Below are 57,671 nucleotides of genomic sequence, written 5' to 3' on the forward strand. Positions count from 1 at the left end.
GTTCCGGCGTAGCTCAGCGGTAGAGCAGTTGACTGTTAATCAATTGGTCGTAGGTTCGATCCCTACCGCCGGAGCCAACAAGTGATCACCAACTCAAACACCCAAGTTATATCAAGTCAGTCATATCATTGGCTTCCGTTGATGGCGCGTGCCTCGGCAACTATCGGTTGATTGTTGATCGGCTCGGATTGATTTTGAACTTGGAATAACTGCTTTCAAAGATCTGACTGACCGCCCCGTCAACTAACGCCACATCAGATTTTGCTTGGAAAGGAACTGGATATTCTTCCAAGTCCATTTGGAAAGCTTCACCGATTTTTTACAAACTCCGGAATTTCATAAAATGCACTGATAGCCACTCCATAGATCAAAGTGATCAGGGCGCTGAAAGCAACCAACCAAAACAGTACAGCGCTTCCGATAAGTGTTCCTTTCAACAACTGAACCTTAAAATTGTGGCTAGGCTTGTTCGGATTACTTTCTTCTACGCTGTTTATTTTCGAGTCAAACCACTGAAATACTGTAAATTTTTTACGCCATTATCTCGAAAACCACATAGCCAGTGGTTTTCAGAGCCAAAACAAGCCAAGTGAAAAACAGAAAAACAGAAAAAACGAACAAGCTTTGCCCATAGAAAGCATCGCTGGGATACTCTTGACTTCGGGCATGGATAAATGCCGCGAGGGTCGCCAATATTCCCAGCCGCACCAAAGCGCCAACAAAGTCGGAAGATCGCTTCATAGAATCGTGCAATTGCTGCTTGGCCGTTTCAAGTTTTGCGCGATCCAACTCGAAGCTGAACTCCAGATCAAAGGTAGAATTTTCGGGTTCTTGACCCTTTTGCAATTCGGCGCTCGCAGGCGTCATTCCAGTTTCGCTATCCTTGGATTTGTTTGATCCCTTGATTGGCTGATTCATGATATGTGCAACACTTAATTTCTGATTTTCCTTAATCATTTCAACCAAGCACACCTTGTTGAAAACAACAAGACCGCCTCAGGTGTCTGCGTAAAACAGCCCGGATGCTCTATTGAAATACGGCCACAGCGCCGGGCACCTCTGGTCAAGATCTTCGCGTTGGAAATCCCAATGGCGGGCAAAACAACGTCGCTCAACCAACCCCGCCACCGGAACCAAATCCATCCAATTCAACTCTGAAAAAGCCGGTTGTAACGGCAGGCAAACGCATCACTAGAAATCACTAAAAAAACTCATACACCCTCTGGACGACCGGTAATTCGATTGCTATACGGCGCGAACCGTTCCGGCGTAGCTCAGCGGTAGAGCAGTTGACTGTTAATCAATTGGTCGTAGGTTCGATCCCTACCGCCGGAGCCATTCTTCCATAAAGTACTGATTTCAGCCCTTCAGGGCGTCTTCGAAATCTGCGCGCAGGTTGCGTTTCAGGACCTTCCCGGTTGCGTTCAACGGCAATGCGTCGACAAACACCACCTTGTCCGGGATTTGCCACTTGGCAATCTTGCCTTCAAAGAAACGCAGCAATTCGTCTTCGCTTGGGTCTTCGCCTTCAGCCTTCACAGCGACGAGCAACGGCCTTTCATCCCATTTCGGGTGCGGCACGCCCACAACGGCAGCAGTTGCAAGCTTGGGGTTCGCGACCGCGATATTTTCAAGCTCGACCGAACTGATCCATTCGCCACCGGATTTGATGATATCCTTGGATCTGTCACGGATGGTCATATAGCCATCCGGGTCCAGCGTGGCGACATCGCCAGTGGCAAACCAGCCGTCCTGCAGAAGCTGCTGATCCTGCAACAAAAAGTAGCTGTCCAGAACCCAATGCCCTCGCACCATCAGATCGCCCTGAGTTTCGCCATCATGCGGCAAATCATTGCCATCATCATCGACGATTTTCAGCTCGACTCCAAAGGGCGGTCTGCCCTGGCTCAGACGGACTGCGTGCTGTTCTTCCAACGGCAACTGCATGTGTTTGGCCAGAGGGTAGTTTGCTGTACCCAGAGGGCTCATCTCGCTCATGCCCCAGGCGTGAACCGTGTCGACGCCATAATTTTCGCGGAAGGTTTCGATCATTGAGGGCGGACAAGCCGCCCCGCCAATCACTGTTCGATCCAGACTTTTCAACTCGGTCCCGCATTTGGCGGCATGGGCAAGCAGACCTTGCCAAATGGTGGGCACCCCCATGGCCAGCGTCACACCATAAGTGTCGATCAGGTTGACCAATGCTTCGCCGTGCAAATCCGGCCCGGGCAACACAAGTCGTGATCCTGACATGGCACAGGCATAGGGCGACCCCCAGGCGTTGACGTGGAACATCGGCACAACAGGCATGACGACGTCCATCGCCGAATACCCGATCACATCTTTTGTGTTCGACGCAAAGCTGTGCAGCAACGTAGACCTATGGGAATACAACACGCCCTTCGGATTGCCCGTCGTGCCGGAGGTGTAACACAAGCTTGATGCGGTGTTTTCATCCAAATCAGGCCATTCGAACCCGGCGTCTCCTGTTTCGATCAGTTCGTCGTAGAATTTGAGATCAGGGATCTGTGACGCTGCCTCTTCATTGCGCGGCCCCATCATGACAAAGTGCCTGACCTCTGTAAGCGCACTATGCAGTGCAGCCACAAGCGGAATGAAAGTTGCATCAAAGAACAGCACACGATCCTGAGCGTGATTGATGATGTAGGTCATTTGCTCGGGGAACAGGCGCGGATTGACCGTATGGCAAACAAAGCCAGAGCCTGACGTCGCGTAGTATATCTCCAGATGCCGCCGGTTGTTCCAGGCCAGAGTCCCGATCCTGTCTTGCGGTTCCAGCCCCAGTGTTGTCAGCGCCGATGCCAGGCGTCGGGCGTTCACCGCAATCTCGGCCCAGTTGGTTTTGGTGACCGTTCCATCTGTCTCGACCGAGACAATACTGGTCTGGCCATGGTAGCGCTCTGCGTGATCAATCAGTGACGAAATCAGCAAAGGCTGCGTCATCATCTGTCCCAGCATGGACATCCTCCCGTCGTTGGCGGGGTATTAGATGACCCCTGCCTTATCCATCTGACATTAACAGCTAGGGGCAGGCCCCATTGCGTCAATCCAGTCGTTTCCTAGGAAGGAACCCTGCCAAGCATTTAATTGTCTGACAATAAAAGAATGCAGCCCACCAGTGCAGCAGGCTGCGATTTGGGGCGTTAATCCCGGTATTTCAACGCATAGGCGACCAGCGCAGCGGTGGATGCGTCCTTGTCTTGGGCGCTCTCTTCACCGTCCACAATGGGGCCAAGCGACGTGGCCAGCTCCTTACCCAGCTCTACCCCCCATTGGTCGAAAGAGTTGATACCCAACAGCACACCTTCGACAAACACCCGGTGCTCATAAAGGGCGATGATCTGACCCAGTACAAATGGTGTGAGCTTCGGATAGATCAGAGTGGTGGATGGACGATTACCGGGGAAAACCCGATGCCGCGCCTGTCGCTCCAGTTCCGCACCTGTCAGCCCCTTTGCCGCCATACGGTCCCGCGCTTCGTCCAGTGATCGACCGCGCATCAGGGCTTCGGACTGCGCCAGACAATTGGCCAAAAGCAGGCGGTGATGATGGGTCAGCTCGGGTTCGTGCCCTTCGGCGGCAACCATGAACTCGCAAGGGATGACATCCGTGCCTTGATGAATCAATTGGTAGAACGCGTGCTGACCATTTGTACCCGGTTCTCCCCAGACCACGGGCCCCGACGGAACAGTCAGCGAAGACCCATCCATGGCAACAGATTTGCCGTTCGATTCCATCTCCAACTGTTGGAAATAGGCGGGCAGCCGCAACAGCCGCTGATCATAGGGCAGCACGGCGCGGCTGCTATGGCCCAGAACCTGACGATGCCAGATACCGACCAGCGCCAGCATGACGGGCATGTTCTCGGTCCATTCCGCCGAGCGGAAATGCAGATCCATCGCCTGCCCGCCGCGCAGAAACGCATCAAACGCGTTCGAGCCGACAGCGATCATGACCGGCAGACCCACTGGCCCCCAGACCGAATAACGCCCACCGACCCAATCGGCGAAACCGAACACATGCGCTTCGGGAATGCCAAACGCCTGCGTCTTGTCCAATGCGCTGGATACGGCGGCAAACTGCCGGGATGGATCGCCTCCGCCTTCGGACATCCAGGCACGCGCCGTGCGCGCATTGGTCATTGTCTCAATGGTCGTGAAGGTTTTCGAGGCGACAATCACCAAAGTCCGCGTCGGGTCCAACTGACGCAGCGTGTCCGCGATATGCGCGCCATCCACGTTCGAAACATAGTGCAGACGCGGCCCATCATGATAAGGAGCCAGCGCATGTGTTGCCATGACAGGACCAAGATCAGACCCGCCGATGCCGATATTGACCACATCGGTAAAGCTGCCCCCTGCCCCCGCAATCGCACCACCACGGACTTCTTCGGCAAAGACCCGCATCCGTTGTAGCGTGTCCAGAACCTCGGGCATGACGTCCTGACCATCCACTTCGACCGGGCCACCGTCCAGATTGCGCAAGGCCGTGTGCAGCACCGCGCGCCCTTCAGTTTCGTTGATCTTTTCGCCCGCAAACATCGCATCGCGCCGCGCCGCAAGACCGGCGTCTTCGCAGAGTTGGCTCAGCCCCGCGCGCACGTTTTCGTCGATCTGCGTCTTGGAGTAATCAAAAAGCATATTCCCGGCCGAAGCTGAAAATTCCGCGGCCCTGTTGGCGTCCGACTCAAACAGGTCCAAGATACGGCGGTCCGCGTCTGCCAATGCTTTCAAAGCGCCCAGTTGCATGTGTTTACTCCGACCAATGGACAGTCATACCGCTCAGCACTGCGGCGATTGGTGCTTCTTCAGGTGGCAACGACATGGCCTTTTCCAAAGCATCGCGCTTTGCCTGACCGTAGATGATCAGGTGCTTTGACAGCGCGCCGTCCAAAATCGGCGCTGTCAGCGAAATGCGCGCTTCGGGTTGCACCTCTGTACGTGCAACAGCCAGCGTCGGCGCATTGCTGTCCAGCGCTTCCGCCAACCCTTCCATCCCCGGAAACAACGAAGCCGTATGCATGTCGTCGCCCATCCCAAGCACCAGAACCGACAACGGCAAAACCGGTGCGATCAGGGATTCAATTTCAGGCAATGCCGCCTCTGGTTCCGCACCGGGCAAATAAAGCGGGATGTAATGCGCGGCAGAAGCGCGATTGGTCAGCAGTCTTTCACGGATCAAGCGCTCGTTCGAACGCTCGTGATCGGCAGGTACACAGCGTTCATCAGTGGGCAGAACACGCACACGGTCCCACGCCAGATCAGCCGCACAAAGGCTGTCAAACACTGGCCCCGGCGTTGTCCCACCGGGAACGGCCAATGCGACTGTCTCATGATGTAGCAGTGCAGCTTCCAGATCACCCGCCAAGGTATTGGCTACGTCGATGGCCAGCATTTCTCGGTCTGCATATTCCAGAATATTCATGGCTTGATTCCTTGCCAACGGCGACCGTCTCTTTTCATCAGCAGCTCGGCGTCGCCCGGCCCTGTGCTGCCGCTGTCATAAGGTTTCGGCACGTCGCCGCGCGCCAGCCAGCCAGCGATGATCGGATCGGTCCAGGCCCAGGCGGCCTCGACCTCGTCCCCGCGCATGAACAGCGTCTGGTTGCCCCGGATCACATCCATCACCAACCGTTCATAAGCATCTGGCGGATCCTGATTTTCTGGTCCCAAGGCTTCGGCAAAGCTCATGTCCAGTGGGACATCGACCAGACGCATTCCACCCGGTCCCGGTTCCTTGATCGTCACCTTCAGGGTGATCCCTTCATTGGGTTGCAAACGGATCGACAATGCATTGGCGTGCCGTCCGGCTTCTTCCCCGAAGATCGAATGCGGCGCGTCCTTGAACATGACATTGATCACCGAAGACCGCGCCACCAACCGCTTACCCGTACGCAGATAGAATGGCGTTCCAGCCCACCGCCAGTTGCTGATATGAGCCTTCAACGCCACATAGCTTTCGGTGGTTGAGCGCGGATTGCCAACGCAGTCTCGGTATCCCGGCCCATCTGGCCCTGCTGCAAACTGGCCGCGCACAATGTGATGGGGCTCTACCTGGTCAAGCGCTCGGATTACCTTGAGTTTCTCGTCGCGCACTGCGTCAGGATCAAATTTGGCCGGAGGTTCCATCGCGATCAGGCAGAGCAATTGCATCAGGTGGTTCTGCACCATGTCTCGCATTGCGCCTGCGCGCTCGTAATACTCCTCGCGCCCGGAAATCCCAACGGTTTCCGCAACCGTGATTTGGATATGGTCGACATATTGGCTGTTCCACAAGGGTTCGAACAGCATATTGCCAAAGCGCACAGCCATAAGGTTCTGCACGGTTTCCTTACCCAGATAATGATCGATCCGGTAAATCTGGCTCTCGTCGAAATGCGCAGCCAGCGTGGCATTCAGGGCCCGCGCACTGTCAAGATCATGGCCAAACGGTTTTTCCACCACGATGCGGGTGTCGTCCGTCGCCAGATCATGCGCCCTGACCCGCTCGGCCAACGGGCCGAACAAACCTGGACCGACGGAAAAATAAAACGCCCTTATGCGGTCCGGCGACAGCTTTTCGCCCAGAACATCCCAACCTTCTGCAGTCATGGCATCCAGCGACACGTAATCGACGCGCTGCAAAAACCGCGTCAGCGCCCGGCTGTCCTGCGCCCGCTTTGGTGCGTGTTGGCGCAATGCCTCGGCAACCATCTCACGAAATTCTTCCGCAGTATGGTTCGCCCGGGCTGCGGCAAGAATATTAGCATCCTCATGCCATTGCCCCGCACAGAACCGACGGAAAAGCGCAGGCAGGATTTTTCGCTGCGCAAGATCGCCGGTACCGCCGAAAATGATCAGATCAAAAGGATCAACTGGGATGACGCGTGAAACCATAAGCTGTCCTTAACCCGCCCCTTTCGGCATGTCCAATGTTAGCGCAATCAAAATTGAAAACTCAAAGCTCATCAAAACTCTGTCAGAACCGTCGCGTCACCCTTACCAAATCCCAAACAACACGCTAGTTCAAACCGACGACATCATAAAAACCGGATGCGGGAATGAAAGACAACGCCCCACAGCTCGCCAATATCGGCAAGTTTCAAAACAAATTGGTGACGGCAGACGGGCAGACCCGCGCAACAGTTTCACTGACCCAGCCAGACACGCTGTGGTTTAACACAGGTACGCTGTGCAACATCGAATGCGTCAACTGTTACATCGCCAGCAGCCCGACCAATGACGCTTTGGTTTATCTGACCGCTGATGAGGTTCGTGACTATCTGGATCAAATTAAAGAGCGCAACTGGCCCGTGCGCGAGATCGGCTTTACCGGCGGCGAACCCTTCATGAACCCCGAAATGATCGAGATGACTCGCGCCGCGCTGGAGCGCGGATACGACGTCCTGATCCTGACCAATGCGATGGCCCCAATGATGCGCCGCAAGATGCGCGAAGGTTTGTTGGACCTGCAGGGCATGTACAACGACAAACTGACCCTGCGCATCTCGGTCGATCATCACCGCCCCGACCTGCACGATGAAGAGCGTGGCAAAGGCAGTTTCGACAAAACCGTTGCCGGAATGGAATGGTTGCGCGATCACGGCTTCAACATGGCGATCGCAGGCAGAACGGTTTGGGGGGACACGGATGCAGAAAGCCGCGCTGGCTATGCTGCATTCTTTGCCCAGCATCGCTTTGACATCGACCCCAACGATCCGGCGCAGACCGTTTTGTTCCCCGAGATGGACGAGACCGTTGAAGTGCCTGAAATTACAACCGCCTGCTGGGGAATTCTGGACAAATCCCCCAATGCGGTGATGTGCGCAAGTTCGCGCATGGTGGTCAAACGCAAAGGCGCAGACCGCCCTGCCGTTCTGGCCTGCACGTTGCTGCCTTACGAACCCGAATTCGAGATGGGGCACAGCCTGGCCGAAGCTGAGGCGGATGTTCACCTCAACCACCCTCATTGCGCCAAGTTTTGCGTTCTGGGCGGTGCCAGCTGCTCGGGTTGATCAGTTCAGTTCGGGCGATTTCCAGAACTTGGTGCCGGATGCACCTGCTGACACGCGCCAACCTTTTTTGCTGAGCACAAAGAAAGAGCGCCCGTCGGTAAAGCGCACGGTTTCGCCTGTTTTCTCTTCACCATACATGGCACCGGTTTCAGCTGTTGCGTCATAGCCATGGGTTATGAAGTGTTGCAGGTCTGCCGGGGTTTCGAACAGGACCACAAACTTGGTCTCAAAGCCGCCAATGCCGATGGCCGCACCCACGCCGCCTGTGCCCATGTTCATGTAAGTGTGCTGCCCGGTGTCTTTTGAAACGGCCACACCACGCCCATATCCTGCCGAAACCGGAAAGACCGAAATCTTGCGCGAGTCGAAGGCCGCATAACCTGCACTGACGTCATAAAGTGACTGCGCTTCGGGGTTTTCGGCAAGCAACTGATCAAGGATCTCTCCTGCCATCACGTCCAGCTTGGCACGCGTTTCTTCCGGTGTTGCTTCGTTGGACAGCAGATCCGAAGTGGAATTGATGGTTTCATCGACGGCCTCAGCGCCTTTGCTGATTGTATCACCGACGCTTTCCGCGCCACGACCGATCGCGTCTGCGGTGTTTTCAGCACCTTTCTTGATCTTGCCCAGAACACCTTCGGCAAATACAGGACCACTCAGGCTCAGCATTGCAGTAAAAAGTACCGCTCGTTTCATCGTTTTTTATCCTGTGGCTCCAACGAATTGGCTGCCACCATACCCGACTTGTTCTAAATGAGAACGGGTATTTCGATGCTCGGTCAGACTTTCACATCTGCTTAGTTCACTCGGAACTCACCCACCATGTTACGCCATTCGCCCGGCGCGATCATTTTGCGATGGGTAAATTTGACGGAATGAAGCGGCCCTTCGATCTCTCGCTGCCAGAAATCGATGAATTCGAACAGTTTCGGATGATCCGGCGCAAGGTCGTAGTCCTGCCAGATGAACGTGTTCAAGACGTGGATATAGTCGGGCATGTGATAGAAGAATTCTGCCGTTGTCAGACCGTACCCTTTAAGCATCAATTCGGTTTCGCTTGGCTTCATGCGGACCTCCGGTTTGTTGCAAGGTCTCTTCAGGCTAACACAGAAACCTTCTAATTCTTGGATAACAATATGTTACCGGGACGTTACCGTCGTTTTTCGCACTCAATGCGCTGCTTGCTTGCACCTTATGTGCCGGGTCTGATAAGGTGCATCCACAAGATATAGACCCAAGCCAAAGATCGGGCAGTTTACGTGAGCGATACGCCAGAAATTCCTGAAAACATGGACGAAACCCCGCCAGAGCGCCCAGTTTATGACGGCCCGACGGTCTCCATCGAATCCGAAATGCGCACGTCCTATCTGGACTATGCCATGTCGGTCATCGTATCGCGCGCGATCCCGGATTTGCGCGACGGGCTGAAGCCGGTGCATCGGCGTATTCTATACGCCATGCACGAGACGGGGAATACCCACGACAGAGCCTATCGCAAATCGGCGCGTCCGGTTGGCGATGTGATGGGTAAGTACCACCCGCACGGTGACTCAGCTATCTATGACGCGCTGGTACGAATGGCGCAGGATTTCTCGATGTCGCTGCCTTTGCTGGATGGTCAGGGCAACTTTGGCTCGATGGACGGCGATAACCCAGCGGCGATGCGCTATACCGAAGTACGCATGGACAAACCTGCCGCGTCCCTTCTGGCTGATATCGAAAAAGAGACGGTCGATTTTCAGGACAACTACGACGGCAAGGACAAAGAGCCAACCGTCCTGCCCGCGCGTTTCCCTAATATGCTGGTCAACGGGGCTGGCGGTATCGCCGTGGGTATGGCGACCAATATTCCGCCGCACAACCTTGGCGAAGTCGTCGATGCGACTCTGGCCCTGATCGACGATCCTGACCTGACTTCAGAGCAGTTGATTGAATACGTCCCCGGCCCCGATTTCCCAACGGGTGGCGTCATGCTGGGCCGATCTGGTGCGCGCAAGGCCTATCTGGAAGGTCGCGGCAGCGTCATCATCCGCGCCAAGACCCGTGTCGAAGAAATCCGCAAGGATCGCTATGCGATTGTCGTGGATGAGATCCCGTATCAGGTAAACAAAGCCTCGATGATCGAAAAGATTGCCGAAGCGGTGCGCGAGAAACGGATAGAAGGCGTCAGTCACGTGCAGGACGAATCCGACCGCAACGGTGTGCGTGTCGTGGTCGAACTGAAGCGCGATGCGACGCCCGAGGTGGTCCTGAACCAACTGTTCCGCTTCTCGCCGATGCAGACCTCGTTCGGCTGCAACATGCTGGCCTTGAATGGAGGCCGACCCGAGCAGCTGACCCTGCGCCGATTCCTCACGTCCTTCATCGACTTCCGCGAAGATGTTGTGGCACGTCGCACCGCGTACGACCTGCGCAAAGCGCGAGAGCGCAGCCACATCCTGTGTGGTCTGGCCGTGGCCGTGTCGAACGTGGACGAGGTGGTTGCCACGATCCGATCCTCGGCAGACGCCGCCGAAGCGCGCGAAAAACTGATGACCCGCCGTTGGCCGGCATCCGAGATCGAAGGCTATCTGCGCCTGATCGACGATCCTTTGTCCAAGATGAATGACGATGGCACCTATAACCTGACCGAAGTTCAGGCCCGTGCCATCCTGGAACTGCGCCTACAACGCCTGACCCAATTGGGTGTCAAAGAGGTCACGGACGAGCTGGAAGACCTGGCCGCCAAGATCAAGGAATATCTGGATATTCTGTCCTCGCGCGAGCGCATCATGGGCATCATCGCAGATGAGCTGCGCAGCGTCCGCGAACAATTCGCCGTCGACCGCCGTACCGAGATCGTCGACTGGTCCGGCGACATGGAAGATGAGGACCTAATCGAGCGTGAAGACATGGTCGTGACCGTCACTTCGGGCGGTTATATCAAGCGCACGCCGCTGGCCGACTTCCGCGCGCAGAAACGTGGCGGCAAGGGCCTGTCGGGGATGCAGACCAAGGAAGAGGACGTCGTTACCAACCTCTTCGTGGCGAACACGCATACCCAACTGCTGTTCTTCACCACCGAAGGGATGGTCTACAAGCTCAAGACTTGGCGTCTGCCGCAGTCCAGCCGGACCGGCAAGGGCAAGGCAATCGTCAACATCCTGCCGATCCCGACCGGTGTGTCCATCGCTGCTATCATGCCCGTGGACGTGCCGGATGAAGAGTGGGAAAACCTGCAAATCGTCTTCGCCACAAGCGCAGGCGACGTGCGCCGCAACCGTCTGTCGGACTTCACCAATGTCCGACGCAACGGCAAGATCGCGATGAAACTGCCCGAAGGCGTGGAACTGGTGAATGCACGCATCTGTTCAGAAGACGAAGACGTGATGCTGGTCACCAATTCGGGCCGGGCGATCCGCTTCCGTACCACCGACGTGCGCGTGTTCAACTCGCGCGAATCCACTGGTGTACGCGGCATTAAGCTGACCAATGGCGACCGCGTGGTGTCGATGTCGGTGATCCGTCACTTCGAAGCCGACCCGGATGAACGTGCGGCTTACCTCAAGATGCGCCGCGCAGTGGCAGGCATTGCCGATGACGGTGAGACAGACGAGGATGAGGCAGCGCCAGGTTCGATCACACAGGAACGCTATGCCGAAATGTCGGCCTCGGAAAACCTGATCCTGACCATCACAACAGGAGGCGCCGGCAAGCTGAGTTCCAGCCACGACTACCCTGTCCGCGGACGCGGCGGTATGGGCGTGGCGGCCATGGACAAGGCGATGCGCGGCGGCGAGCTTGTGGCATCTTTCCCGGTCGAGATCGACGACCAGATCATGCTGGCCACGTCCAAAGGTCAGTCGATCCGCGTCCCTGTCGAAGGAATTTCCTTCCGGTCCCGCAGTGCAGGTGGTGTCCGGGTCTTCAACACTGGCAAGGGCGAAGAAGTTGTCAGCGTTGCCTGGATCGCTGATCAGGGTGAAGACGAGACAGAAGAGTAGTCGTTCCAGATTGTAAAATAGAAAAACCCGAGGTTTGCTGACCTCGGGTTTTTGCGCTTTTCTCAATCCTCTGCCGCATTAACGAACTTGCGGCAGAAAAACCTTGTCTAGGCGGTATTGCGCTTTTGGCGACGCCCGTAGGCGAACAGCCCACCGATGCCCCCAAGCAACAGCCACCCGGCAGCAGGCAGCGGAACAGGAGCGACTGTATACTGACCATAAAGCGTTGCGTGGTTCTGCGCCCCTTCAACCGTACTGAAACCAGTGGAAATTGTGTTCCCACCGTCCTGTGAAAAGCCAAGCACCGAGAACACAAAGTTCTGTCCACCATAGGTGAAGTTCTGGGAACCGAGTGAGTTGGCAATGGTCACAATATCGTTGCAGGGCGTTGCATCCTGAGGACAATTTGCCGGTAGGTTTAAGGTCTCATTATGGGTCAGTGAAAAGGTTGATGACACCAGAGGTCCGCCGCCGATCTGCAGATCAACGACAAGATCAACCGAACTCAGAACCTCCCCTGGAATCGGGAAGTTGAGATGCGTGAACTGTCCCAGGTCAAAAGCTGTGTCCGGCGAAAGGTTTAATATTGGTGTACCCGTCGGCGTGAAATCATAACCACTCGGGTTACTGCCACCGCCCCAACGCAGCGAGATCGTTGAACCAGAACTGCTTTCAGTAATACCAGTCGTCGGATTCACGTTCTGCCAAGAGGGCGAAATAGCTGTTACGCTCAATGCCGAGGCAGCACTTCCAGCCAATACCCCGACTAAGGCAATCGCAGCCACGTTACATTTCAGCGCCATGTGTTTAACCCCTACCCATCAATCACTTTTTACGAATTTGCACTCCTAAGGAAGTGCTGCACAGACTTGAGAGTAACTAGCAACGCAAACACAATTTGGCCACTTTTTCTCCTCATTTGAAGCGAAAACCCTCAACATCGTTACCAATACCGCAACAGTGGATTCGAATAGGGAAATTTAAACCTTTTGGGATACAATTTTTTCAATCGCAAATAGACATTACGCTATCTGGTAAAGGCCAGACACGCGTTAACACCTCCTAAGTGGATGCCACACGCATTGGATCGCAATCTGATGTCGCACGCACCGGGTTGAAATCGCCGGCTGCAATCATCTTTGAAACAGTCAACTACGGTGAATCACGGTCAAAAACCGCCCTTTCCCCGCAGCGTCACTCGGGAGGTCCTGTCTTGGTGAAAACAGGCCGGAAAACGTATGCTCAGCTCAGATCCCGTATAGTGTTCCGAACTTTTCTTCCAGATAGGAAAGCAATGGCTCCGGCCCCGGCTCTACGCCGCTGGCACGTGCGATGACGTCTCGCGGTGCATAAAGCCCGCCATGCTGCTGAACCTGATCCCGCAACCAGCCCGTCGCGCCCAAGGTGTCACCTTCTGCAAGTTGGGTATCCAGCCACGGTACTGCTGCGCGCAAAGCCTGATAAAGACAGCCAGCGTAAACGTTGCCCAGGGAGTAAGTCGGGAAGTAGCCGAACAGCCCAACGGACCAGTGCACATCCTGCAAACAGCCATTCGAAGGTTTGTCGACCGCGTAGCCAAAATCTGCCTTGAACCGATCGTTCCACGCGGATTCGAGGTCGCTCACCTGCAAGTCTCCGGCCATCAGGGCGCGTTCCAGATCAAAACGCAGCATGATGTGCAGGTTGTACTGAACTTCATCAGCCTCGGTGCGGATGTATCCATTATGAACTCGGTTGACAGTCGCATAGAACGCATCTGCATTGGCAATGCCGAAATCACCAAAAGCCTCAGTCATTTGGGTGAACAGCCAACCGGTAAAGGCGCGCGAGCGACCAAGTTGGTTTTCATAGATCCGGCTTTGGCTTTCATGCACACCCATCGACACACCATTTCCAAGCGGGGTCAGCAAATAGGCTTTGTCGATACCTTGCTCATACGCGGCGTGGCCGACCTCGTGAATGGTGGAATAGAAGCAATTGAAGGGATCCGTTTCGCTGGTGCGCGTGGTGATGCGCACGTCCAGGCCACTGCCCGAGCTGAACGGATGCACCGCTTTGTCCACCCGGCCGTTATTCAGATCATATCCAAATGTTGTCGCCAGTTTTTGCGTCAGGCGCATCTGGGTTTGTTCCTCAAAGCTGCCATTCAGAGCTGCCGGTTCCGGCCGATCCAATACGGCGGCGCGCAAAGCCACCAGACGTGGGCGCATTTTATCAAAAATAGCCGCGATTTGTGCGCCGGTTGTAAAGGGCTCATAATCCTCGACCATCGCGTCATAGACGTCACCGCCCTGCGCCAATGCCTCACCCTCCTGACGCTTGAGTGAAACCACTTCTTCCAAAACCGGAAGGAATGCGGAAACGTCTTCATCCGCCCGGGCCTGTGCCCAGGTTCCCTGTGCGGCGGACGTGACACGGGCAATGGTCGTTGCCAGATCGGCTGGCACTTTCACGGCGCGTTCATACGCGCGGCGGATTTCACGAATTTGCGCTTTACCGACCTCATCCTGAGGTACCGCCTGTTCCAGCCACTCAGCCACGCGTGGATCAGATTTTCGCGCGTGAAGCACGGCCTCAATCGCGGCCATTTCTTCGGCACGCTGCGGCGCGGCCCCGCGCGGCATGACGGTTTCCTGATCCCAGCCCAGCCGCCCGGCAATCTGGCCCAAAGCCGAGGTTTCACGCTGAAAGGCCATGAGATCATTGAAAGCGGTCATAGGATCATACTCCGCGCAGGGATGTTGCGATGGGATAAGCGGTCAAGAACCGGGCGCGCAGGATCAGGGTCCAGACGACAACGGCCATGAACTGATGGAAGATAGCGATCTGCCAGGGCGCACCGTAGACCACGGTCACGATGCCGACGACAACCTGCAGCGCCAGCGCGGCAAAGGCGGCATTGAAGGCAAATCGTGTCTGCGGATGCGCGCTGGTCCCGCCACGACGCCAGACGATGAAAGCGAAGATGAACAGCAGATACCCCGCGCAGCGGTGAATGAACTGAACCAATCCGGGACTTTCAAAGAAGTTCCGCCACATTGGCTCCAGCGCTGTGGCATCGGGTGGGAATACTTGCCCGCCGATCAAGGGCCAGTCGGTGTAAGACCGCCCGGCGTCAATCCCAGCAACCAGCGCGCCGATGAGTATTTGTAAAAAGGCGAAATGCATCAGACCGGTGGACAGTGAGAACAGTTTGGCCTCTTTCGCGCGGCGCGCCTGCATCAGGTCGCGTTCTTCGCGGCCCAGTTCAAAGATGTACCACGCCAAGAAGCCCAGGATCACAAAAGCCAGACCCAAATGTGTGGCCAGACGATAACTGGCAACGGCGGTCATGCCCTCACCCTGCGTCACGCCCGAGGCAACCATCCACCATCCGACCGCACCTTGAACACCGCCTAAAAGGCCCGGAATCAACAGCTTACCGGTCCAGCCGGTTGGAATTTTACGTGCAGCTAAGAAACCAAAGAACCCGAGGGCCCAGACAAGTCCGATCACGCGGCCCAGTTGACGATGGCCCCATTCCCACCAGTAGATGAACTTGAAATCATTCAACTCCATCCATTGGTTTTGAATGCGCCATTGGTCGATCTGCTTGTATTTGTCGAATTCCGCCTGCCAGTCGGCCTCATTCATCGGCGGGATGGCTCCGGTGATCGGACGCCATTCCGTGATCGAAAGGCCGCTGTCGGTCAGGCGCGTCAGACCACCAACTGCGATCATAACGACGACCAGGGCAAACAGGATCATAAGCCAAACACGGATCCCCTGGCGTGCGCCGCCGCGTCCCCGGTCGATCATTCCCGGTTGCACGGCCTGTTGTTTTTCGGTGTCCGAGACCTCTTCGAAGATGCTGCGCTTACCGCTCATGCTGTCCTCATGTCCTGATTTTGTCGCAAGCTAGGGCTTGGCGGAAGATAGGTCCAGACTCAGCTTTTGTCTTTCCAGCGGACCATCTGCCGCATGATCCCATGCAGCATCTGCACATCAGCCCGCGTCATCCGCATCCGCGACCACAGATTACGCAGATTGACTTTCATACCCTCTGCTTTTTCGGGGGGATAGAAGAACCCGGCCTCTTCCAGACGATCCTCGTAATGCTCGACCAGTTTTTCCACTTCGATCCCTGTGGCCCAGTCGCCTTTGCCCAAATCGGTGGTCTCGTGCACCACGTCGCCGGTCTGGCGCATCCACTCATAGGCGGTCAGCAACACGCATTGCCCCAGGTTCAGCGAGGCGTATTCCGGGTTCACCGGAACCGATATGATCGCGTTGGCCTTTGCAATGTCTTCATTCTCAAGCCCTGCGCGTTCAGGACCAAACAGCACGGCGACTTTCTCTCCTGCTGCGACTTTCTCAGCCGCGATCTGCATCGCACGTTCCGGGCTGTAGACCGGTTTGGTCAACCCGCGTTGCCGGGCGGTGGTCGCGAAGACAAACGTGCTGTCGGCTAGAGAACCAGCCAAATCGTCAAAAAGCTGCGCCTCATCCAGCAACCGCCCCGCCCCGCTGGACATGGCGACCGCCTTGGGATTGGGCCAGCCGTCGCGCGGGGCCACGATGCGCATACGATCCAGACCGAAATTCCACATCGCACGCGCGGCGGCACCGATGTTTTCGCCCATTTGCGGGCGAACGAGCACGAAAGAGGGCTGAGATGTATCGCTGGGCATGGCTGTCTCCGAAAAGTTCCGCCCGCTCTAATCCGATGGCGTTTACAGGGCAACCCGATCCTCTTCTTCTGTTTCCAAATACCTGCTTGGCGGGCTAAAAAGTTTGCTTCCCCGCCGCAATCCGCTAAACCGCGCCAAAGACCAAAAGCCGAAGGACGCGCCCATGGACACCCCCGAGCAGCCGCAGATTTACCTGATCACGCCTCCGACCATCGAGTTGAGCACCTTCACAAGCAAGCTGGCAACGGTTCTGGACGGGGCCGACATTGCCTGCATCCGCCTGGCGCTGGCCGGAAACGACGAAGACACCCTTTCCCGTGCGGCAGATGCCTGTCGCGAGGTTGCCCATGCGCGTGATGTGGCCATCGTTATTTCGAACCACGTGCTGCTGGCCCAGCGTCTTGGTCTGGACGGTGTGCATTTGGACGACGCGGCTCGGTCCGTCAGGGCTGTGCGCAAGGAATTGGGCACAGATGCAATTGTCGGTAGTTTCTGCGGTGCCTCCAGCCATGACGGTATGACCGCTGGTGAAAACGGTGCCGATTATGTAGCCTTCGGTCCTGTTGGCACCACCGTTTTGGGCGATGGCACGCGTGCCGAAAAGGATCTGTTCCAGTGGTGGTCCGAGATGATCGAAGTTCCGGTTGTGGCCGAAGGTGGACTAACGCCCGACCTGATCCGCGACCTGGCCCCCTGCACCGATTTCTTCGGCATTGGGGACGAAATCTGGAACAGCGACGATCCGCTTGGCACGCTGAACACTCTAACAGCAGCGATGTCCTAACCGGGCATCACCCCAAAATCCAAGGCTCGGCTAGCCAATACACCCCGAGCCCTGCAATCAGGATTGAGGCCAGAGCGGAAATTCGGCCGCGGGTCCTGTGCGAACGGCCAGCAAACAATAGCGCCAGTCCAAACGCAGCCGAGGCAGCCAAAACCAGCGGCACCACAACCCCAGCCCCAAACCCCAACATCGCTGGAAGCTGATGGTCCGGCGGCACGCCGATAGCCCGAAGAGCCCTTGCCAAAGCCAATCCAAACACTGTTCCGCCAGCAAACACGGTCAACAGCCGCGCGACCTGCAACCGTCGTGCCACGAGGTTCCACAAAGCCAGCCCGATGACAAACGCCGTCGGCGCATGTAAACCGACATAGGTCGGCACGTTCAACACGTCGTAGACAGCCAAGCCAAGCCCAACGAACACGCCAACTGACAGAAACACCACCTGCGCCACGACTGCTCGCAAGGACAAAGACAGAAACACAAGGACCAGGGCAAGCAAGCACGGTGTGAACGGAGCGTTTATGACGTACTCGATCCCCAACGCAAAAAACGTCTTTAGTGTCTGTTGCGGCGTCAAGGATGCCCCTCCGCGCAATGGTATGAGAGGGCTGGTTTCACCGGCCGCCAAGTAACTGGTATAGGGCGCCGCAACGCCCTGCTGCCGCAGCACAATCGGCCCGCCATCAACCGGCCAGCGCATTTTCAGGTTCGAAGCTTGATCCGGAAAAGGTGCTGTTAGCAGCAGTTTGGTAACACGCGCTTCTTCTTTACCACCGCCTTCAAGGACAAGCACGCGTTCCAAAGTCAGTTTCAAACGCTCGGGAACCTGAACTTCGACGTCCTGCACCCACGTTTCAACAAACGCTCTGATCTTTGGTTCCAGTTCCGATGACGTCGTCTGCCGCAGTGCCAGATACTGCGGATCCCCGGAAAGAACTTCATGCCGTGTTGGATCAAACCCAAGCAACAGTGCTTCAGCATTCAATCCAACCTCAAGGAACAGCTTTTCATCGGCGATCCAGAAATCAATCACCGTAGGTTGGTCAGATTGCGCCCGCCCCGCGCTTGAAGAAAGGAACGCAAAGACCAAACAGCTAAAGATAAAGAGGGCAAAGACACGAAGGATGGCCCGAAATACACGGCCGTTCATAAGAAACTCTCCGGTAAAGGAAACAATTCACCAATCATTGTGGTCAATTGTTCCCGTGCAGGTCTCTGTTCGCAAGCACAAAAGGCGTAAATGCCGGGTGGTTCGGGAATATCTGACGGCGGTTACGTTCTGACTTGCACGGGCATCACCGCTGCGGCATGACATCCTCATGACTCAGAACGCCAATATACTATGTATCGGTTCGGTCCTGTGGGACGTGATCGGACGATCAGCAAGCGCTATGCGACAAGGTTCGGACGTGCCGGGGCGCATCACCCGTTTGCCCGGCGGCGTTGCGATGAACATCGCCATGACGCTGGTGCGCTTTGGTATGACCCCTACTTTGCTCACCGCAATTGGGCGCGATCCCGAGGGTGATGAGCTTGTCCACGCCTGTTCGCGGCTGGGCATGGTCACGGATCACATCTACCGCTCACAGGATTTGCCGACCGATCGCTATATGGCCGTCGAAGGCGCAAACGGGTTGATCGCGGCCATTGCTGACCCGCACTCGCTGGAGGCTGCGGGTGCAAAGATCCTGCGCCCTTTGATGCATGGACCACTGGGCTATGAGAATGCGCCCTTTGAAGGACCCATCGCGCTGGATGGCAACCTGACGCTGGACCTGTTGGAAGAAATTGCTCAAAGCCCCGCCTTTGCCCGCGCCGACCTGCGCGTGGCCCCGGCCTCGCCCGGCAAAGCGGAAAGGCTGCTACCCTTCCTCAAGCACGCCCGCGCCACGCTTTACGTGAACCTCGAAGAGGCCGGCATCCTCTGCCAACGTGAATTCACCGACTCCGAATCCGCTGCCAAGGGTCTGCTGGATCGCGGTGCGCTACGCGTGCTGGTGACTGACGGCGGAAACTCAGCCACCGTAGGCAGTTCCGACGAAATTCTAACCCAAACGCCCCCGTCTGTTCTGGTCACACGCGTGACCGGTGCCGGGGATACCTTCATGGCGGCCCATATCGCCTCAGAATCCGGCGGCGCATCGAGTGACGAGGCCTTGACCCGCGCTCTGCACGCCGCTGCAACCTATGTTTCCGGAGAAACCCCACTGTGATCGACATTCAATACTCAGCTGAGGTCCGCGCCGCCAAAGACGCAGGCCAACCCATCGTTGCGCTGGAAAGCACCATCATCACCCATGGAATGCCTTATCCGCAAAACGTCGAAGTTGCGGCTCAGGTCGAACAGGACATTCGTGATGCGGGCGCAGTTCCGGCAACCATGGCGGTGATTGCAGGTAAACTGCACGTGGGGCTGGAACCCGAGCAACTGCAATGGCTGGGACAGGCACAGGGTGTCGCCAAGATCTCGCGCGCAGACATGGCGGCCTGCATTTCGACCGGGGGCACCGGGGCCACAACCGTCGCCGCCACAATGATCGCCGCGCAGTACGCCGGGATCGAGGTCTTTGCCACCGGCGGTATCGGCGGTGTGCATCAGGGCGCAGAGACAACGTTCGACATTTCTGCTGACCTACACGAGCTAGGGCATACGCCGGTCACAGTGGTTGCTGCCGGGGCCAAAGCTATCCTGGACCTCGCCAAAACGCTTGAAGTGCTAGAGACTTTGGGTGTGCCCGTCATCGCGTTTGGGCAAGATGAGTTCCCTGCATTTTGGTCGGCAAAATCACCTTTTTCCGCGCCTCTGCGTATGGACAGTGCTGAAGCCATCGCCAAAGCCCATGCCACGCGGCGTGCGCTGGGTCTGCCCGGCGGACAGCTGGTTGCCAACCCGATCCCTGCCGCCGATCAGATAGCGGCCGGGGAACTGGCCCCGATCATCGCCGAGGCTCAGGCCGACGCGGATGCCCACCGCATCACCGGCAAAGCCGTGACGCCCTATCTGCTGCAACGCATTTTTGAGAAAACCGAAGGCCGTTCGTTAACGACCAATATCGCGCTGGTCCGCAACAACGCACGCCTGGCCGCCAAAATCGCGCAGTCGCTGGTGCAGCAGGGTTGACGCAGCCCTATTGTACCAAAGCGACGGATTGACTACCTAAACCCCGGAAACCATTCGGAACTGCCCACTCGGACCTGCAATGAACACACCTTTCGACGAAGAGCCCCATCGCCGCCCCGGCCTGCTTTCACGGCTGCGCGGCTCCTTTCTGACCGGCATCGTCGTTATTGCACCTGTCTGGTTGACCGTCTGGCTGATCTGGTCTGTGGTCGGCTGGATCGACAGCGCCGTTCTGCCGCTGGTTCCACAACAATTCCAACCAGAACAATATGTGGGCATCAACCTGCGCGGTGTGGGTGTGGTGATCTTCCTGATCTTCACAATCATCGTCGGGTGGATCGCCAAAGGCATTCTGGGCCGCTCGCTGATCCATTTCGCCGAAAGCCTGGTCGACCGGATGCCCGTCGTGCGGTCGGTTTACTCCGGGATCAAGCAGATCTCGGAAACGGTCTTTGCGCAGACCGAACGGTCCTTTGAAAAAGCCTGCCTGATCCAGTATCCACGCCGGGGCATCTGGGCTATCGGTTTTGTTTCGACAAGCGCGCGCGGCGAGGTCAGCCAACGGGCCGAAACCGGGGGCGAATTGCTCAGCGTCTTTGTTCCGACCACGCCCAACCCCACCTCTGGCTTCCTCCTGTTCTTTCCGGCCGAAGACGTAATCTTACTGGACATGAGCATCGAAGACGCAGCGAAACTGGTGATTTCGGCTGGTCTGGTATACCCCAACGAAAAAGACCCGACCCAACCGCCTGAGTAATCAGCCAAACATCGCAGGCAGATCCACTGTACTGTTCTGCCCAAGATCGTCTTTGTGTTTCGCAAGAAATCCATCTGCCGCGTCGCGCCCGGCCTGCTTGAGCTTGTGCAGGATAACCGGATTGGGGACGGTCTTAGTTGCAACAGACAAGCTGTTCATCAGTTCGTTATCCGCAATCATGTGCACCAGAACACGGCTCATTTCACCGGCCTTCAGTTTGCCCTCTTTCAGCAACCGCTGCACAAAACTGATCGCCCTGAGTTCGCGAAACAGAGATGAGTTGAAACTAATTTCATTAATCCGGTTCTGGATCTGCTGCGGCGTGACAGGCACTTCATCGCGCTCCAGCGGGTTGATGTTCACGATCACCACGTCGTCAGGCAGATCGTCAGCAAACAACGGATAAAGCGCCGGGTTCCCTGTATAGCCACCGTCCCAATACGCCTCGGTCCGCTCGGTTTCAGGATCATAGATTTCGACCGCCTTGAACAGGGTCGGCAAACACGCCGAAGCCAGAATGGCGTCTGTCGAAATTTCATCTCCGGTAAAGACACGGATCTTACCACTTCGCACACAGGTCGCACAGACAAACAGACGCGGGCCGTCATCTGCGCACACTTCGGCAAAGTTGAACCGATCAACCACCGACTCCAACGGGTTGCTATAAAATGGGCCATATGCATAAGGCGACACCATTCGGGACCACGCCTCGCCAATGGAATAAGGGACCGAATACTCCATAGCTCTGGAAATTGCTGCAGGCTCCACCCCTCGGAACCAATGGGCCATGCGCATATCGCCAATCGCACCCATACGCGCCCACACCGCATCCAGACTTGCGCGTGCGCCGTCGCGCCCGGCATGCACCATGCCCGACTTGAACGCGGCCCCGTTCAACGCCCCCGCTGACGTCCCGGTAATGGCCGCAACCTCGACGTCTTCTTCATCCAGAAACCTGTCAAGGACCCCCCAGGTGAACGCCCCATGCGCCCCACCGCCCTGCAATGCCAGATTGATCCGTTTCATGCCTCAACCCCTTCATCTTTTCAAAAATACTCCGGGGGTATGGGGGCAGCGCCCCCATGGATCCTCAAAGCGCGGTCCAGCCACCATCGACCGAAATCGTTGTCCCGGTAATCTGAGCCGCCGCATCCGAGCACAAAAAAATGGTTGTGCCGCCCAGCTGCTCAACGGTAGCAAACTCCTTCGAAGGCTGCCGTTCCAGCATGACGTTCTTGATCACGTCTTCGCGGCTCATGTTGTATTCCTTCATCGTGTCCGGGATCTGTGCCTCTACCAGAGGCGTCAGAACATAACCCGGACAAATCGCGTTGCAGGTTATTGGCTCCTGCGCGGTCTCAAGCGCGACGGTCTTGGTCATCCCAACCACACCATGCTTTGCAGCGACATAGGCCGCCTTGTAAGGCGAGGCCGTGAGACCGTGCGCCGAGGCGATATTGACGATCCGGCCCCATCCCGACTTGCGCATCATCGGCAGCGCCGCAGCTGTCGTATGAAATGCCGAGTTCATATTGATTGCGATAATCGCATCCCATTTCTCGGTCGGGAACTGATCAATCGGAGAGACATGCTGAATGCCCGCGTTGTTCACCAGAATATCGCAGGCACCTGCCTGCTCGATCAGTGTGCGGCACTCATCGCCTTTGGACATGTCCGCTTTGATGTAGCGCGCGTTGGTTCCGGTTTCTTTTGCAATCTCTGCAGCCAGCGCATGATCTTCATCCCGATCGGTAAAGGAATTCAAAACCACATTGGTCCCTGCCTTGGCCAGCTCGCGTGCGACCCCCAGACCTATGCCTGAATTTGACCCTGTGATGATTGCCGTTTTGCCCGCAAGGCTCATGACCGATCTCCCTGATGCGATATCCTCGCGCACCATGCCATGCTGCACCTGCAAAGAAAACGGGGAAACATATGGAATTGAAATCCCGGACCTGGACATTCGGAACTGCCCAAAAAAAACGCCCGCACGAAGCGGGCGTTAAGTTATTGAGGCAGGTTTCATACAGGCAAGAAACCTATCGAGCAGTGGAACCCTTATAAGCAATTCTGCGCCTTCGTCCAAGCTAAAAGTTTGATAATAAGAAAAATCATCACTACGATGAATCCCAACAAAATAAGGCCAGAGCAGGATTGTTTCCAAAATGAGCCCGGATTTTCTCCGACCGTTTCGACCATTTGCGGCGGGAATCGCCAGCATTTTTCTCATGTCTGTCGCCCATGCAGAATCGTCTCATGGCATAGCTATGTATGGGGACCCGGCCCTACCACCGGATTTTGTGTCCCTCCCCTACGCCAACCCGGATGCGCCCAAAGGCGGCAAAGCGGTGTTCGGAAATACCGGCGGCTATAACAGTCTGAACCCGTTTTTGCAAAAAGGCACCTCTCCGTGGCAGTTGCCGTTTTGGACCCACGAAAGCCTGATGGGTCGGTCTTGGGACGAACCTTTCACACTTTACGGGCTGTTAGCCGAATCAGTTGAAGCGGCGCCGGACAGGTCTTGGGTCGAATTCACTCTGCGCGAAGAGGCCCGATTTTCCGACGGCAGCCCCGTCACGGTCGAGGATGTGATCTGGTCATATCAGACCCTCGGAACCGAAGGGCATCTGCGGTACCGAGGGCTGTGGGGCAAGATCGACAGCATTGAACAGACCGGACCGCGCTCGGTCCGGATCACGTTCAACGACCCTGACCGGGAATTGGCCCTGCTGGCCGGAATGCGTCCGATCCTGCAAAAGGCGCAGTGGGACGGAAAGGATTTCGCGAATGCCAAGTTACAGGATGTTCCAATCGGAACCGGTCCGTACATAATCGACAGCTATGAGGCCGGTCGCTATGTGAACCTGCGACGTAACCCGGACTACTGGGGCGCTGACATTCCGTTTCGTCGCGGCACCATGAACCTCGATGAACTGCGGATTGAATTCTACGGCGACGGATCTGTCGCGTTCGAGGCTTTCAAAGCCGGAGAACTGTCGGCCGTGCGCGAGTTCAACGCAGACAAATGGAACAAACAATACAGTTTTCCTGCCGTTCAGCGCGGGGACGTGATCAAGACTGAAATTCCCCATGGAAAACCATCGGGGATGACTGGCTTTGTGATGAACACCCGCAAACCACCGCTGGATGACTGGCGCGTGCGCGAAGCGCTGACGCTTGCCTTCAATTTTGAATTTATCAACGACACGGTCACGGGCGGCGCACAGCCTCGTATTTCTTCTTACTTCTCTGGCTCTGATCTGGCGATGCAACCTGGGCCGGCAACTGAACCGGTGCGCGCTTTGCTGGAGCCTTTTGAGGCTGAGCTGACGCCCGGCACATTGGAAGGGTACGAATTGCCACAAGGCGACGGCTCGGAACGCAACCGGCGCAACATTCGCCAAGCAGTCAAGCTGCTGGAAGACGCGGGATGGACCGTTCAGGATGGCGTGCTCAAAAACGCGGAAGGCCGTCCGCTGAAGATTGAAATGGTGATCAGCCAGGGCAGTCTGAATGTCGTTCAGGACGTCAGTACAATTGCCGAGATTTACGCCCGCGCTCTGGAACGTCTTGGCATCGAGTTGGTGGTCGAGAAGGTCGATGATGCGCAATACACCTCGCGCATGAACGAGCTCGATTTCGACATGACGCCTTTCCGACGTGCCCTGTCCTTGTCGCCGGGCAACGAACAAAGGTTCTACTGGGGCAGCGAATTTGTAGACACGCCGGGAACGCGCAACCTAATGGGTGTTTCCTCGCCCGCCGTTGACGCGATGATCGATGCCATGTTGGCCTCGGAAGCGCATGAAGATTTCACCACGGCCACCCGCGCTCTGGACCGTGTCCTGACCGCAGGCCGCTACGTGATCCCGATCTGGAGCTTTGATGTCGGGCGCATTGCGCATATCCGCGAGCTAAAGTTCCCCGACACTTTGCCGATCTACGGGGATGGCCCCCAATACATGCCCGATGTCTGGTGGTATGATGAGAACTAAGCCAATGATAGCGGACCCGGGACAACCAAGCCCGGGTTCTTTTGCCTCAACTCTCATCAGCATCGAGAATTGAGCAAGTTCCTGCTGATCATTTTCGACACGAGCGCATGAACGAATATCCGTCGCAGAGTATCTGCAAACGGTACCAACGGCGTTCCATCTCCATAGGACGTTCACGATGTCTGGATCGGCCAAAGAGGTTCATCAACACTCGGTGAGTTGTGCGTGAAACCCATTAGAAGTCTTAATTTTTTTGGGCAAAAGATATATACACGGCGCATGAATTAGATCAGGTGCGGACTTGAAGATGCGCCTTCATGCACCGCGTCTGATCCCTTCGGCAGAGCCGGAGAACGCATAATCGGGCCCGCCACCACTCACGCCGACTGCAGGCCCGCCCGCCCGTTGCGGAGCTTTCGCAGCGGGCACCACCCCTAAATAATTTGTGAAAGAAAGGTGCGACATTTTGTCATGTCTTACGCTACGGCAGCCTTTCCGTACGCTGTTGTGGGGGAGAGCAGTCCTAATGGCTACAAAAGGAAAGCTCAAAGATGATGAACTGGACGGATCTTAAACAAGACTGGAGCGCGGCCTACGCACGTGCAAAACGGCGCTTTCCGAACTTGCGGGATCAGGACATGATGCGCGTGTCAAAGGACCGGAAAGGGTTCGAAGCTTATCTGGCAGAGCGTCACCAGCTAACCATGAACGAAGCGCACGAAGAAGTTGAAGATTTCCTGTTTACCGAAGGTCTGAACCGCGAATTCACGCACGCATCACTAAGTAAGTGATGTGACCCAAAGGATCGTTGCATCTTCGTCGCTGACGGAGATGACATTGTGCCCCATGCTGCCATCATAATATGCGCTGTCGCCACGGCGCATTTCGACAGGCTCATAAAACTCAGTGAACAGCCGCACAACGCCCGTGAGGACATACATGAACTCCTCACCATCGTGGCGCACCCAGCCCTCAAACTCATCCATCGACCGCGCCCGCACCCGCGCGCGATATGGCAGCATATGTTTCTTGGTCAGCGTCTCGGCCAGCAACTCATGCTCATAGGTGGCCGTGGCATGGGCCGTCCCTTCACCAGTACGCGTCACAGACATCCGACCGATCACCTGATCACGCTGCGGCGGGGTGAACAGTTGCGGCACTGAAATCTCAAGACCAATTGCCAGCTTCTTGAGCGCGTCGTACGTGGGCGACATCTGCCCGTTTTCGATCTTGCTCAGCGTCGAGCGCGCCAATCCCGCCTGTGTGGCAGCCTGTTCCAAAGTCCATTTGCGCGCCTTGCGCAGCTCGCGCACCCTCGCACCTAGGTCCAGAGGTTCAACTTCGGTATGGTCACCGGAATCGCGGGCAATTCGGATCAGGGATTTTGGATCTTGAGTGCTCATGCCCTTCTCTATAGGCCCGGTCTGCCGCGCTTGCAACGCGGCAGGCTCCGCGATAGCCAAGGGCCATGTTGTCCATCTTTGATCAGGGGGCGCCCGCGCCCTGCCCCACACCTTTTAACCTGGCTGCTCATGTTCTGGGCCAAGCGGATCGCATCCCCAGCAAGGTTGCCCTGTCCGTGCTGCGTGAGAGGGACGCGCAGGATTGGAGCTTTCGCGATCTGAAAGCAGCCGTTTTGGGCACCGGTGCTGGGTTGTTGCAAGCCGGTTTGAAACCCGGCGACATCGCGTTGATGCGGCTGGGCAATACAGTGGATTTCCCGATCGCCTATCTTGGCGCAATTGCAGTAGGCATCGTTCCTGTGCCGACATCGTCGCAACTGACGGAACCTGAAACGGCCAAAATGATCGCGGATCTTGCCCCAGCGGCCATTCTGCGCGACCCCGACGTTGCCTGTGCCGCGCACCCCAAGCAGATTGAGTTGGATGGGTTGAAAGCCATGCGAAGCCTGCCTGCAGCCCGTTTTGACATGGGCGACCCCGAGCGTATGGCCTATGTCGTCTACACCTCTGGAACGTCAGGCAAGCCACGTGCTGTGGCCCATGCCCACCGGGCAATCTGGGCGCGGCAGATGATGGTTGATGGCTGGTATGGTCTGCGCGAAACCGACCGATTGTGCCACGCGGGCGCGTTCAACTGGACTTATACGCTGGGCACAGGATTGATGGACCCGTGGACTATTGGTGCAACGGCCCTGATCCCGGAACCCGGCACCAGTATTGACGCGCTGCCTACCTTATTGCGCCAGCACCGTGCAACGATCTTTGCCGCCGCCCCCGGTGTCTTTCGAAAGATGCTGCAAACGTCCGAACATATGGAGTTGCCCGACCTGCGCCATGGCTTATGCGCGGGTGAGAAACTGTCGCGCGCTTTGCATGAGAAATGGGTCACCTGCTCCGGCACCGACCTGTTCGAAGCCTACGGCATGTCCGAATGCTCGACCTTTATCTCTTCCAGTCCGGCCCACCCCGCGCGTAGCGACGCGCTGGGGCAGCCCCAACCGGGGCGTCGTGTGGCGATCCTGGGTACGGACGGTCCGGTGCCGCAAGGACAGGAAGGCACCATCGCAATACATCGATCAGACCCAGGATTGATGCTGACCTATCTCAACGCGCCTGACGAAGCCGAGGCACGGATGCAAGGCGACTGGTTTCTGACCGGAGATCAGGGCGCGATGGCAGTGGATGGCCAGATCAGCTATCTGGGCCGAGATGATGACATGATGAACGCGGGCGGCTATCGCGTGTCCCCGGTCGAGGTCGAAGCCGCGCTGTCCCGCTTTCCCGGCATCACGCAGGTCGGCGCAGCCGCTGTCGAGGTCAAACCGGACACATTTGTGATAGCAGCCTTCTATACTGGCCCGGAAAAGCTGGACGATGCGGCCCTGCGCGCCTATGTCGAAGCAAATCTGGCCCGCTACAAACAGCCGCGCGCCTTCATCCACCTGCCTGCCCTGCCAACTGGCGGTAACGGCAAACTCCTGCGCCGCGCGTTGCCGGCCTATTTCGAGGCACCAACCACATGACCCAGACCGTCAAGCTCGACATCCTGTCCGATCCGATCTGCCCCTGGTGCTATATCGGCAAAACGCATCTGGACAAAGCACTGGCCAATATCCCCGATCACCCCTTTGTCATCGAATGGCATCCCTTTCAGCTGAACCCCGACATGCCGGATGAAGGCATGGACCGGCGCGAATACCTTGAGCGTAAGTTCGGCGGCAAAGACGGTGCCGTGCGGGCCTATGCGCCTGTGGTGGAACATGCTGAGAGCGCGGGCCTCAAGATCGATTTCGAAGGTATGAAGCGCACGCCCAACACGTTGGACGCTCACCGCCTCATCCATTGGGCAGGAATCGAAGGCAAACAGAACGCTGTTGTCGACGCGCTGTTCGATGCTTACTTCGTGCAAGCTCGTGACATCGGTGATCCCGAGGTCTTGTCAGATATCGCTGACAGCGCTGGAATGGACGCCGCCGTTGTCATGAAGCTGCTCAAATCTGACGCGGACCGAGACGACATCCGCAATCGGGATAGCCATTCGCGCGAAATGGGCGTCAGCTCGGTCCCCACCTACATTGTTGCCAACCAACATGCAGTTCCGGGCGCTCAACCCCCTGAGATGTGGGAGAAAGTGATCGCTGAGATCATGTCTCAGCTTGAGGCTTCCCCTGCAGAATAGCACAGAGGTCTGTGCGAATTTCCAGTCTGGCCTAACCTGATCCTCCGTGATAGCGCGAATGGGTTAGGAGTGCTTCATGGCCAACCGCATGTCGAAGGCGGAATTCATTGCTTTGGTCGCAATGATGTTCGCTACCATCGCCTTTTCGATCGATTCAATGCTGCCCGCCCTACCCGAAATCGGCGCGCAGCTTAGCCCCGATGACATTAACCGGGCGCAGCTAATACTGACGTCCTTTGTGTTGGGCATGGGGATCGGCACATTCTTTACCGGCCCGATCTCGGACGCGCTGGGACGCAAGCCGGTGATCTTTGGTGGCGCACTTTTGTATATCGCGGCATCTGCGGTTGCATGGGCGAGTTCATCGCTGGAACTGGTACTGATTGCGCGCGTTGTGCAGGGTCTGGGCGCCGCTGGTCCGCGTGTGGTCGCCATGGCCATCATCAGGGATCTCTATTCCGGGCGTGAGATGGCCCGCATCATCTCGATTGCGATGATGATCTTCACACTGGTCCCTGCCATCGCACCGATGCTAGGCGCAGGTGTCATCGCTTTGTTTGGCTGGCGCGGTATCTTTGTTTCGTTCATCTTGTTTGCGCTTATTGTCGTCGGCTGGATGAGCGTTCGTCTGCCCGAGTCTCTCGCTGTCGAAAATCGCCGCCCCTTCCGCCTGCCCCTGATGATCGCCGCTGTGCAAGAGATGTTTGCCCATCCAACAGTGCGCCTGTCGATCCTTGTACAAACCCTGTGCATGGGAATGCTGTTCACCATGCTGACCATGGTACAGCCGGTCTATGATGTGATCCACGGTCGGGCCGATAGCTTTCCCTTTTGGTTCGGCTTTGTCGCTCTGATGTCTGGCTCGGCCAGCCTGCTGAACGCCGCGTTGGTGGTGCGCGTCGGAATGCGGCGGATGGTGACATTTGCCTTTGGCGCTCAGATCGCAATTACATCAATGGTCATTCTCCTGAACATGACCAACCTGTCTCCAACAACGTCATTTGCGCTGTTCGTCTTTTGGCAAACCATGGTTTTCTTCATGGCAGGCATCACGATCGGCAACCTGAACGCCATCGCGATGGAACCGATGGGGCACATTGCCGGAATGGCGGCGTCGGTCATCGGATCGATTTCAACAGTGTTGGCCGCAGCAATTGCCGCGCCGATCGGATTGCTGTTCGATGGGTCAATTGCTCCTTTGACATTTGGTATCCTGACCATGTGTGTTCTGGCTTTTGGCCTGATGCTGCATATGGGCCGGGTGGAACAGCGACTGCTAGCCTGATCTGTGCAACCTCCCCGAAACACGCTACCCTAAGCCCAGGCTGCGGGGAGGTTTTTCGATGAGTGATTATTACGATCTGGGCACATACACCTGCCCGGTTTCAACGACGAACCCAGAGGCGCAGCGTTGGTTCGACCGTGGCTTGAACTGGACCTACGGGTACAACCACGAAGAAGCCGTTGCGTGTTTTCAACGCGCGGTCGAGCATGACCCCAAATGCGCCATGGCCCATTGGGGCGTCGCCTACGCGGCAGGTCCCAATTATAACTTACCATGGGACTTGCAGGATGAGCGAGGGCGAAAAAAGGCACTTACGCTGGCCCATGATGCAATGCAGAAGGCATTGGACTGTGCCGATACCTGCACGCCTGTTGAGCAAGCTCTGATCCATGCCCTTCCCGCACGCTACCCGCAACCCGACCCAATCGAAGACATGCACCAATGGGACCATGACTTTGCAGACGCAATGCGGGCAGCGTTTGCGGCGCATCAAGATCACCTCGACCTGCGCACGGTCTATGTCGAAGCGTTGCTGAACCTGACCCCTTGGCAGATGTGGGATCTGAAAACCGGCCAACCCGCCGAAGGCGCAGCCACACGTGAAGCTCAAGACGTGCTGGAATGGGCCATGGCCAACGATCCCGCCGCCATGTCACACCCTGGCCTGCTGCACCTCTATGTCCACCTGATGGAGATGTCGCCCACGCCGGAAAAAGCTTTGAAAGCCGGGGATGTACTACGCACATTGGTCCCGGATGCGGGGCATCTGGTGCATATGCCAACACACATAGACGTGCTGTGCGGCCACTACCAAAATGTGGTGCACTGGAACGAAAAAGCGTCGGAAGCTGACCTGAAGTATTACGAACGCGAAGGTGCGTTCAACATCTACACCGGCTATCGCCAACACAACTACCATTTTGCAATCTATGGCGCCCTTTTTCTGGGACAGATCAAACCCGCCCTACGCGCCAACCAAGGAATTTGGGACACCACGCCTGAAGAAATGCTGCGTATCGAAAGCCCGCCCATGGCGGATTTCTTCGAAAGCTACATGTCCATGGGGCCACACATCCTGATCCGGTTTGGCCGCTGGGAAGAGGCGAAAGCGCTGGACCTGCCCTCCGATCCGGACCTGTACCGCACCCTGACGGCCACGACCCACTACGCCCGTGCCATCGCGCATGCCGCAACCGGGGATGTTGTCCACGCCGAAGCTGAAGAGAACCTGTTTCTCGCAGCCAAGGAATGCGTCCCTGAAACCCGCAGGCTGCACAACAACCGTGTGATCGACCTGCTGGAGATCGCGCGGGAAATGCTGCGTGGTGAAATCGAGTACCGCAAAGGCAATTTCGAAATCGCCTTTGCTCATCTGCGCCGCTCGGTCGAGTTGGACGACACCCTGCCCTATGACGAGCCCTGGGGCTGGATGCAGCCCACCCGCCACGCGCTTGGCGCTTTGCTGTTCGAACAAGGCCACGTCGCCGAGGCCGAAGAGGTGTATCGCGAAGATCTGGGCTTGGGCGGAAGCCTCAGCCGCGCCTCGATCCACCCCGACAATGTGTGGAGCCTGAAGGGGTTGCACGATTGCCTCGCAGCGAGGAAGGAAACGATAGAAATCCGTCAAATCAAACAGCGGCTCGACCTGGCCTTGGCCCGAGCCGACCAAATGGTGGCGGCCTCTTGCTTCTGTGCGCAGGCTGCGATGCGTGACTAATGGGATAGATCGCGCTGCCGCGCGATGCCTCCGGCGGAGGTATTTTTAGCCAGATGAAGCTGGGATCCGCCCTTCATCTGGCCGTAAATACCTCGGGGGAGATGCGCGGAACGCGCAGCGGGGGCAGCGCCCCTGCCCACATCTCAACCTGCCTTGGCCTTTTTCTTTACTGCGACCACTTTTTCGGCCAGATCACGGGCAATGGCAAAAGCCCCTTTGATCTTGTCGCTGTCTTTCTTCCAGTCGCGTCGCACCACGATCTTGTTGTCCTTGACCTTGGCCATACCGCGCTGATTCTGGATGAATTCGACCAGCCCCTGAGGAGAGGCAAACTTGTCGTTGTGAAACTGAATGGTTGCGCCCTTTGGACCGCCATCCAGCTTGGCAATTCCGGCGCGCTTGCACATCGCCTTGATGCGTACGACCAGCATCAGAGTGTTGACCTCTTTTGGCAGTTTTCCGAACCGGTCGATCAGTTCGGCGGCAAAGCCTTCCAGCTCTACCTTAGTCGACAGCGAGGACAAGCGGCGATACAGGCCCAAGCGCACATCCAGATCGGGAACGTAGTCTTCGGGGATCAGAACCGGCACGCCCAGATTGATCTGCGGGGCCCATTGATCGTCTGCATCCGACAGCCCCTCCATCTCACCTGCCTTGATCTTGGCAATCGCCTCTTCCAGCATGGATTGGTAGAGCTCGTACCCCACGTCGCGCATCTGGCCGGATTGTTCTTCACCCAGCAGGTTGCCTGCGCCGCGAATGTCCAGGTCTTGCGACGCCAGTGTGAACCCCGCCCCCAGCGTATCCAGCGAGCCCAGAACGCGCAGGCGTTTTTCGGCCGTGGCGGTCAGTTTCTGGCGCGGCTTGGTAGTCAGATAGGCATAGGCACGCGTCTTTGACCGCCCCACCCGGCCCCGGATCTGATAGAGCTGCGCAAGACCGAACATATCCGCGCGGTGAACAACCATTGTGTTTGCGGTTGGAATATCCAGCCCGCTTTCGACAATCGTCGTGGCCAGCAGCACGTCATATTTGCCGTCGTAAAACGCGTTCATTCGATCGTCGAGCTCGCCCGCTGCCATCTGACCATGCGCCACCACATAGGTCAGTTCAGGCAGTTGGTTTTTCAGGAACTCTTCAATCTCCGGCAGGTCCGAAATACGGGGCACCACATAGAAACTCTGACCGCCGCGATAGTGTTCACGCAGCAGCGCCTCTCGGATCGTGACAGCATCGAATTCGCTGACATATGTTCGGATGGCTAAGCGGTCGATAGGAGGGGTTCCAATGATCGACAGATCGCGCACGCCGGTCAGGGACAGCTGCAAGGTCCGCGGTATCGGAGTTGCGGTTAGGGTCAGCACGTGAATGTCGCTGCGCAGTTGCTTCAGGCGTTCTTTGTGACCCACGCCGAAATGCTGTTCCTCGTCGATGATCAGCAAGCCCAGATTGTTGAAACGGATGTTCTTGGCCAGCAGCGCGTGCGTGCCGATCACGATGTCCACCGTTCCGCGTGCCAGACCATCACGGGTTTGCTGCGCCTCTTTCGCAGATACAAACCGCGAGAGTTGCCGCACTTCCAGTGGAAAGCCGCGGAACCGTTCCTTGAAGCTTGCCGCGTGTTGGCGGGCCAAAAGTGTTGTGGGTGCCACGACGGCCACCTGCACGCCTGACATGGCTGCCACAAAGGCCGCGCGCATGGCGACTTCGGTTTTGCCAAAGCCCACGTCGCCGCAGATCAGGCGATCCATCGGTGCGCCGGAATGCATGTCTTCCATCACGTCCGAGATGGCCCGCAGCTGGTCATCGGTTTCCTGATAGGGGAAGCGCGCGCTGAACTCTTCCCACGCATGGGGCGGCGGGTCCATCACCGGAGCCTTACGCAGGGCACGTTCAGCGGCGATGCGGATCAGCTTATCCGCCATCTCGCGGATGCGTTCCTTCAGCTTGGCTTTCTTGGCCTGCCATGCACCACCACCAAGACGGTCCAGCAAACCTTCGTCATGGCCGTATTTCGACAGAAGTTCGATATTTTCGACCGGCAGGTACAGCTTGGCTTGCTCGGCGTATTCCAGCAGCAGGCATTCGTGCGCGGCGCCTGCAGCTGTAACGACCTCCATCCCCATGTAACGACCGATCCCGTGGTCCACATGCACCACCAGATCACCGGGGGACAGCGATTGGGTCTCGGTCAGGAAGTTCTCGGCCTTGCGGCGCTTCTTGGGCTGGCGGATCAGGCGGTCGCCCAGCACGTCCTGTTCTGCGATGACTGTCAGGACAGGGGTTTCAAACCCGTGCTCCAGTGCCCAAACAGCAAGGTGCAAGCCGCGTTTGCCGATGCGGGTGCCGTTCGTCACCGGGATGGCCTCGGCCAGACCTTCATCTTCGATCAAACCGGTCAGACGTTCGCGCGCACCTTCTGAATAAGAGGCGATCAACACAGGGCCTTTGTCGAGCTTGGATGTGATGTGGCTGGCCAAAGCGCCAAACAGGCTAATGTTCTCCTGCTGGCGTTCTGGAGCAAAGTTGCGCCCGATCCGCCCGCCTGCGTCGATGACACCGGGACCAGAAGCCTGCGGCAAGGGGCTGAACTGCATAACCCTGCGATCTGCGACCGCAGCCTCCCACGCGGCATCGTCGAGGTATAACAGACCCGGGGGGGTGGGTTTGTAAACCGTGTCCATGCGGGACCGGTTTTCCAAAGCCAGACGTCGGGTTTCATATTGATCGGCAATCGTATCCCACCGCGCCAGACGCGCTGGTGTAACCTGATCGTCTACGGTGATCGTGGCGTCCGGCAGATAGTCGAACAGCGTCTCAAGCTTGTCGTGAAAAAACGGCAGCCAATGCTCGATGCCCTGATGTTTGCGCCCCGCACTGACCGCTTCGTAAAGCGGATCATCTGTACCTGCCGCGCCAAATTCGATGCGATAGTTCTGGCGGAACCGGGTAATAGCGGCCTCGTCCAGAATGACCTCGGATACAGGTGCAAGTTCAACCACATCCAGCTTTTCAGTGGTACGCTGAGATACCGGATCAAAGCGACGCGCGCCGTCCAGAACGTCGCCGAAAAGATCCAAACGAACGGGGCCGGATTCGCCCGGCGGGAAGATGTCGATAATGCCGCCACGAATGGCATAATCGCCGGGCTCCATCACTGTTGGGCTTTGGGTGAACCCCATGCGCACCAGAAAGTTTCGCAAAGCGGTCTCGTCGATGCGCTGATCAACACGTGCGGTAAACGCCGCCTCGCGCAGCACCTCACGCGCTGGCACGCGTTGGGTGGCTGCATTCAGCGTGGTCAGCAGCACGAATTTTTGCGGCATCTGGTGGACCAGAGCGGCCAAGGTGGCCACCCGGGCCGCCGAAATATCCGCGTTCGGCGACACACGGTCATAAGGAAGACAATCCCAGCCGGGGAACACAAAGACCGGCATATCGGGGGCAAAGAAGGCCAGCGCAGCGCGCATCGCTTCCATCCGCTTGTCGTCACGCGCGACATGGGCCACCGGCCCGTTGCTGCGGGCGATTTCGTTCAGCACGAGCTGCGCGTCAAACCCTTCAGGGGCGCCGCCAACTGTCACGTGGTTCGGAGCCTTCATCGCCTCGCCTTTCAGATAAGTCTAACCCAGAACGCCAATCGAAATGTTCTGATACATGCCCCAGAACGAAGTGACCAGTATCGAGATCATGCCGATAATCTGGGTATAAAGACGGCAGCGGGAAATGGTCTTGGTGACGGTTTCAAGCGTCAGTTCCTGCCGACGCAGACGCCTGGCCTGTGAGATATTCACCAAAAGAACCAGCGTCATCGGAAACATGAGCAAAAAAACCGCCTGCGCAAATTCAACGTCGTAATAAAACCCCAGTGTCGCCAGACCGGTCAGCATAAAGCTTGCAAAAGCCAATAGGATGGTACCCGACATGTCAACGATCAGCAAAATTCGGTTCGTGTTGATGCGTACGATGTCCAGAAGATCGATCTCGACCTGCCCGCCGATCCGACGCGCGCGTACAACCAAATCATACGGAATGCCCATCACCCAATGGCTTGCCGACGACCAGACCACAGCCAGCACAATCCAATACCACAGATTCGAAAAACTGCGCATGTCGATGAGTTCAAAAATCGAAGAGTACCAGTCCAAACCCAACCCTTTATTCAAACAACTCAGGGGGGTTTATCGCGGCGGCGCGTCCATTGATACCCTTGAGACCTTTGTGAATTCATGCCACCCAATGCTGGAATGTTCAAGGAGAACGCGCCATGAAACCAACCATTGCCCCCTACCCCCTGACCCGCTTTCGGCGGGCCCGTCAGTCCGAGGCAATTCGGGGGCTGGTGCGTGAAAATACGCTGACCACACAAGACCTGATTTGGCCGGTTTTCGTGCGAGATGGTGAAGGGATCGAAGAACCTGTGCCTTCGATGCCGGGTGTCGTGCGGCGGTCGGTTGATTTGATTGCCAAAGCCGCAACCGAAGCACAAGCGCTTGGAATTCCTGCGATTTGCATCTTTCCATACACGGATTCGTCGCTGAAGACCGAAGATTGTGCCGAGGCATGGAACCCAGACAATCTTTCGAATCGCGCTGTCCGGGCGATCAAAGCTGCCGCACCGGATATTGCCGTGATGACCGACGTGGCGCTGGACCCCTACAATATCAACGGACATGACGGTTACGTCGTTGATGGTGAGATCGTGAATGATCAGACCGTCGAGGCACTGGTCAAAATGACCCTTGCCCAGGCCGAGGCCGGAGCGGATATTATCGGCCCATCAGACATGATGGACGGTCGGATTGGCGAAATGCGCCGCGCGTTAGAGGGCGCTGGCCACCACAACGTCATGATCCTCAGCTATGCCGCGAAATACGCGAGCGCATTCTACGGCCCCTTCCGTGATGCCGTTGGGGCCTCTGGCGCGCTGACCGGTGACAAGAAAACCTATCAGATGGACCCGGCCAACTCGGACGAAGCGCTGCGCCTGATCGAGCGTGACCTGTCTGAGGGAGCGGATATGGTGATGATCAAGCCGGGCATGCCCTACCTGGACATTTGCCGCCGGGTAAAAGACAGCTTTGGCGCGCCGACTTACGCCTATCAGGTCTCGGGCGAATATGCGATGATCCAGGCGGCTGCGCAGAATGGCTGGATCGACGGCGACAAGGTGATGTTGGAAAGTCTGTTGGCTTTCAAGCGCGCGGGATGTGACGGCATTCTGACCTATTTCTCGCCGCAGGTCGCACGCATCCTTCAGGGCTAAAACCCCAAAGAGTCGCAATTTTTCGCCGACAAACAGGCTGCTTCCGGCAGCTTTCCCGTGACACATCGCCCTAATCGGCGTATCCTTGCCAGCAAGATCGGGATCACCCGACACATCAGGCACAGTTACAGAGATATAAAAACCATGAGCAGTTCCCCTTCCCCCCGACTGAGCCGTCGCGGCTTTGCCTTTGGCATGGCAGGTCTGACCCTGACCACCGCCTGCGGTAACGGCGTCGGCACATCAAACGCAGCAACTATCGACGCTCGCGTCGACGCCACACTGACGGAAATGTACGCGAAATATCCCAACACAGTTGAGATCGTGAACAAATCCACTGGGATGTTGGTTATGCCCCTGATCACCGACGCCGGATTGATCATCTTTGGGGGTGCCTACGGCCAAGGCGCGCTGCGCATCAACGGCGCGACGGTCGATTATTATTCCGCAATTTCCGGGACCGCCGGCCTGCAATTTGGGGCGCAGCAATATGCGCATGTTCTGTTCTTCATGACCGAAGATGCATTGAATGATTTCCGCCGTTCCAGTGGATGGACAGCCGGAGCCGACATTGGATACGTGGTCGACGCAACTGGGAATTCCTTGTCTGCGGACACAACAACATTGCGTTCGCCGGTGCTGGCGGCGGTCTTTGGTCAGGCCGGTCTGAAATTTGGCGCGACCATCGAAGGCACGAAATATACGCGCATCATTCCATAATCCGGATTACCACTTCCCCCACACATGGTCCCCGTCGCAGCACAACACTGCGGCGGGGCAAGTGTTTACAAGCCTTTCCGCGCAGGTTCTTGCGGCGTTCCTCTTTCGGTCAGACCCGCCATCCACTAGTCTCGGCGCAATCTGAATTCGAATGATAATATGGGGCAGTAATGGGTCTTGTTTTCCGCTGGCTGGTGCGCATCGCGTCGGGTCTGATTATTCTGATCCTCGCCGCGATTGGCCTAGTCTATTTCCTGGCCAGCCAATCCCTACCGGATTACGACCAGACCCTTGAAGTTGATGGTCTGACCGCCCCTGTTGAGATCGTTCGCGACACCGCAAACGTGCCGCATATTTTGGGCCAGACCGATCCCGATGTGTTCTTTGGCCTAGGGTACGCCCATGCACAGGACCGGCTTTGGCAAATGACCGTGATGCGCCGGACTGCACAAGGCCGTTTGTCCGAAGTTTTTGGCACACGCACTCTTCGCATCGACAAGTTACTGCGGCGGCTGGATCTCTATGGCCTCGCTCATCGTTCGGTCGAGGTGCAGGACGACTACACCAAAGCCGCATTACGGGCGTATGCGGCCGGGGTTAATGCAAGGTTGACCGAAATCAATGAACAGGCGCTGGGTCGCGGTGCACCGGAAATGTTCCTGTTCAACGCCCCGGTATCACCCTGGCAACCGGGCGATAGCCTTGCGATCATAAAGCTGATGGCGCTGCAATTGTCTGGGCACTTGACTGACGAAGTTCTGCGCGCCCGCACCTCTTTGATGCTGAACAACCCAGAACGTCTTGCCGATATTCTGCCGGATGTCCCAGGCCCCGGTATCGCGGCTTTGCCGGAATACGCATCCCTTTTCCCGAATCTTCCACGCTATGCCGCCGGAAAAGAGGCACCCGAGGCACCTCTATCACCGCTTCCAAAACGCGGTCTGGCCGGAGCATCGAACGCTTGGACCGCCGCCCCATCTCGGTCGGCAAGTGGAGGCACTTTGCTGGCAAACGACCCTCATCTGGGCTTCACAGCACCCGGTGTGTGGTACCTGGCGCATCTTGATCTTGAAAAAGGCGGTGTGATCGGGGCCTCGATACCCGGTGTTCCTGCCATTATGACCGGACGCAGTGACAGGTTGGGATGGGGGCTGACCTCGTCTTACCTGGATGATCAGGACCTGCACATAGAACAACTGAACCCGGACAACCCCGAGGAATACCTGACCCCGGACGGCTACAAGGAATTTCTGACCCGCCCATCGATCATCGCCATCAAGGACGAGGCGCCAGTCACACTAACGCTGCGTTGGACAGACAACGGCCCGGTGCTGCCCGGCACGGATTACAAGCTTGAGACAATCACTCCGCCCGGCCATGTGGCGTCGTTATCCTGGACAGCGCTGAGCCCCCGTGACACGTCAATGACCGCATCCATGGCCCTGATGAATTCCGACAATGTGCAACAGGCCATTCAGGCGGGCGAGCAATACATTGCCCCGTCACAGAACCTGTCGCTGGTTGACCGGACCACCATCGGAATGAAGTTGATCGGTGCCATGCCGCAGCGCGATTTGCAAAACCAAAGCCGTGGGCGCATTCCAAGCCCCGGCTGGATTGAAACAAACCGCTGGCAGGGTCGGTTGCCCTATACAGACAATCCCGAATTTGTCGCCCCGGTTGGCGGTATTCTGGGCAATACGAACAACAAGATTATCGACCGTCCTTTTCCTAACCATGTCTCTTACGAATGGGGCGACACACAGCGCGTGCACCGTTGGGATCGACTGATGCAATCGCGCGAAGTGCATACCCGCGACAGCTTTATCGAAGCGCAGCTTGATACCGTTAGTTTTACGGCACGGTCCCTGTTGCCACTGATCGGTGCGGATTTGTGGTTCACCGGTGCGTCTGCGCCCGAGGGCACGCCGGAACGTCAACGCCAGATCGCCTTGTCGCTGTTGGCGGATTGGAACGGTGAGATGAACGAACACCTGCCCGAGCCGTTGATCTATGCGGCATGGTTGCGCGCTCTTCAGATCCGCCTTATCGCCGATGAGCTTGGGCCACTGGCCAGCGAATACAAACACGTGGAACCGTTGTTTATCGAGCGCGTTTATCGCGACATCGACGGAGCAAGCGTGTGGTGCGATGTACGACAAAGCGCCCCGGTTGAGACGTGTACCGAAATGGCCCGACTGGCGCTGGACGACGCCCTGATCTGGATTTCTGAGCGCTATGGCAGCGCGTTGGAATCCCTGCGCTGGGGCGATGCGCATCAGGCCACGCATGATCACCCGGTTCTGGGCGACGTGCCTGTCCTGCGCTATTTCGTGAACATCCGCCAATCGACCAGCGGTGGCGACAACACGTTGCTGCGCGGGCGCACCTCGGGCGAAGGCCCGGATCCGTTTCAGAACGTACACGGTGCCGGGTATCGTGGGGTGTACGACTTTGCTGATCCCAACAGCTCGGTCTTTATCACCGCGACCGGTCAATCGGGTCATTTCCTGTCACGCTACTACGACGATCAGGCACAGCTTTGGCGGCGTGGCGAGTATATTCCCATGTCATTGGACCTTGATCTGGCACGCGCTGCAGCGGTTGGTGTGACCAATCTGATCCCGCGATAATCCGCCTAGTCGGCAACTCCTCGCCCCGATTTCCGGGGCGTCGTGGCACCTTGAACCTTTTTCGCCTATGATCATTCCACCGATTATGTGGGACCAAAAGGGGGCGAATATGGCCAGTATTCGGGATGTCCTGAATAATCTTGCGCGGGACTACGCGATTGCATGGAGTTCTGGTGACCCCGATGCAGTTGCCGGCTTCTTTGCACCTGATGGACAAATCACAATCAACCGAGGCGACCCCATAGAGGGGCGCGCTGCGATTGCCGATATGGCTCGTGGCTTCTACGCCGACTTCCCGGACTTAGAGGTCCGTTGCGATATGATGCGGTGGGCCGGATCTCACGCTATTTTTGTTTGGACCCTAGAAGGGAACCACGTCGAGACCGGCAATCACGTTGTGGCGCGCGGTTGGGAAGAGTGGGAATTGACGTCAGACTATCTTGTAAAGTCTTCGCTGGGCTGGTTCGACGCAGATGACTATCAACGGCAGATTGACGGCAAATAGCTTAACGCGCTCGATCCGCAGCTGTTTCTATCGTGTAGTTTCGGGGTATTCCCTGCGTGACCTGAAACCAGTCTGACGCCTTAGCCCGTGCCTGATGTGTGTCAAACGCCGCTTGCGTTGCAAACACTTCTGACACCATGAACCGTCCGGGCGTTGTCTGATCTTCCACAACTTCGAAAGATATACAGCCCTCTTCCGCCCGTGTGAGAGAGATGTGGAGCGGTAATGCTGCCCGCACAGCTTCAAGCCGGTCGGGTGGCACGTCGATATGGCCTTTCAGGAAAACCCTTTGATCCGATACATCCGACATGCCCGCCCCTTGTCTTGTTCAAAGCGACGCAAACTGCGCGGCCTGTTTGTCCGTCCACAAAACGGTCAGGCGGAACCCGTCCTCGGTTTGATCCTCGCTCTGGACAACGTCCTGACGGAATAACCACGCCCGCTTGTTCCCCTCGGCATAGGACAGGTTCAGAACTGCCTCGTGCCGAGCCCCCTGAAGCAGGGTGGCGATCTCGGCCAACAGCGGGTCAACGCCTTCGCCCGTTACCGCCGAGATTGAGAAAATCGCCGTGTCTCGCTCGGCCCGCGCCAATGCGGCGTCCTTGTCCTCGGGGTTGAGCAGGTCGATCTTGTTCCAAACTTCAAGCCGTGGACGTTCTTCATCGACACCTAAAGAGGTTAGGATGGACTCAACATCCTGCGCCTGCGCATCCGTTTCCTCGTGGCTGATGTCACGCACATGAACAATCAGGTCCGCGCCCAGCACTTCCTCGAGGGTTGCGCGGAAGGCCGCCACAAGCTCGGTTGGCAGGTTTGAGATAAAGCCCACCGTATCCGACAGGATTACCTCGGGGCCATCAGGAAGCTGAACGCGCCGCATGGTCGGATCCAGCGTGGCAAACAGCATGTCCTTGGCCATGACTTCGGCCCCGGTCAGACGGTTGAACAACGTTGACTTGCCCGCGTTGGTATACCCCACCAGAGCAACGATGGGATATGGCACCTTGGCACGTGCGGCCCTGTGCAGCGTACGGGTCTTGACCACCTTCTGCAACTGACGCCGCAGCCTGACCAATTGCTCGTCAATTGCGCGGCGGTCGGCTTCGATCTGGGTTTCACCCGGTCCGCCAACGAATCCCAGCCCACCCCGTTGCCGTTCAAGGTGGGTCCAGGCCCGGACCAATCGCGTGCGTTGATAGCTGAGAGCCGCCATCTCGACCTGCAACACCCCTTCACGGGTGCGGGCGCGATCGCTGAAAATTTCAAGGATCAGCCCGGTTCGGTCGAGAATTTTGACCTCCAGCGCCTTTTCCAAATTGCGCTGCTGCACCGGTGTAACCGGACCGTCGATCAGGACCAGATCAACCTTGTGGTCATGAAAGCGGTCATGCAGCTCGTCGATCTTACCGCTGCCGAAGAGATACCCGGCCTGCGCACGAGGAAGGCGCACGATTTCAGACCCAACCACTTCCAGATCAGGCAACGCGGCAGCCAGCGCAACCGCTTCGGCCAGCGCCGGTTCAGGGACACGGCGCTGTTCATCTGATTTGATTTCGGGATGCAGCACCCAGGCTCGGGTGCGCCTCCGGTCATGTTCCATCAAGAGGCGTCTTCGCCCTCATACAGGTTGATCGGCTGTGACGGCATGATGGTTGAAATCGCGTGCTTGTAGACCAGCTGCGACTGTCCGTCGCGGCGCAACAATACGCAGAAATTGTCGAACCAGGTGATCACACCTTGCAACTTCACGCCATTGATCAGGAAGATCGTTACCGGAACCTTAGCTTTCCGTACATTGTTCAGGAAGGCATCCTGAAGATTCTGTCTGTCCGAAGCCATATTTTTATAATCTCGCCATTGTTCTTGCTACGCGCTGCGGACCAACGCGCTCCCTCCCGGCGAGTATGGAGTGCCGCGAAGAGATATTCCAGATGAAAAATAAGGCGGTAACGTCCGCGGGGCGTGTTCGGCTCAATCGCGCCACAGTGACGGTGTGATCAGGGCGATGATCGCCAGCGTCTCAAGCCGACCGATCACCATCGCCGCACACAGCGTCAGTTTCGCCCCGGAAGACAGATCAATCAACCGGATTGGAACGTCTGTCGCCAGTTCGATCAGCGGACCCGTTGTCGTCAAAGTGGCAACACTCAGCACCATTGCTTGTTCAAAACCGGACCCCATCGCCGCCAGCAAAAGGTTAAACACCGCAAGCGTCAGCGCGAAAAGCATCAAAAAGATCCAGGCGATAAAGGCCCCGTCGCTTTGAATGCGCCGATTGCCGCCGCCGACACCGCTGACGGACGAAGGGTAAATCAAGCGGTCGATCTCTCGCGCGCCGTTGAGGTACAACGCAAAAACCCGCAACAGCTTGACGCCTCCGGCAGTGGTGGCGACGCCGCCGCCGATCAGCGCCAATCCCATCAGCAATAACCCCGGCGTACCCAGACCCGACAATTGCTGGGCATCGTTCCAGTTCGCACTTTCAAATCCAGCCGTGGTCAGGAAGGCCAGCACAGTGAACAGCATGCCCCAGATCACCTGCAACGCCTGAAGCGGAGCAATCTGCCCGCCGATTTCCGTCACGCCAGCCACCACGCGGAAGAACAGCAACAACGCGACCGCAAGAACGATCATCAAACCGATGCGAAACTCGGGGTCTCTGTCCAAACGTGAATATCCGGTGGTGGCGGTATCAGTCGAAAAGGTCAGGCGCGAAAGGGCAAAGAACAGGAAAAGGAAAAGGATTGCTTCACCTGTAAATCCGGCCTGTGCGCCTTCCATGCCGCCAACCGGAGAGATACCCGAAGTCGCCATCACTGACATCGCGTGACAGACAGCCGTTAGCCCGGCCTCACCCGCGATCAGCAGAAGCACCCAGATTACTACAGTCAGCCCGGCATATACCGGCGTCAGCGCCCGCGCCACACGCAGCAAACGGCCGCGGGGATCCACGCGCTCGCTTTGTGCGACACCCGATACCGGGCGACCGGGTTGCCCTTTTGCAGTCACCTCGAACCCACCAAGGGACAGCGGGGCCAGAATCGCGGCAGCCGCGATCCACATCAGCAAGCCCCCCATCCAACCGACCAGCGCACGCCAAAGGTGCAGCGGCGCGCTTAGACGGTTGTGGTCAGGAAACAGGTCGGCCCCGGTGGTCGTCAGTGCGCTGACCATATCGAAGTAAGCGTTCAGAAACGTGGTCGTGCCAAGCGCATCATGAAACGGGATCGCAAGAAAAATAGGAAGGATGGTGAAACATCCCAACATTACCGCCAGTTGCCCCAAAGTGCCCCGTCGCGGGATTCGATTCGACGACGCCATTGCGATGATGGAGACCAGGAACAGGCCCAGAATGCCCGAGTACAGAAATGACCGCGAGGTCTCGTGATCATCCAGTACCAGCGCATAAAGAGCCGGAATCCACATGGCCAGAGACACGATGGCCCAGATCAGCAGGAACAACGGCAATCGCCGCAAAAGCCCAACCTGTTGTGTCCCAGCGCGCGCCATCAGAAGAAATCGATTGAAACCTGCATCAGGCGTTCGACCTCGGGCACGTCCTTGGCCATGGCAAAGATGGCAACCACATCCTTTTCATCGATCCGCAGACTGCCCGTCGGACGCAGAACCTCATCCCCTTTGCGCACAGCACCCACCAGCACACCTTCGGGGAAATCGATATCGCGCAGTTTCTGCCCCGCCATCGGAGAGGTTGACAGAACCTCGGCCTCAATCACCTCGGCCTCGGCATCGCCGATGGAATACACCTGTCTAACACGCCCATGCCGGATATGGCGCAGGATCGAGCTGACGGTGGTGGCGCGCGGGTTGATATAGGCATCAATGCCCAACGGTCCCATCAGGGCAACCATGCTGGGATCGTTGATTAGAGCAATCGCAAGCGCACAGCCTTCGGCCTTGGCACGCACGGCGGCCAGCATGTTGGTGCGGTCGTCATCCGTGACCGCCAGCATCGCATCAGCGCGGTCGATGCCGGCCTCGCTCAGCAGACCGGAATCCAAACCGTCCCCGTGCAGAACAATCGTCCGCTCCAGCGCTTCGGCGGCGATTTCGGCGCATTTCCGATCCCGTTCGATGATCTTGGCGCGCACCCGGCTCTCGCGCTCTTCCAGGGTGCTGGCGACTTCCAATCCGACGTTGCCGCCCCCCACAATCACAACGCGGTCCTGACGCTTCTGGGCCTTGCCGAACACCTCCATCGTGCGGTTCACGTCGTTTACACTGGTAAAGACGTAGCATTCATCACCGACAAACAGCTGGTCTTCGGACTCAGGCGCAAACAACGTGCCATCGCGTCGGACCCCCACCACAATCGAACTGAGTGTGGAAAACAGATCAGTCAGTTGCCGCAGCGGCGTATTCACGATTGGGCAGTCCTCTTCCACCCTGATACCCAGCAGCTGCGCCTTGCCATCCATGAAAATTTCGGTGTCAAAGGCCGATGGGGCCGACAGGCGGCGCATGGCGGCGGCGGCCACTTCGCGTTCCGGGCTGATCACCACATCGATGGGCAGGTGATCGCGGCGATAAAGATCCGAATGAATGGCTTCCAGATAAGATTTCGACCGAAGGCGCGCGATCTTGCGCTGGATCGAGAACACCGAATGCGCCATCTGACAGGTGACCATGTTCACTTCGTCAGAATGGGTCGCGGCGATAATCATGTCGGCGTCACGGGCCCCTGCCCGCTCCAGCACGTCAGGGTAGCTTGCAAACCCTGCAATGCCCTGTACATCCAGCGTTTCCGTCGCCCGGCGCACGAGGTCGGGATTGTTGTCCACGACCGTTACGTCATTCAGCTCGCCCGAAAGGTGCCGCGCAATCTGCCAGCCAACCTGACCCGCACCGCAAATGATGACCTTCATGTTTCTGGCCCTTCTGCCTGAAAGGATTGAATGACAGATGCCCCTAAAGCGGTCAATTGAATTGTCATCCCAGCGCAGCTGCGGCAAGATAAGCATATGAAAACGCTGTTTCCTATGCTTGCAACCCTAATGGTGCTGTCCTCATGCGGCGGGCCGCTTTCGCTCTATTACCGCGAAGGGGCAACCGTTTCCCGCCTGCAAAAAGAGACGACACAGTGTCAGCTAAAGGCGGTACAAGAAGTGCCGGTTGCCAATCAAATCCGTCAAAGCCCGCCAACATACTGGCCCGGTCGCACCTATTGCGACGGTCGGGGACGGTGTTACCAGTCACCGGGATGGTGGCAGCCGGGCCGGGTTTACACCGTGGATGTGAACCAGGGCCTGCGCAACACGGTCGAGGCGCAGTGCATGGCGCAAAAAGGGTTCCGCCCCGTCAGCCTGCCAGCCTGCAAGCAAAACGTAAAATCAAGCGTACCTGCAACGCGCACAACAACATTGCCGCCGCTTACGACGCAATCGTGTTTTGTCAAATTCGATGACGGGTCTTTTCAAATCATTTCGCCCGGTCAGTCAGGCTGACCGCGTTTGTGCCGCGCGCTGGCGGGCCAGCGCGATATGCGCAAGGATCGCGATTGCATAAATTCCGATCACACTCAGCAGCATCCCGGCCTCATCCACGCGCCACAAAACCGCCAGCAGAACTGGTGTACCCAGCAAGTTGCCCGCGTTTCCCATCTGCGCCATTGCCCCATAGCTAAGCGCCTGCGCCTCGGCTGTTTGGTTCAGGATCGGCACTGCTGCAAAGCTGCCCCCCTGTACGAGTCCCAACACGGCAAACAGCAGAACGCATACTATCTCCAGCGGCAGACCAAGGAAGGCCCCGGCAATGGAAAAAATGCCCAGCCCGAACCCCAGATTGATCACCGCGACGCAGGGCATCACATTCAATAGGACAGGCACAGCTATCCAACTCAGGACAATTCCAGCCAGCGGCATCAACCCGGCGACGTGCGCGCTGATTTCTTCCGACAAACGACCCGGCAGGATGGCCAGCAAAGACACAAAGGTCAGCGTGTAAAAGAACCACCCCACTGCCGGGGCTGACACGAACGGAGAGCGATAGGTGCGCAGATGAACGTTCAGCACTTCCGCCCACTGCCAAGGCTTGGTGTCAGAGGCAAGTTGCACGCGCATCCGACAGATCAGGATCACGCCGGCAACCCCAATCATCAAGAATCCATGCAGCAGGAAGAACGTGGTCAGACCAAAAGCGGCGATCAGCGGCAATCCGATCCACGCATTCAGCGCAAAAGCGACACCAAAGAATGTGCTCCAAAGGACCATCGCAATGTTGCGCGCTTTGCCGGTTGTGATTTGCGCGATCAGTGTGGGCGCAGCGACGACAATGGCCAGATGTGAAAGCCCTTCGACAAAGCGACTGGCCAGCATGATATAAAATCCGGGCCATGTCGCCTGAAACATCGAAATCGCACCACCGAGGCATAAGCCGAAGATCAAAAGTTTCATGGGCCCAACCCGCCCTACGATGGCCCCGGACAAGGCGCCAAGCAAGGCTCCGATCAGGCTGATGATCGACAGCAACCATCCCATGGTTTCGGTGTGATCAGGATACAGTAAGACAAGCTCGGGAAACGGAACTGCAATTTTTGCAAATTGAGTCGCCGCGCCCAGACCAGCAAGCCAGAGAAGAAGAACCTGAAATATCTGTACCATAAGCCGCTTCTACTGCGCACAACCGGATCAAGGAACGCATAAATTATGCGGCCTCAGTGTCTGGATCCGCTGACCAGACGAACAGGCGTGCCGTCAGACAGATACAGACGTTCCCAGATGATTTCGCCCGCGCTGATGCGAATGCGGTCATGGACAGCTTCGGACGTCAGGAACGCCTTTGGTGCGGGCGTATGCATGTCCCACCATCCGTCGACGTCGAGTTCAGCCTCGGCCGCCTGTATTTCATCCGTTGCAAACTGCCACAGAGATACTCCCAACAGCGCGCTCTGGCTGGTTTTCCAATCGCGCGCCCTGCTGGCCGAATAGGCAAGACACCTGTGGCTCGCCTCTTCGACCAAATGCAAACAATCTGACGAGCTCATGACCAACCGCCGCAATGCGCTGTCATCAGCGCGGACCGGTCCAAGGGCCGCAAAGACGGCCTGTTGGGTCTCGGGCGGCGGTGTCTGACCGCCTCGTTCCCACCGCGAAACGGTTGCCTGATCCACTTGCAACAATTCAGCCAGATGAGCTTGCTTGAACCCAACCGACCGGCGCAGCCGTTTCAGGCGCTTTCCGAACCCCGGATAGCCGCGGGTTTCAAGCCGGTTCACTGCTCTCAAAACACTCATGGCCAGCCCAGCCGTCCCGGCGGATTACTCTGCCGGTTCCGGCTCATCGATTTGCGCAACACGTGCACCGGACTTGTTCGACGTCACCACGCCCAGCGACTTCAGCTTGCGGTGCAGCGCGCTGCGCTCCATCCCGACAAAGCTGGCCGTGCGGCTGATATTGCCGCCAAAGCGATTGATCTGGGTCAGCAGGTACTCTCGCTCGAACGCTTCGCGCGCCTCACGCAGCGGCAAGGTCGCCAGCGCACCCGACAGAACGACGCGGCCCGAATCTTCGGTCTTTTCCTCTTCGCTTGGCAGCTCGCGCGCTTCGATCGGGCCGGTTCCGTCGCCCAGGATCAGAACCCGTTCGATCAGGTTCTTAAGCTGACGCACATTCCCCGGCCAAGTCATCGTCTGCAACAGAGCGACGGCCTCTTCCGACAGTTCGCGGATCGGCAAACCTTGGGTTTCATTACACATTTCGATGAAGTGCTGGGCCAGAACCGGAATATCCTCGCGGCGATCTTCCAGCGAAGGAACCGCAACCGGCACAACGTTCAGGCGGTGGTACAGCTCTTCGCGGAAACGCTCGGCTGCGATTTCTTCGTCCAGATCCTTGTTGGTGGACGAGATAACCCGCAGATCCACACGCACTTTGTCGGAGCCGCCCACACGCTGAAACTGCTGGTCCACCAACACCCGCAGGATCTTGGATTGCGTGCCCAATGGCATATCCGCCACTTCGTCAAAGTAAACCACACCACCGTGGGCTTCTTCCAGCAAACCGGGCTCGACCCCGCGCTCAGCGGATTCGCGGCCAAACAAAACCTCTTCCACGCGCTCTGGCTCGATCCCCGCACAGTTCACGGTCACAAAGGGCGCGTTGGCGCGGTTGGAATGGGCGTGGATATAGCGCGCTGCGATTTCCTTGCCCGACCCGGCAGGACCGCTCAGCATCACGCGACCATTTGATTTGGTCACTTTGTCCAGCTGACCCTGCATGGCCCGGAACGACGCGGATTTGCCGATCATGTCCGAGTTGTTGACCTCTTTGCGCTTGAGCGACGCGTTCTCGCGACGCAGGCGAGAGGTCTCCATCGCGCGGCGGATCACCACCATCAACTGGTCAATGTTAAAGGGCTTTTCGATAAAGTCATACGCGCCCTGCTTGATAGCAGCTACAGCGATTTCGATGTTGCCGTGCCCGGAAATGATCACCACCGGCACATCCGGGTTATCGCGTTTCACCGCCTTAAGAATGTCGATCCCGTCCATGCGGCTGTCCTTCAGCCATATATCAAGGATCAACAGCCCCGGCGGTTCGGAATTGATGGACGCCATACACTCGTCCGAGTTGGCCGCCAGCCGGGTTGAATAGCCTTCGTCCTCCAGAATGTCGGACACCAACTCGCGAATATCGCGCTCGTCATCTACGATCAGAATGTCACTCATCTTTGGCCTGCTTTCAGTTTGTTGGTTCTAATTGCCTGCTTCTGTGGCGCAACGGTCGAGGACATATTGGCCCCCGGCAAACGGATTACGGCCATCGCGCCAAAATGGTCCTGTCCGTCAAAGACGGGCGCGTCCTCAAGCGTCAGCGCTCCGCCATGTTCTTCGATGATCTTCTTGACGATGGGCAGGCCCAGCCCCGTCCCTTCGTCGCGTGTGGTCACATAGGGTTCAAACAGTCGCGCCCGATCCTCGGGCAGACCGATCCCGTTATCTGCAATGGTGATGACCGTACCTGCATCATCACTGGACACTGCCACTTTTATCTGTGGCTTGAGATTATCCGGCGCCCCTTTTTCTTTAAGGGTACCAATCGCTTCTCCGGCGTTTTTAATCAAGTTCGTCAGAGCCTGATGCAACATCGTCGCATCCAAATCAGCCTTGATGGGGTGCTGCGGTAAATCCGCGTCGATCTGCACATCCGGTTGCCCTGCCTGTTGCAATACAACCGCTTCACGCACGAGTTCGACCACATTTTCTTCGCGGCGCTCAGGCTCGGGCATCCGCGCGAATTTCGAAAACTCGTCCACGATGCGACGCAGGTCGTTGGTCTGGCGCACAATGACACCCGTCATCGACTCGAGACTTTCGCAATCCTCTTCGTCCAGCTTGCGCGCGAACTTGCGTTTGATACGCTCCGCGCTCAGCTGAATTGGGGTCAAAGGGTTCTTGATCTCATGGGCGATGCGGCGGGCAACGTCGCCCCAGGCTGCCATCCGCTGCGCACTGACCAGATCGGTCACGTCATCAAAGGCAACCACATAGCCTTCCAGCCCCCCGTCTTCACCGCGCCGGATGGCCATGCGTACCAGAAGGTTTTCCAACCGACCCTTGCGGGTGACTTTGACCTCACCTTGGACAGCCTCCTGCCCGCTGTCTTTCAGGCTTTCGAACAGAGGGAGAAACTCTGGCACCGCGATGCCAATGGCCAGGTGCTCTTCTCCCCGCGACCAGTCCAGCAACCGTTCGGCCGAGCGGTTCACAAATGTCACGCAGCCCTCAGGGTCAACGCCGACAACACCCGATGTGACCGAGCTGAGTACCGAATCGAACAGGCGACGGCGGCTTTCGATTTGCTGTGTGTTTTCCAGCAGCGTGTCCCGCTGCCCTTTCAGTTGCCGGGTCATCTGGTTGAAATACCGGCCCAGCATGGCGATCTCGTCATCGCTGGCCTCTTCTATAACCTGAACGCTCAGGTCCCCGGCCCCGACCCGTTGTGCCGCTGTCGTCAGCCGACCAACCGGGCGCGACAAACGTTCTGCGAACCACATACCCAAAGACATTGCAGCAAGGATCAGGATCAATGCAAAGCCCAGATAAAGTAGGCCGAACTCGAACAGCACCCTGCCCCGTTCGCTTTCGAGTTGTTGATAGAACTGCGCCGTTTCCTTGGTGTCATCCAGCAGGGTCAGCAACTGACCGTCCACTTCGCGGCTGACATAAAGGTAACGGTCCAGATAAGCTGTCAGGGGAACTAGTGCCCGGAATTCATTGTTAGGCCAGTCAGCTATGATCAGCAGCCCTGTGTCAGTGGCCTCGGCCATCTGTTCCGCAGTGGGTGCTTCGTAGTTGAACAGATATGACCGATCGCCGCGCGATTTGATCTCGCCGCTGCCGTCGATGACATAAGCTTCCCGCAATCCGCGTTGGATCTGAGCCTGCCCCTGCGCCAACACTTCGCGCAGTTCAGCATCCGAGATGTAGAAATCCAGCGAACGCGCATTGTCCAGGAACCGCGCCAGCACCGAGGCGTCCTGAACCAACCCGCGGCGGTGTTCTTGTTCATAAGCTTCTGCCGCTGTCAGGGACGACCCGACCACTTGCCGAACCCGATCCGAAAACCAGCCCTCGAGGCCGATATTCACCGTGAGCCCGGCAAAAATCGCCACGGTTACGGTGGGCACCAGCGCCAGTAGTGTAAAAGCCCCGATCAAACGCAAATGAAGGCGCGAACCCGCCGACTTGGCCCTGCGCGCCGCAATCAGGCTGCCGACCTGACTCAGCACCAGTGCCGCGACGACAAGTACATAGACGAGGTCCGCCAACAGAATCAGCCGCAGGGTTGGTGCCGTTGCACCAAGATCAAAGGGACCAATGACCAGATAGGTTGCCAGCGCAAGAATTGGCCCCAAAAGGACCAGCCCAAAGGTACCGAAATTGCGCAGTTTTCGTGATTTACGCCATCGACTTATCGATGGGATCATCCCGCTCTGTGCTCGGGTTGCCACCGTCTGCCCTCATCCTGATGTGCCGCGTTTGCGGCTTACCGCCATATATCGTGATCTTTTCCCAACAGATGCCGGGATGCCACGGTTTGTGTGGCGATATTACATCAGTTTGCGGCGGCGTGTCACCTGAATATCGAGGTCCGTAATCTTTTTTCGCAACGTATTTCGGTTGATTCCCAGCAAATCCGCACATTTCGCCTGATTTCCGCCGGTTGCGTCCAGTGCAATTTCGATCAAGGGGGCCTCAACCTCGCGCAAAATGCGCTGATACAGGCCCGGCGGCGGCAGAATATTTCCGTGCAGATCAAAATACCGCCGCAGGTGTCGCTCGACCGAGGTTGACAGTTTTTCACGTTCACCACCGCTGAGAACCGGTTCAGCCTCAGGCTGGCTGCCCAGAACCATTTCCACCTCGGCCTTCGAGATTTCATCCGCGCGGCTGGTCAAACCCAATCTGCGCACCGCGTTTTCCAGTTGCCTGACGTTACCGGGCCAAGAATAGCGGCGAACCAGTTCCACCGCTTCGGGGCTGAGCCAACGTTTTGCTCCACTTTCACGTTCTTCGCGGGCCAAGAAATGCTCGGCTAAAAGCGGAATGTCGTCCACTCTTTCGCGCAGAGACGGCACATGAATGGTGGCGCCGCACAATCGGTAATACAGATCCTGACGAATGCGTCCGGTTTCCATGCCTTCCGTCAAATCCGACTGGCTGGTGGCCATGAAACGCGGAACGTGATCACCAGGCGTATCCATCATGCGCACGATCCGGGCCTGAACCTCATCATCGATGTCGGCAATCTCATCAATCAGAAGCGTGCCGCCGCGTACCCGTGCCAAAACACGCGCCGGGCCTTCCAGATCCCGCAGTTCTGCCGCTGTAACGGTGACAAACGGCAAGGTGCGACGGTCAGAAAAGTCGTGAATGGCACGCGCAATCAAAGACTTGCCAGTGCCGCTTTCACCAGAAATCATCACCGAAAGATCGGTATTCATGACCCGAGCAACCAGCCTGTAGAGGGCCTGCATCACTGGGGTGCGTCCAACCAAAGGCAGCTCGTCCGGGCGCTCGCTTTCCGCTTCGGCAGGCTCTGGCTGGGCACGTTGTTTCTGATCCAGCGCACGTGCGGTTCGCTTCATCAGGTCCGGCAGATCGAACGGTTTGGGAAGGTAATCATAGGCATCTGCCTCTGCGGCCTGAATCGCCGTCATGATCGTATTTTGTGCAGAAATCACAATGACGGGGAGACCCGGGCGATCCTGGGCAATCTTTGGCAGCATTTCCAACCCGTTGCCATCGGGCATGACCACGTCAGAGATCACCACGTCACCCTTGCCCTCGCCGACCCAGCGCATCAACGTGGTCAGAGACGATGTCGCATGTACCTTGCACCCGGCACGCGTCAGGGCCTGTGTCAAAACGGTACGGATCGTGCGGTCATCATCCGCAACCAGTACTGTGCCATCCATTAGGTGGTCTCCTTTTTGTGCTCGGCGTCTTCGCGCGGTGCGCGGCGCAGCGACAGTTTGAATACGGTTCGCCCGGGGACAGAATCGGCCGAAATCCAGCCGTCGTGGTCCGATATGATCTTACTCACCAACGCCAGTCCGAGGCCGGTGCCATTCTCTTTGCCTGAAACAAAAGGATCAAAGATATCGCCGCGAATGTCTTCGGGCAGGCCCGGGCCGTCGTCTATGATCTCGATCTGTAAAGGCAGCGAATGGCCTGACCCATCGCTGCGGCGCAATCGGAAAGAGTGTTCGAAATAGGTCCGTAGCCGAATAGTTCCGCCTTGTGGCCCGGCAGCCTCGGACGCGTTCTTGAGCAGGTTCAACACCACTTGCAACAATTGATCCGGGTCTCCGAATGCCAGCGGCAAGGACGGGTCGTAATCTTCGATGATCGTCATATCCGCGCCAAACCCCAGCAATGCAGACCGGCGGGCGCGATCCAAAACATCGTGGATATTGACAGGTTTGAAGTCGGGTTTCTGCAAGTTACCGAATTGTTCAACCTGCTCCAGCAGCTTCACGATCCGGCGGCTTTCAGCCACAATAAGATCCGTAAGTTCAAGATCTTGCGCCGGGATATTCATGCTTAGCAACTGCGCGGCACCCGTGATCCCGGCCAACGGGTTCTTGATTTCATGCGCCAACATTTCGGCCATTCCTATAGCCGATTGAGCCGCCGATTTTACGGTGTTGCCTCGTGTCATCCGCCCCGACAATTCGCGTGGCGAGATGATCATGATCATCGATCCCGGATACCCAACCAACGGCGCGATCTGCAGCGCGCATTGCAACGGCGCACGATTGCCTGATCCGGCGTCAACATCGTTTACAAACAGAGGCGTGCCATAGGTCCGTGCACGCTCAAAAGCCTCTTCAAGCGGTGCATCCACGGCGATCTGATCCCACACGGGATGGCCGATCACAGCCTTGCGTGACGCGTTCAAAAACCCCTCACCTGCCGCATTCACATCAGAAATGCGATCGCCCGGATCAATGATGAAGGCCGGAACGGGCAATGAGTTCCAGATGCTGGCGTTCGAGTTCATGCCGCCACCTCGCCCGTCTCACTCAATGCATCCGCCAGCAGGCGCAACACTTCGTTTGGATCGCGTGAGGTCAGAACGGCCCGCCGCAAAGGCGCTGGCGTCCCGGCTTCATCCATGTACCAGCCAAGATGCTTGCGGGCGACGCGTAGGCCCAGATCCGCCCCATAAAAGGACAGCATCGCCTGATAATGCGCCTGCACCATGTCTATCATGTCCGCGCCGACCGGAATCTCAGGGGCCTCTGCCCCGAATAGGTCATGGCATACCTGCGCCAAGAGCCAGGGCTTGCCTTGCGCGCCGCGCCCAACCATCACCCCATCTGCGCCCGACTGACCCAGCGCAGTCTGCGCGGCCGCAGTATCCACGATATCGCCATTTGCGATGACTGGAATCGACACAGCCTCTTTCACGGCCCGGATCGCCCGCCAATCGGCATGGCCTTTGTAAAACTGACATCGCGTGCGCCCATGAATCGTGACCATCTGAATACCGGCGTCCTGCGCCCGTCGCGCCACGTCTGGTGCGTTTAGCAGAGAGTCGTCCCAGCCCAACCGGGTTTTCAAGGTCACCGGCACATCAACGGCACTGACCACGGCTTCGATCAGGGTCAGCGCATGATCCGGCGTCTTCAGCAACGCCGAACCAGAATAACCGTTGGTCACTTTCTTGGCGGGACAGCCCATGTTGATGTCGATCACCCGTGCGCCCCTGTCGGCGACCTGACGAGCGGCTTCAGCCATCCAATGCGCCTCGCGCCCGGCCAATTGCACAGCAGTGTTTTCGACATCCGCTGACAGTTCCGCACGTTCGCGCACGCCAGGCTTGGCTTGCACCATCTCCTGGCTGGCAACCATTTCGCTTACCACCATACCGGCACCAAACCGCATCACCAGATCGCGAAACGGGCGATCCGTGATTCCGGCCATCGGGGCCAGCAATACTGGTGGGTTTACTTCCTTGTCAGCGAGGTGAAGGGTCAACGTGCTTAATCCTTGGGCAGTTGCTGATTTGATATCGAATTCCGCGCATATGAACAACAAAACGGCGTGAAACAAGCCCGCAAAATCATCACATGCCTATTTTTTAATCGTTTTACCTTGGGTGATTGCCTCTGCTTTCACCGCCGCCTAAACACAGCCAAGACGAAGGAGCGCCCGAGACATGACCACAGCCGCCATTATAGTCGCCGCGGGGCGCGGGTTGCGCGCCGGAAGCGGCGTGCCCAAGCAATGGCGCAGCCTTGCGGGGCGTCGTGTGGCCGACTGGACGATCGAGCAGTTTCGCGGACAGGTGGATCACATCGTTCTGGTGCTTTCTGACGAAGACACCCCCGCATGGGAAGAGTTTCGCAATTCAGATCTGATCCTCGCATCTGGCGGATCAGATCGCTCAAGCTCGGTCCGGGGCGGACTGAAGGCCGTAGAAGGATTGGGTGTTCAACATGTTCTGATCCACGACGTGGCCCGCCCTTGTGTCTCATCGCGCATCATACAGGACGTGCTGACCGCGCTGGAAACGCATCAGGCGGCTGCCCCGGGGCTTGCTGTCACGGATGCGCTGTGGGTTGGGCAAGACGACGCCGTAACGGGCACGCAGGACCGCAATGGCCTCTACGCCGCGCAAACACCGCAGGGCTTTCATTATGATGCCATCACTGCCGCCCACGCGGCCCATTCTGGCGGGGCTGCGGATGATGTGGAGGTCGCCCGCGCGGCAGGCCTTGACGTTTGTATTGTCCCCGGCGACGCGGACAATCTGAAAATCACCCGACCCGAGGATTTTGCCCGGGCGGAACGGATAATGGGAACGGATATGGATGTAAGGCTTGGCAACGGGTACGACGTACACCGTTTTGGCGAAGGGGATCACGTTATCCTGTGTGGCGTGAAGGTGCCTCATGGACGCGGATTGCAGGGGCACTCGGATGCAGATGTTGGGATGCACGCCGTAACCGATGCGATCTATGGCGCTTTGGCGCAGGGTGACATTGGTCAACACTTCCCGCCCTCAGATCCGCAATGGAAGGGTGCTGCCAGCGAGATTTTCCTGCGCCATGCGGTCGAGCTGGCCGGGCAGATGGGATACCGCATTTCGAACGTCGATTGCACCTTGGTCTGCGAGTATCCAAAGATCGGCCCTCATGCCGCTGCCATGCGTGTCGAAATGTCTAAAATCATGGGGTTAAGCGCAGATCAGGTCTCGGTCAAGGCCACCACATCTGAGCGTTTGGGCTTTACTGGTCGCAGCGAAGGGATCGCCTCGCTCGCCACAGCCTGCCTGGTGAAGGCATGACCGCAGCACAGGTGATCGGCACGGTTGGCGGCGTAGGCTATTTGCGCCCTGCCCCCGGAACCTGGGGATCCCTGGCGGCGTTGCCGATGGTTTGGGTGCTGCACACGCTGGGTGGGTTTCCCCTGCTGGCACTTGCAACGCTGGCCGTTTTTGTTGGCGGCCTTTGGGCAACCCGCGTGATGACCGAGGGCCAAGATGATCACGACCCGTCAGAAATCGTCGTTGATGAGGTCGCAGGCCAGTTCATCGCGCTTTGGGCGATTTCTTACCCGTCCTGGGCCCATGGGATCGACATTACCGCCATTTGGCCCGGTTGGGTGGCTGGGTTCATCCTGTTCCGCCTTTTCGACATCACCAAGCCGGGTCCCGTTGGTTGGGCCGACAGGCGTGGCGATCCGATGGGTGTTATGCTCGACGACGTCATCGCAGGCGTTTTTGCAGCCATCGGCGTGATGATACTGGCGGGAATAGCACACGGAGTACTGGGCTTGTGAACGTGAGCGAACTGTTGGATCTTGCCAAGGCGCAAGGGGAAATGATCGCCACGGCTGAAAGCTGTACGGGCGGGATGGTGGCTGCGGCCCTGACCGATATTCCCGGCAGCTCCGCTGTGGTTGACCGGGGCTTTGTCACTTACACCAACGCAGCCAAAAAGGACATGCTGGGCGTTTTGGCCGAGACGCTGACCGCGCATGGCGCAGTGTCAGAGGAGGTCGCTCGCGAGATGGCCGACGGCGCCCTGCGTCATTCTCAGGCGCAGC

Annotated in this window: 50 protein-coding genes and 2 tRNA genes (1 of these 52 running past the window's edge); 22 read left to right on the top strand and 30 right to left on the bottom strand. The window is 57.5% G+C overall.

What is annotated here, in order from left to right; translation table 11 throughout:
• Positions 1-2 precede the first annotated feature (2 nt).
• Positions 3-77: transfer RNA gene (locus GS636_RS02405), tRNA-Asn, on the top strand.
• 454 nt (positions 78-531) lie between these two features.
• Here GS636_RS02405 and GS636_RS02410 read toward each other — a convergent pair.
• Positions 532-966: a hypothetical protein gene (locus GS636_RS02410; RefSeq protein ID WP_171668321.1), complete on the bottom strand. Its 435-nt coding sequence runs from the start codon at positions 964-966 to the stop codon at positions 532-534.
• 297 nt (positions 967-1,263) lie between these two features.
• Here GS636_RS02410 and GS636_RS02415 point away from each other — a divergent pair.
• A tRNA-Asn gene (locus GS636_RS02415) sits at positions 1,264-1,338 on the top strand.
• A gap of 21 nt (positions 1,339-1,359) precedes the next feature.
• Here the strand turns inward: GS636_RS02415 and GS636_RS02420 are convergent.
• The 4 genes from GS636_RS02420 to zwf all read right to left on the bottom strand — a co-directional run bounded on the left by GS636_RS02420 (position 1,360) and on the right by zwf (position 6,896).
• Positions 1,360-2,979: a long-chain-fatty-acid--CoA ligase gene (locus tag GS636_RS02420; RefSeq protein ID WP_171668322.1), complete on the bottom strand. Its 1,620-nt coding sequence runs from the start codon at positions 2,977-2,979 to the stop codon at positions 1,360-1,362.
• A gap of 185 nt (positions 2,980-3,164) precedes the next feature.
• On the bottom strand, positions 3,165-4,769 hold the full coding sequence (pgi, locus tag GS636_RS02425) for a glucose-6-phosphate isomerase (RefSeq protein ID WP_171668323.1): 1,605 nt from the start codon (positions 4,767-4,769) through the stop codon (positions 3,165-3,167).
• Positions 4,770-4,773: 4 nt separating this feature from the next.
• Entirely contained in the window at positions 4,774-5,445 is a 672-nt protein-coding gene (gene pgl / locus GS636_RS02430; RefSeq protein WP_171668324.1) for a 6-phosphogluconolactonase, read from the bottom strand.
• Entirely contained in the window at positions 5,442-6,896 is a 1,455-nt protein-coding gene (zwf, locus tag GS636_RS02435; protein ID WP_171668325.1) for a glucose-6-phosphate dehydrogenase, read from the bottom strand. Before zwf ends, pgl begins: the two co-directional genes overlap by 4 nt.
• Before the next feature lie 164 nt (positions 6,897-7,060).
• On the opposite strand from zwf, the gene GS636_RS02440 reads away from it, so the two are divergent.
• Positions 7,061-8,014: a radical SAM protein gene (locus GS636_RS02440; RefSeq protein ID WP_171183385.1), complete on the top strand. Its 954-nt coding sequence runs from the start codon at positions 7,061-7,063 to the stop codon at positions 8,012-8,014.
• On the opposite strand, the gene GS636_RS02445 is transcribed toward GS636_RS02440, so the two are convergent.
• Both GS636_RS02445 and GS636_RS02450 read right to left on the bottom strand, forming a co-directional pair.
• On the bottom strand, positions 8,015-8,710 hold the full coding sequence (locus GS636_RS02445) for a hypothetical protein (RefSeq protein WP_171668326.1): 696 nt from the start codon (positions 8,708-8,710) through the stop codon (positions 8,015-8,017).
• Positions 8,711-8,811: 101 nt separating this feature from the next.
• Complete coding sequence (locus GS636_RS02450) at positions 8,812-9,081, bottom strand: usg protein (RefSeq protein ID WP_171648414.1); 270 nt, start codon at positions 9,079-9,081, stop codon at positions 8,812-8,814.
• Positions 9,082-9,273: 192 nt separating this feature from the next.
• Here GS636_RS02450 and gyrA point away from each other — a divergent pair, with 192 nt between their 5' ends.
• Complete coding sequence (gene gyrA, locus GS636_RS02455; RefSeq protein ID WP_171668327.1) at positions 9,274-11,997, top strand: DNA gyrase subunit A; 2,724 nt, start codon at positions 9,274-9,276, stop codon at positions 11,995-11,997.
• 107 nt (positions 11,998-12,104) lie between these two features.
• On the opposite strand, the gene GS636_RS02460 is transcribed toward gyrA, so the two are convergent.
• The 4 genes from GS636_RS02460 to GS636_RS02475 all read right to left on the bottom strand — a co-directional run bounded on the left by GS636_RS02460 (position 12,105) and on the right by GS636_RS02475 (position 16,667).
• On the bottom strand, positions 12,105-12,782 hold the full coding sequence (locus tag GS636_RS02460; protein ID WP_371808684.1) for a THxN family PEP-CTERM protein: 678 nt from the start codon (positions 12,780-12,782) through the stop codon (positions 12,105-12,107).
• Between the two features lie 462 nt (positions 12,783-13,244).
• Positions 13,245-14,714 (bottom strand): carboxypeptidase M32, encoded by a 1,470-nt coding sequence (locus GS636_RS02465; RefSeq protein ID WP_171668329.1) that lies wholly within the window; start codon positions 14,712-14,714, stop codon positions 13,245-13,247.
• A 4-nt stretch (positions 14,715-14,718) separates the two neighbouring features.
• Entirely contained in the window at positions 14,719-15,864 is a 1,146-nt protein-coding gene (gene ctaA / locus GS636_RS02470; RefSeq protein WP_171668330.1) for a heme A synthase, read from the bottom strand.
• A gap of 59 nt (positions 15,865-15,923) precedes the next feature.
• Entirely contained in the window at positions 15,924-16,667 is a 744-nt protein-coding gene (locus tag GS636_RS02475) for an RNA methyltransferase (RefSeq protein WP_171668331.1), read from the bottom strand.
• A 163-nt stretch (positions 16,668-16,830) separates the two neighbouring features.
• Here GS636_RS02475 and GS636_RS02480 point away from each other — a divergent pair, with 163 nt between their 5' ends.
• Entirely contained in the window at positions 16,831-17,451 is a 621-nt protein-coding gene (locus GS636_RS02480) for a thiamine phosphate synthase (protein WP_171668332.1), read from the top strand.
• A gap of 7 nt (positions 17,452-17,458) precedes the next feature.
• Here GS636_RS02480 and GS636_RS02485 read toward each other — a convergent pair whose 3' ends face one another.
• Positions 17,459-18,601: a HupE/UreJ family protein gene (locus GS636_RS02485; RefSeq protein ID WP_171668333.1), complete on the bottom strand. Its 1,143-nt coding sequence runs from the start codon at positions 18,599-18,601 to the stop codon at positions 17,459-17,461.
• Positions 18,602-18,770: 169 nt separating this feature from the next.
• On the opposite strand from GS636_RS02485, the gene GS636_RS02490 reads away from it, so the two are divergent.
• The 3 genes from GS636_RS02490 to GS636_RS02500 all read left to right on the top strand — a co-directional run bounded on the left by GS636_RS02490 (position 18,771) and on the right by GS636_RS02500 (position 21,329).
• Positions 18,771-19,664, top strand: a complete 894-nt coding sequence (locus GS636_RS02490; protein WP_171668334.1) for a PfkB family carbohydrate kinase — start codon at positions 18,771-18,773, stop codon at positions 19,662-19,664.
• Complete coding sequence (locus GS636_RS02495; RefSeq protein ID WP_171668335.1) at positions 19,661-20,572, top strand: pseudouridine-5'-phosphate glycosidase; 912 nt, start codon at positions 19,661-19,663, stop codon at positions 20,570-20,572. Before GS636_RS02490 ends, GS636_RS02495 begins: the two co-directional genes overlap by 4 nt.
• 79 nt (positions 20,573-20,651) lie before the next feature.
• Positions 20,652-21,329: a DUF502 domain-containing protein gene (locus GS636_RS02500; protein WP_171090313.1), complete on the top strand. Its 678-nt coding sequence runs from the start codon at positions 20,652-20,654 to the stop codon at positions 21,327-21,329.
• On the opposite strand, the gene GS636_RS02505 is transcribed toward GS636_RS02500, so the two are convergent.
• From GS636_RS02505 to GS636_RS02515, 3 genes are all read right to left on the bottom strand, one after another.
• Positions 21,330-22,355: a patatin-like phospholipase family protein gene (locus tag GS636_RS02505; RefSeq protein ID WP_171183408.1), complete on the bottom strand. Its 1,026-nt coding sequence runs from the start codon at positions 22,353-22,355 to the stop codon at positions 21,330-21,332. It abuts the gene before it with no gap.
• A gap of 64 nt (positions 22,356-22,419) precedes the next feature.
• Positions 22,420-23,193, bottom strand: a complete 774-nt coding sequence (locus tag GS636_RS02510; protein ID WP_171668336.1) for a 3-hydroxybutyrate dehydrogenase — start codon at positions 23,191-23,193, stop codon at positions 22,420-22,422.
• A gap of 138 nt (positions 23,194-23,331) precedes the next feature.
• A complete protein-coding gene (locus GS636_RS02515; RefSeq protein ID WP_171668319.1) occupies positions 23,332-23,559 on the bottom strand; it encodes a hypothetical protein in 228 nt (75 codons plus the stop codon).
• On the opposite strand from GS636_RS02515, the gene GS636_RS02520 reads away from it, so the two are divergent.
• Together GS636_RS02520 and GS636_RS02525 are read left to right on the top strand one after the other, a co-directional pair.
• Positions 23,495-25,324 (top strand): extracellular solute-binding protein, encoded by a 1,830-nt coding sequence (locus tag GS636_RS02520; protein ID WP_171668337.1) that lies wholly within the window; start codon positions 23,495-23,497, stop codon positions 25,322-25,324. The genes GS636_RS02515 and GS636_RS02520 overlap by 65 nt on opposite strands.
• Positions 25,325-25,875: 551 nt before the next feature.
• Positions 25,876-26,115: a hypothetical protein gene (locus tag GS636_RS02525; protein WP_171090321.1), complete on the top strand. Its 240-nt coding sequence runs from the start codon at positions 25,876-25,878 to the stop codon at positions 26,113-26,115.
• Here the strand turns inward: GS636_RS02525 and GS636_RS02530 are convergent.
• On the bottom strand, positions 26,104-26,727 hold the full coding sequence (locus tag GS636_RS02530) for a helix-turn-helix domain-containing protein (RefSeq protein ID WP_171668338.1): 624 nt from the start codon (positions 26,725-26,727) through the stop codon (positions 26,104-26,106). The two genes, GS636_RS02525 and GS636_RS02530, sit on opposite strands and share 12 nt — an antisense overlap.
• Positions 26,728-26,792: 65 nt before the next feature.
• Between GS636_RS02530 and GS636_RS02535 the strand changes: the two genes are divergently transcribed.
• From GS636_RS02535 to GS636_RS02550, 4 genes are all read left to right on the top strand, one after another.
• Positions 26,793-28,310 carry a class I adenylate-forming enzyme family protein gene (locus tag GS636_RS02535; RefSeq protein ID WP_171668339.1) on the top strand — a complete coding sequence of 506 codons (1,518 nt, stop codon included), beginning with the start codon at positions 26,793-26,795 and terminating at the stop codon, positions 28,308-28,310.
• The gene (locus tag GS636_RS02540; RefSeq protein ID WP_171668340.1) at positions 28,307-28,966 is read left to right on the top strand and encodes a DsbA family oxidoreductase; all 660 of its coding nucleotides are present in this window, start codon (positions 28,307-28,309) and stop codon (positions 28,964-28,966) included. The genes GS636_RS02535 and GS636_RS02540 overlap by 4 nt, the downstream gene beginning before the upstream one ends.
• Before the next feature lie 76 nt (positions 28,967-29,042).
• Entirely contained in the window at positions 29,043-30,251 is a 1,209-nt protein-coding gene (locus GS636_RS02545; protein WP_171668341.1) for a multidrug effflux MFS transporter, read from the top strand.
• Positions 30,252-30,309: 58 nt separating this feature from the next.
• Complete coding sequence (locus GS636_RS02550) at positions 30,310-31,968, top strand: hypothetical protein (RefSeq protein WP_171668342.1); 1,659 nt, start codon at positions 30,310-30,312, stop codon at positions 31,966-31,968.
• A 143-nt stretch (positions 31,969-32,111) separates the two neighbouring features.
• Here GS636_RS02550 and mfd read toward each other — a convergent pair whose 3' ends face one another.
• Together mfd and GS636_RS02560 are read right to left on the bottom strand one after the other, a co-directional pair.
• Entirely contained in the window at positions 32,112-35,570 is a 3,459-nt protein-coding gene (mfd, locus tag GS636_RS02555; protein WP_171668343.1) for a transcription-repair coupling factor, read from the bottom strand.
• 21 nt (positions 35,571-35,591) lie between these two features.
• Entirely contained in the window at positions 35,592-36,116 is a 525-nt protein-coding gene (locus GS636_RS02560) for a component of SufBCD complex (protein ID WP_171668344.1), read from the bottom strand.
• 119 nt (positions 36,117-36,235) lie between these two features.
• Between GS636_RS02560 and hemB the strand changes: the two genes are divergently transcribed.
• The 4 genes from hemB to GS636_RS02580 all read left to right on the top strand — a co-directional run bounded on the left by hemB (position 36,236) and on the right by GS636_RS02580 (position 41,092).
• On the top strand, positions 36,236-37,234 hold the full coding sequence (gene hemB / locus GS636_RS02565; RefSeq protein WP_171668345.1) for a porphobilinogen synthase: 999 nt from the start codon (positions 36,236-36,238) through the stop codon (positions 37,232-37,234).
• Between the two features lie 144 nt (positions 37,235-37,378).
• Positions 37,379-37,954, top strand: coding sequence for a YSC84-related protein (locus GS636_RS02570; RefSeq protein WP_171090338.1), 576 nt, complete (start codon positions 37,379-37,381; stop codon positions 37,952-37,954).
• A gap of 170 nt (positions 37,955-38,124) precedes the next feature.
• Positions 38,125-40,587, top strand: coding sequence for a penicillin acylase family protein (locus GS636_RS02575; protein WP_171668346.1), 2,463 nt, complete (start codon positions 38,125-38,127; stop codon positions 40,585-40,587).
• Positions 40,588-40,696: 109 nt separating this feature from the next.
• Positions 40,697-41,092, top strand: a complete 396-nt coding sequence (locus GS636_RS02580; protein WP_171090341.1) for a nuclear transport factor 2 family protein — start codon at positions 40,697-40,699, stop codon at positions 41,090-41,092.
• 1 nt (position 41,093) lies between these two features.
• Here GS636_RS02580 and GS636_RS02585 read toward each other — a convergent pair whose 3' ends face one another.
• The 5 genes from GS636_RS02585 to trkA form a co-directional block, all read right to left on the bottom strand.
• Positions 41,094-41,402, bottom strand: coding sequence for a putative quinol monooxygenase (locus tag GS636_RS02585; protein WP_171668347.1), 309 nt, complete (start codon positions 41,400-41,402; stop codon positions 41,094-41,096).
• 18 nt (positions 41,403-41,420) lie between these two features.
• On the bottom strand, positions 41,421-42,692 hold the full coding sequence (gene hflX / locus GS636_RS02590; RefSeq protein ID WP_171668348.1) for a GTPase HflX: 1,272 nt from the start codon (positions 42,690-42,692) through the stop codon (positions 41,421-41,423).
• On the bottom strand, positions 42,692-42,931 hold the full coding sequence (hfq, locus tag GS636_RS02595) for an RNA chaperone Hfq (RefSeq protein WP_005982826.1): 240 nt from the start codon (positions 42,929-42,931) through the stop codon (positions 42,692-42,694). The genes hflX and hfq overlap by 1 nt, the downstream gene beginning before the upstream one ends.
• A gap of 132 nt (positions 42,932-43,063) precedes the next feature.
• Entirely contained in the window at positions 43,064-44,602 is a 1,539-nt protein-coding gene (locus GS636_RS02600; protein WP_171090348.1) for a TrkH family potassium uptake protein, read from the bottom strand.
• Complete coding sequence (gene trkA, locus GS636_RS02605; protein ID WP_171090349.1) at positions 44,602-45,978, bottom strand: Trk system potassium transporter TrkA; 1,377 nt, start codon at positions 45,976-45,978, stop codon at positions 44,602-44,604. The genes GS636_RS02600 and trkA overlap by 1 nt, the downstream gene beginning before the upstream one ends.
• A gap of 96 nt (positions 45,979-46,074) precedes the next feature.
• Here trkA and GS636_RS02610 point away from each other — a divergent pair, with 96 nt between their 5' ends.
• Positions 46,075-46,557: a hypothetical protein gene (locus tag GS636_RS02610; RefSeq protein ID WP_171090351.1), complete on the top strand. Its 483-nt coding sequence runs from the start codon at positions 46,075-46,077 to the stop codon at positions 46,555-46,557.
• On the opposite strand, the gene GS636_RS02615 is transcribed toward GS636_RS02610, so the two are convergent.
• From GS636_RS02615 to dusB, 7 genes are all read right to left on the bottom strand, one after another.
• Positions 46,549-47,712: an MFS transporter gene (locus GS636_RS02615; RefSeq protein ID WP_171668349.1), complete on the bottom strand. Its 1,164-nt coding sequence runs from the start codon at positions 47,710-47,712 to the stop codon at positions 46,549-46,551. The genes GS636_RS02610 and GS636_RS02615 overlap by 9 nt on opposite strands.
• A 53-nt stretch (positions 47,713-47,765) precedes the next feature.
• Positions 47,766-48,344 (bottom strand): helix-turn-helix domain-containing protein, encoded by a 579-nt coding sequence (locus GS636_RS02620; RefSeq protein ID WP_171668350.1) that lies wholly within the window; start codon positions 48,342-48,344, stop codon positions 47,766-47,768.
• Between the two features lie 24 nt (positions 48,345-48,368).
• Complete coding sequence (locus GS636_RS02625) at positions 48,369-49,778, bottom strand: sigma-54 dependent transcriptional regulator (protein ID WP_171090357.1); 1,410 nt, start codon at positions 49,776-49,778, stop codon at positions 48,369-48,371.
• A complete protein-coding gene (locus tag GS636_RS02630) occupies positions 49,775-52,039 on the bottom strand; it encodes a PAS domain-containing sensor histidine kinase (RefSeq protein WP_171668351.1) in 2,265 nt (754 codons plus the stop codon). The genes GS636_RS02625 and GS636_RS02630 overlap by 4 nt, the downstream gene beginning before the upstream one ends.
• 123 nt (positions 52,040-52,162) lie before the next feature.
• The gene (locus GS636_RS02635) at positions 52,163-53,530 is read right to left on the bottom strand and encodes a response regulator (RefSeq protein ID WP_171668352.1); all 1,368 of its coding nucleotides are present in this window, start codon (positions 53,528-53,530) and stop codon (positions 52,163-52,165) included.
• Positions 53,530-54,618, bottom strand: a complete 1,089-nt coding sequence (locus GS636_RS02640; RefSeq protein WP_171668353.1) for a nitrogen regulation protein NR(II) — start codon at positions 54,616-54,618, stop codon at positions 53,530-53,532. Before GS636_RS02640 ends, GS636_RS02635 begins: the two co-directional genes overlap by 1 nt.
• Positions 54,615-55,598: a tRNA dihydrouridine synthase DusB gene (dusB, locus tag GS636_RS02645; RefSeq protein WP_256369047.1), complete on the bottom strand. Its 984-nt coding sequence runs from the start codon at positions 55,596-55,598 to the stop codon at positions 54,615-54,617. Before dusB ends, GS636_RS02640 begins: the two co-directional genes overlap by 4 nt.
• A 181-nt stretch (positions 55,599-55,779) precedes the next feature.
• Between dusB and GS636_RS02650 the strand changes: the two genes are divergently transcribed.
• The 3 genes in view from GS636_RS02650 to GS636_RS02660 are tightly spaced (each overlapping or abutting the next) and all read left to right on the top strand, a layout consistent with a single transcriptional unit that may run on beyond the window.
• On the top strand, positions 55,780-56,910 hold the full coding sequence (locus tag GS636_RS02650) for a bifunctional 2-C-methyl-D-erythritol 4-phosphate cytidylyltransferase/2-C-methyl-D-erythritol 2,4-cyclodiphosphate synthase (RefSeq protein WP_171668355.1): 1,131 nt from the start codon (positions 55,780-55,782) through the stop codon (positions 56,908-56,910).
• Positions 56,907-57,404, top strand: coding sequence for a phosphatidylglycerophosphatase A (locus tag GS636_RS02655; protein WP_171668356.1), 498 nt, complete (start codon positions 56,907-56,909; stop codon positions 57,402-57,404). The genes GS636_RS02650 and GS636_RS02655 overlap by 4 nt, the downstream gene beginning before the upstream one ends.
• Positions 57,401-57,671 carry the 5' portion of a nicotinamide-nucleotide amidohydrolase family protein gene (locus tag GS636_RS02660; RefSeq protein ID WP_171668357.1) on the top strand. 212 nt of this gene lie beyond the right edge of the window, so the window shows 271 of its 483 coding nt (coding positions 1-271); it begins with the start codon at positions 57,401-57,403; its stop codon lies beyond the right edge, outside the window. The genes GS636_RS02655 and GS636_RS02660 overlap by 4 nt, the downstream gene beginning before the upstream one ends.

Source organism: Ruegeria sp. HKCCD4884, from assembly GCF_013110855.1.
Lineage (GTDB): Bacteria > Pseudomonadota > Alphaproteobacteria > Rhodobacterales > Rhodobacteraceae > Ruegeria.

Coding starts and splice junctions, on each gene's coding strand:
- GS636_RS02420 (WP_171668322.1), bottom strand. CDS start 2,979: ATGCTGGGACAGATGATGACGCAGCCTTTGCTGATTTCGTCACTGATT.
- pgi (WP_171668323.1), bottom strand. CDS start 4,769: ATGCAACTGGGCGCTTTGAAAGCATTGGCAGACGCGGACCGCCGTATC.
- pgl (WP_171668324.1), bottom strand. CDS start 5,445: ATGAATATTCTGGAATATGCAGACCGAGAAATGCTGGCCATCGACGTA.
- zwf (WP_171668325.1), bottom strand. CDS start 6,896: ATGGTTTCACGCGTCATCCCAGTTGATCCTTTTGATCTGATCATTTTC.
- GS636_RS02440 (WP_171183385.1), top strand. CDS start 7,061: ATGAAAGACAACGCCCCACAGCTCGCCAATATCGGCAAGTTTCAAAAC.
- GS636_RS02445 (WP_171668326.1), bottom strand. CDS start 8,710: ATGAAACGAGCGGTACTTTTTACTGCAATGCTGAGCCTGAGTGGTCCT.
- GS636_RS02450 (WP_171648414.1), bottom strand. CDS start 9,081: ATGAAGCCAAGCGAAACCGAATTGATGCTTAAAGGGTACGGTCTGACA.
- GS636_RS02465 (WP_171668329.1), bottom strand. CDS start 14,714: ATGACCGCTTTCAATGATCTCATGGCCTTTCAGCGTGAAACCTCGGCT.
- ctaA (WP_171668330.1), bottom strand. CDS start 15,864: ATGAGCGGTAAGCGCAGCATCTTCGAAGAGGTCTCGGACACCGAAAAA.
- GS636_RS02475 (WP_171668331.1), bottom strand. CDS start 16,667: ATGCCCAGCGATACATCTCAGCCCTCTTTCGTGCTCGTTCGCCCGCAA.
- GS636_RS02480 (WP_171668332.1), top strand. CDS start 16,831: ATGGACACCCCCGAGCAGCCGCAGATTTACCTGATCACGCCTCCGACC.
- GS636_RS02485 (WP_171668333.1), bottom strand. CDS start 18,601: ATGAACGGCCGTGTATTTCGGGCCATCCTTCGTGTCTTTGCCCTCTTT.
- GS636_RS02490 (WP_171668334.1), top strand. CDS start 18,771: ATGACTCAGAACGCCAATATACTATGTATCGGTTCGGTCCTGTGGGAC.
- GS636_RS02500 (WP_171090313.1), top strand. CDS start 20,652: ATGAACACACCTTTCGACGAAGAGCCCCATCGCCGCCCCGGCCTGCTT.
- GS636_RS02505 (WP_171183408.1), bottom strand. CDS start 22,355: ATGAAACGGATCAATCTGGCATTGCAGGGCGGTGGGGCGCATGGGGCG.
- GS636_RS02510 (WP_171668336.1), bottom strand. CDS start 23,193: ATGAGCCTTGCGGGCAAAACGGCAATCATCACAGGGTCAAATTCAGGC.
- GS636_RS02520 (WP_171668337.1), top strand. CDS start 23,495: ATGAGCCCGGATTTTCTCCGACCGTTTCGACCATTTGCGGCGGGAATC.
- GS636_RS02515 (WP_171668319.1), bottom strand. CDS start 23,559: ATGAGAAAAATGCTGGCGATTCCCGCCGCAAATGGTCGAAACGGTCGG.
- GS636_RS02525 (WP_171090321.1), top strand. CDS start 25,876: ATGATGAACTGGACGGATCTTAAACAAGACTGGAGCGCGGCCTACGCA.
- GS636_RS02530 (WP_171668338.1), bottom strand. CDS start 26,727: ATGAGCACTCAAGATCCAAAATCCCTGATCCGAATTGCCCGCGATTCC.
- GS636_RS02535 (WP_171668339.1), top strand. CDS start 26,793: ATGTTGTCCATCTTTGATCAGGGGGCGCCCGCGCCCTGCCCCACACCT.
- GS636_RS02540 (WP_171668340.1), top strand. CDS start 28,307: ATGACCCAGACCGTCAAGCTCGACATCCTGTCCGATCCGATCTGCCCC.
- GS636_RS02545 (WP_171668341.1), top strand. CDS start 29,043: ATGGCCAACCGCATGTCGAAGGCGGAATTCATTGCTTTGGTCGCAATG.
- GS636_RS02550 (WP_171668342.1), top strand. CDS start 30,310: ATGAGTGATTATTACGATCTGGGCACATACACCTGCCCGGTTTCAACG.
- mfd (WP_171668343.1), bottom strand. CDS start 35,570: ATGAAGGCTCCGAACCACGTGACAGTTGGCGGCGCCCCTGAAGGGTTT.
- hemB (WP_171668345.1), top strand. CDS start 36,236: ATGAAACCAACCATTGCCCCCTACCCCCTGACCCGCTTTCGGCGGGCC.
- GS636_RS02570 (WP_171090338.1), top strand. CDS start 37,379: ATGAGCAGTTCCCCTTCCCCCCGACTGAGCCGTCGCGGCTTTGCCTTT.
- GS636_RS02575 (WP_171668346.1), top strand. CDS start 38,125: ATGGGTCTTGTTTTCCGCTGGCTGGTGCGCATCGCGTCGGGTCTGATT.
- GS636_RS02580 (WP_171090341.1), top strand. CDS start 40,697: ATGGCCAGTATTCGGGATGTCCTGAATAATCTTGCGCGGGACTACGCG.
- GS636_RS02585 (WP_171668347.1), bottom strand. CDS start 41,402: ATGTCGGATGTATCGGATCAAAGGGTTTTCCTGAAAGGCCATATCGAC.
- hflX (WP_171668348.1), bottom strand. CDS start 42,692: ATGGAACATGACCGGAGGCGCACCCGAGCCTGGGTGCTGCATCCCGAA.
- hfq (WP_005982826.1), bottom strand. CDS start 42,931: ATGGCTTCGGACAGACAGAATCTTCAGGATGCCTTCCTGAACAATGTA.
- GS636_RS02600 (WP_171090348.1), bottom strand. CDS start 44,602: ATGGCGCGCGCTGGGACACAACAGGTTGGGCTTTTGCGGCGATTGCCG.
- trkA (WP_171090349.1), bottom strand. CDS start 45,978: ATGAAGGTCATCATTTGCGGTGCGGGTCAGGTTGGCTGGCAGATTGCG.
- GS636_RS02610 (WP_171090351.1), top strand. CDS start 46,075: ATGAAAACGCTGTTTCCTATGCTTGCAACCCTAATGGTGCTGTCCTCA.
- GS636_RS02615 (WP_171668349.1), bottom strand. CDS start 47,712: ATGGTACAGATATTTCAGGTTCTTCTTCTCTGGCTTGCTGGTCTGGGC.
- GS636_RS02620 (WP_171668350.1), bottom strand. CDS start 48,344: ATGAGTGTTTTGAGAGCAGTGAACCGGCTTGAAACCCGCGGCTATCCG.
- GS636_RS02625 (WP_171090357.1), bottom strand. CDS start 49,778: ATGAGTGACATTCTGATCGTAGATGACGAGCGCGATATTCGCGAGTTG.
- GS636_RS02630 (WP_171668351.1), bottom strand. CDS start 52,039: ATGATCCCATCGATAAGTCGATGGCGTAAATCACGAAAACTGCGCAAT.
- GS636_RS02635 (WP_171668352.1), bottom strand. CDS start 53,530: ATGGATGGCACAGTACTGGTTGCGGATGATGACCGCACGATCCGTACC.
- GS636_RS02640 (WP_171668353.1), bottom strand. CDS start 54,618: ATGAACTCGAACGCCAGCATCTGGAACTCATTGCCCGTTCCGGCCTTC.
- GS636_RS02650 (WP_171668355.1), top strand. CDS start 55,780: ATGACCACAGCCGCCATTATAGTCGCCGCGGGGCGCGGGTTGCGCGCC.
- GS636_RS02655 (WP_171668356.1), top strand. CDS start 56,907: ATGACCGCAGCACAGGTGATCGGCACGGTTGGCGGCGTAGGCTATTTG.